The following is a 55,266-nucleotide window of genomic DNA, read 5'->3' on the forward strand; positions in this document are numbered from 1 at the left end:
TCTGCTCCACCGCCTCGCGACCGGAGACATGCACGATGAGGATGGGCACGTCCACCAGCTCGGCCAGCGAGATCGCGCGGTGCGTGGCCTCGCGCTCCACCAGCATCGGCCGCGCGTGCGCATGAAAGCGCGGGGCGGTGCGGCCGGCCGCCTCCAGCCGCTTGGTGAGCCACTCGATGGCGTCGGCATTCTCGGCATGGACCATCGCCATGGCGCCCTGCTGGCGCGCCACGGCCAGCACATCCAGAATCTGGCCGTCGTCGAGCTTGAGGTCGTCGTAGGTCATGTAGATCTTGAACGAGGTGTAGCCCTCGGCGATCAGCGCCGGCAGCTCCTCGCTCAAGACCTGCGGGGTGGGATCGCTCACGATCAGGTGGAAGGCGTAGTCCACATGGGCCCTGCCGTCCGAACGGCGGTGGTAATCATTCACCGCGGCACGCAAGGACTGCCCCTTCTCCTGCGCGGCAAAGGGAATCACGGTGGTCGTGCCGCCGCAGGCCGCGGCCCGGGTGCCGGTGTCGAAATCGTCCGCCATGCGCAGCGGCGCCGGCATGGGCTGGTCCAGGTGGCAGTGGGCGTCCACACCGCCCGGGGTCACCACGCGGCCGGCCGCATCGATCTCGCAGGCGCCCGCTGCCAGGCCCCGGCCCAGACTCACGATGCGGCCATCGCGCACACCGATGTCGGATTCGAACACGTCGCTCGCCGTGGCCACACGGGCCTGGCGCACCACCAGGTCGAAATGCTCAGGCATGAGGCACTCCCGCACCCGCTTGGGGCATGGCCACAAACTTTTTGTCGACAATAGAGTTAACAATACTCACAACGATAGTCATCAAGATAATCCTCGATCAATCTAGCAATTTGCGCGCCAACTTTGCACACGGGCATCGATCAAAATGTCGATAAACAAATCATCATTTGTTTTTAATTTGTCGACATTGGTGTTTACACTAGTGTCGACTATATTTAAAAAAGCCATCATGAATACACTGGCAGGCTGGATACCGCCACCGCCTTCATTCAGGAGTTCCCATGTCCCCCACCCTGCGCCTGGGCGTGCTCACCCCCTCGTCCAACACGGCCCTGGAGCCACTCACCTGCGCCATTGCATCGAGCATGAAAAATGTCAGCGCCCACTTTTCAAGATTCCGGGTGACCGAGATCTCGCTGCAGCCCAAGGCACTCGGGCAGTTCGATGACGCCAATATCCTGGCCGCCGCCGAACTGCTGGCCGATGCCCGGGTGGACGTGATCGGCTGGAGCGGGACGGCCGCCGGCTGGCGCGGTTTTGACACCGACCAGCAGCTGGTCGAGCGCATCCACGCGCGCACCGGACGACGCGCCAGCACCGCCGTGCTGGCGCTCAACGAGCTGCTGGCCTTGCGCGGCATCGAGCGGCTGGCGCTGGTGACCCCTTACACCGGCGACGTGCAGCAACGCATCGTGGCGAATTACCGCGCCATCGGCGTGGAGGTGGTGGCCGAACGTCACCTGGGCATCAGCGTCAACCATGACTTCGCACTGGTCACGCCCGAGACGCTGCAGGGACTGATGCGCGAGGTCGCGGCGGCCCGGCCTCAGGCCATCGTCACCTACTGCACCAACCTGCGCGCGGCGCAATTGGCGCCCGCGGTGGAGGCGGAGCTGGGCATTCCCCTGCTGGACACGGTAAGCACCACCGTATGGGGCATGCTGCGGGCCGCGGGCGCCAATCCGGCGCAGGTGAGCGGCTGGGGGCAGCTGTATGGCTGGCGCTGATGAGCACCCCCGGGGGTGCGCCGGGCATCAGAAGCAGCACGCCGATAGAATGCCTGGCGACAGTCGTGTCGACACTTCGTCGCCCCTGTCCCACCTGAACCCCACCATGCCACGCACTGCGAAATCCGCGCTGCCCGCCGCTCGCCTGGAGCGCGAAAAAGCCAATGACGAGATCTACGAGAAGATCTACATCGCCATCCTGGAACATCGCCTGCACCCCGGCACCAAGCTGGGCGAAGACCGGCTGGCCAGCATCTTCGACGTCAGCCGCGCCCGCGTGCGCGAAGTGCTGGCGCGCCTGGCCCATGAACAGATCGTGGACCTGTTCCCGCAGCGCGGTGCCTTCGTGGCCAAGCCCACGCCCGAACAGGCCATGGACGTGTTCGAGGCGCGCCGCCTGATCGAACCGGCGGTGATGCGCCGCCTGATCACCACGCTCACCCCCGACAAGATAGCGCGCCTGCGCCAGCACCAGGAACTGGAGCAGGACGCGCGCCGCCGCGACGACCGCCGTGCCGTGGTTCGCCTGTCGGGTGAATTCCACCAACTGCTGGCCGAGCTGGCCGGAAACTCGGCGCTGGCGCGCAGCCTGCGCGAACTCTCGACCCTGACCTGCCTGATCATCTTCCTTTATGACGCACCCACGGCCATCAGCTGCCGCGCCGACGAGCATTCGGACATCATCGAGGCGATATCCAAGCGCAATTCCCATCTCGCCGAGAAACTGATGCTGGAGCATCTGGACCACATCGAGAAAAGCCTGTCGCTGGACACCTCGCCCGTGGAGATCGATCTGGAGGCGGTGTTCCGCGACTGAGCACCGACACCGGGGAGCCCCATCGGCGGTGTTTTGCGGGCGTGCCGCGGGCCTGGCCGGTCTGGAGCGATGCAGAACCTAGAATAGCGCCCACACCACGTCATCGCCCGAGCCCCATGGACCATCCCGGCAATCTTTACGTCATCGCCGCCCCCAGCGGGGCCGGCAAGTCCAGCCTGGTCAAGGGCCTGCTGGCGCAGGACGCCCGGCTGCAGCTCTCGGTCTCGCACACCACCCGCGCGCCGCGCGGGCAGGAGCAGAACGGGCGCGAGTACTACTTCGTCTCGCCCGCCGCCTTTGATGCCATGGTCCGGGCCGACGCCTTCGTCGAATGGGCCCATGTGCACAGCCAGCGCTACGGCACCTCGCGCCAGGCCATCGAGGACAAGATCCGCGCGGGCGCCGACATCGTGCTGGAAATCGACTACCAGGGCGCCATGCAGATCAAGAAGCTGTTCCCGGACGCCGTCACCATCTTCATCCTGCCCCCGAGTTGGGAGGAACTGCGCGCCCGGCTGGTCAAGCGCGGCGAGGACGCCGCCGAAGTCATCGCCCTGCGCCTGGAAAATGCCGCCGCCGAGATGGCCCAGGCTCCGAAATTCGATTTCGTTATAATCAACGACTTGTTCGAGCGCGCGCTGGCCGACCTTCAATTGGTCGTCAATGCCCAGCGGCTGCGGTACCCGGCCCAGCGCCGGGCCCGGCCCGACACCTTCCAGGCGCTGCGCCTGCCCTGATGCCGGATTCTCCCGGTCCACTGGAGTTAATACATGGCCCGTATCACCGTCGAAGACTGCCTGCAGCAGATCCCCAACCGCTTTCAGCTCGTGCTGGCCGCGACCTACCGCGCCCGCATGCTCAGCCAGGGCCACGCGCCCAAGATCGAGAGCAAGAACAAGCCGGGCGTGACCGCCCTGCGCGAGATCGCTGAAGGCAAGATCGGTTTGGAGATGCTCAAGAAGGTTCCGGTCTGAGACGACCCCCGCCTGCCCCCATAAAAGCACCGTCCGCGGTGCTTTTTTCTCGCCCGGACACAGGGCTGGCCGCGGCACTATATATTCAGGGGGTGAGTACCCTGCTCCCTACCCCTTCTGCCGCACCGCCTGCCCCCGGTCTGCCTGAACTGGCCGACCCGGCGGCAGCCAATGCCGCCGCGGCGAGCTTCGCGAGCCTCACCGCCCGTCTGGACTACCTCTCGCCCGCGGACCTCGAGCAAGTACGCCAGGCCTACCGCTTCGCCGACGAAGCCCACCTGGGCCAGTTGCGCAACAGCGGCGAACCCTATATCACCCACCCCATCGCCGTGGCCGCCCAGTGCGCCGAGTGGAAACTCGACGCCCAGGCCCTGATGGCCGCCCTGCTGCACGATGCACTGGAAGACTGTGGCGTGAGCAAGGTCGAACTGATCGAGCGTTTCGGCTCCCCCGTGGCCGAACTGGTGGACGGCCTGACCAAGCTCGACAAGCTGCAGTTCAACACGCGCGAGGAAAGCCAGGCCGAATCCTTCCGCAAGATGCTGCTGGCCATGGCGCGCGACGTGCGCGTCATCCTGATCAAGCTGGCCGACCGCAGCCACAATATGCGCACCCTGGCCGACGTGCCGCGCGCCAAGTGGGCGCGGATCGCCTCGGAAACCCAGGAGATCTACGCCCCCATCGCCTACCGCCTGGGCCTGAACCAGGCCTACCGCGAACTGCAGGATCTGTCCTTCCGCCACCTGCACCCCTGGCGCCATGTCATCCTCGAAAAGGCGCTGGAGCGCGCCCGCAACCGCCGCCGCGACCTGATCCAGAAAGTGCGCAAGGAGGTCGAGGCCGCCTTTGACACGACAGGTATGTCCGTACGCATCGGCGGGCGCGAGAAGACGCTTTATTCCATCTACCGCAAGATGGACGAGAAGCACCTGAGCTTCGCGCAGATCAGCGACATGTACGGTTTCCGCCTGCTCGTACCCAGCCAGGCCGACTGCTACACGGCCCTGGGCACGCTGCACCAGATCTACAAACCGGTTCCAGGCAAATTCAAGGACCATATCGCCATCCCCAAGCTCAACGGCTACCAGTCCTTGCACACCACGCTGATCGGCCCTTCGGGCGTGAACATCGAGTTCCAGATCCGCACCGAGGCCATGCACGTGGTGGCCGAATCGGGCGTGGCCGCGCACTGGCTCTACAAGGCCAACGAACCCGAGAGCCCCACCACCGCACGCCTGGGCGCCCAGTGGCTGCAATCCCTGCTGGACATCCAGCACGAGACGCGCGACGCCGCCGAGTTCTGGGACCATGTCAAGGTGGACCTGTTCCCCGACGCGGTCTACGTCTTCACGCCCAAGAGCAAGATCATGGCGCTGCCGCGCGGCGCCACCGTGGTCGACTTCGCTTACGCCATCCACAGCGACATCGGCGACCGCACCATGGCCGCACGCATCAACGGTCAGCAGGTGCCGCTGCGCACCGAGCTCAAGAACGGCGACGTGGTCGAGGTCGTCACCGCGCCCGTCTCGGCGCCCAACCCGGCCTGGCTGAGTTTTGTGCGCACCGGCCGGGCGCGCTCCAAAATCCGCCATCACCTCAAGACCCTGGAACAGACCGAATCCGAAGGGCTGGGCGAAAAACTGCTGCTGCAGGCGCTGCGTGCCGAGGGGATCGAACGCTTCCCCACCGACGACGACGGCGCACGCGCCGGCATCTGGGACAAGCTGCTGCGCTTCACCGGCAGCCGCAACCGGGCCGAACTGCTGGTCGACATCGGACTGGGCAAGCGCATTGCCGGCATCGTCGCCAAGCGCATGGCCACCCTGCTGGCCGAAAGCGGCGAAAAGCCCGATGCCGTGCTGATGAGCCGCGAACGGTTCAATGCCGAAGCGTCCGGGCACAACACCGTCATCGTGGACGGCAGCGAAAACGCCTCGGTCCAGTACGCCAGCTGCTGCCGCCCCATCCCGGGCGACACCATCGTCGGTTACCTGGGCCGCGGCGAAGGGCTGGTGGTGCACGCCGAAGACTGCGCCGTGGCCCGCAAGCTGCGCAACAAGGACAGCGAGCGTTTCATCGGCGTGGAGTGGTCGGACGAACCGGCCCGCGCTTTCGAGACCGGCATCGTGGTCACGGTCAACAACGGCAAGGGTGTGCTGGCGCGTGTGGCCTCGGCCCTGGCCGCCTCGGAAGCCGACATCATCCACATCGACATGGGCCAGGAAGCGGCCCAGGAAACCACCGACCTGCGCTTTGTCATCGCCGTGCGCGACCGCCAGCACCTCGCCACGGCCCTGCGCAACCTGCAGCGCACGTCCTCGGTGCTGCAGGCGCGACGCAGCACCACTGCGCCCGATTGATCAGCGCGCCGCAACCGGCGCCGGATACTGCACCGCCAGCACCTCGATCTCCTCCACCCCGGCCGGGGTCACCAGCCTGAGAACATCCCCCACACGCGCCTTGAGCAGGGTGCGCGCCACCGGCGCCACCCAGCTGACCTGGCCTTGCAGGCTGTCGGCTTCGTCGATGCCCAGGATGGTGATGGTGCGGACCAGGCCGGCCTGGTCCGCATAGGTGGTCGTCGCGCCGAAGAAAACCTGGTCGCTGCCATGGTGCACGCCGGGGTCCGTGACCTCGGCGATCTCCAGGCGCTTGGTCAGGAAGCGGATGCGCCGGTCGATCTCGCGCAGACGCTTTTTGCCGTAAAGGTAGTCGCCATTCTCCGAACGGTCGCCATTGCCGGCCGCCCAGTGCACGATCTCCACCACCTTGGGCCGCTCCTCGTCGATCAGCGCCATCAACTCGGCACGCAGGCGGGCATAACCGTCAGGTGTGATGTAGTTCTTGCCGCCAGCCGGCAGGGCGGGCAGTTGCGCCTCGTCGTCCTCGTCGTTGTCGGATTCGCGGGTAAAGGCTTTGCTCATGGCATCGTCCTGTGGGCCAGAAATGGTACGGGCAAAAGAAAAAGCCCGCACACGGCGGGCTTCATCAGGGAGAAGGGGGAGAAGGCTTTACGCCCGCGCCATCCGCAACTTCATCGAGAACTCCTGCAGCGCAGCAATGCCGCTCTCTTCAGCGCGGTGGCACCAGGCCTGTAGATTGGCCAGCAGTTGCTCGCGCGAGAGCGAGGTGTTCAGCCAGAGCTGGCGCAGTTCTTCACGCATGGTGACCATCTTGTCCAGCACCGGGGAGGCGGCACGGGCCTTGGCCAGTTCGGGAACCACGGTAGCTGGCACCTTGTCTTCGTCGCGGTGCAGCCAGCGGGCGGCTGCCTTGACCACGGCGGTGTCAGCCGTGCGGGCCTTGAGCACCGCCACTTCATGCTGGAAGGCACGCTGCATGCCGGCGGCGTAGCCCGCCATGATCTCGTAGCGGTTGGCGATCAGGGCCTCGAGGGTCTTGTCGTCGGCCACCGGCTTGATGTCGCCCAGGGCCAGCTTGGGCGCGGTCTTCTTGACCTTGGCCAGGCCCATGGCGCTCAGGATGCTGATGTAGAGCCAGCCGATGTCGAATTCATAGGGCTTGACCGACAGCTTGGCCGAGGTCGGGTAGGTGTGGTGGTTGTTGTGCAACTCCTCACCGCCGATGATGATGCCCCAGGGCGAGATGTTGGTGCTGGCGTCGGGCGCCTCGAAGTTGCGATAACCCCAGTAGTGGCCGATGCCGTTGATGATGCCGGCCGCGGTGATCGGGATCCAGGCCATCTGCAGGGCCCACACGGCGGCACCGGCGGCGCCGAAGAGCATCAGGTCGATGATGAGCATCACGCCCACACCCTGCCAGGAATAGCGGGTGTAGAGATTGCGCTCGATCCAGTCGTCCGGGGTGCCGTGGCCGAAACGGGCCATGGTTTCCTGGTTCTTGGCTTCGGCGCGATACAGCTCGGAGCCTTCGAAGAAGACCTTCTTGATGCCGTAAACCTGCGGGCTGTGCGGGTCTTCGGCCTGCTCGCACTTGGCGTGGTGCTTGCGGTGAATGGCGGCCCATTCCTTGGTCACCATGCCGGTCGTCAGCCACAGCCAGAGACGGAAGAAGTGCGAGGGAATGGCGTGCAGGTCCAGCGCGCGGTGCGCCTGGTGGCGGTGCAGGAAGATAGTGACGCTGGCGATCGTGACGTGGGTCAGAGCCAGGGCGACCAGAACGATCTGCCACCAGCTCAGGCCCAGCAGGCCGTGTGCAAGCCAGTCAACGGCCGCATTCAGCACAGCCCAGTCAGGTAAGAACATAGAAGTCTCTCAACGTAGTGAATAGGAATAAGCCCAGCCTTAAATAAGGAACGGGGGCAGTGGCATGGATTCTAAAGGTTCCCCCCTGTTTTGGCCAGAGCCGGCCAGCTTTAGGCAGAAAACCTTAATTCAAGTCAGATGTCTACTTTTTTTGCCAAATTGCGGCGAAGAAGCCGTCTGTTTGATGCAGATGGGGCCAAAGACGCAGGTATTTCCGACCATTGTCGCCCCCGTGACAAAGGCGCTCACCCCCCGGGACCTTGAGTTGGGTCAACAGCTCGCCGGCGTCCAGGGGCTGAAAATCGGCGTGGACAGCGGAAAAGGCCTCGGCAATGGCTTCGTTTTCCTGGGGCAGAACGCTGCAGGTGGCATAGACCAGGCGCCCACCGGGCTTGAGCAGGCGGGCCGCGCTGGCCAGGATCGCGGTCTGCTTGACCGTCATTTCTTCCACAGCCTGCGGGCTTTGGCGCCATTTCAGGTCCGGGTTGCGGCGCAGGGTGCCCAGGCCGGAACAGGGGGCGTCGACCAGCACGCGGTCGATCTTGCCGACCAGGCGCTTGATGCGCTCGTCACGCTCATGGGCAATCGCGGCCGGATGCACATTGGACAGGCCGCTGCGCGCCAGGCGGGGCTTGAGCGCCTCCAGACGATGCCCCGAGGTATCGAAGGCATAAAGCCGGCCGGTGCTGCGCATGGCCGCACCGATGGCCAAGGTCTTGCCGCCGGCGCCGGCGCAGAAGTCCACCACCATCTCGCCACGGTGCGCATCGAGCAGCAGGGCCAGCAGTTGCGAGCCCTCGTCCTGCACCTCGATGGCGCCGCGCGTGAACACGTCCAGCTTGTTCAGGGCCGGCTTGTCCCCGATGCGCAGGCCCCAGGGTGAATAGGGTGTGGGCAGGGACTTGATGCCCGCCGCCTGCAATTCCTTCTGGATCGCTTCGCGCTTGGCGAGCTGGGTGTTGACACGCAGGTCCAGGCCTGCGCCCAGGTTCAGGCTCTCGACCAGGGGCCAGAAGCCCTGGCCCAGTTGATCCTTGAGCGGCTGCACCAGCCATTCCGGCAGGTTGTGGCGGTGCAGATCCATCAATTCTTCAGGCTTGACCCGGTCGCACTGGTCCAGCCACTGTTTTTCCTGATCACTCAGCACGCTCTTGACGAAGTCGCGCGGACCATAAAACCCCAGGATGGCCAGGCGCCGTTCCCTGGGCCCGCTGCCTGAGAGCGCCAGCTTCTCGAACAGCAGCTTCTTGCGCAGCACGGTGTAGACGGTCTCGGCCAGGGTGGCGCGCTCACGCGGGCCCAGGCCACGGTGGTCGCGGAAAAAACGCGAGACGATGGCATCAGCCGGGTGATCGAACTTGAGGGTGAGCCGGACCAGCTCGGTGCAGACGTCCAGCAGGGCTTGGGGATGCATATCTTGTTGTTTGGAACTTGGTCTAGGATTGTCCCATGCGCCGCCGGGCCGTTCCCCAGGCGCATACCGTAGCGCGCCGCGCGAAGGCCACCGAATGCAAGACGAAAACCTCCCCCCGCTGATCGAAACCCGCCCCGGCCTCTACCGCCACTACAAGAACCTGATGTACGAGGTGCTGGGTACCGTGCGCCACAGCGAGACGCTGGAGCCCATGACCCTGTACCGCGCGCTCTACGGCGAGCGCGGCCTGTGGGTGCGGCCGGCGGCCATGTTTGGCGAGGAAGTGGTGATCGCTGGCGTACGCCAGCCGCGCTTCACCTGGGCAGGAGAAAGCCCCCCGGGGAAAACCTGATGCTACATTTTTTGTAGCAAATCAACAATGACCTGCGGGTAGATCAGGTGCTCCTGCGTCAGTACGCGGGCGGCCAGGGTGTGCTCGTCGTCCTCCGGCAGCACCGGCACCACGGCCTGGGCCAGGATGGGCCCGTGGTCCAGTTCGGCCGTGACCTGGTGCACGGTGGCGCCGGCGAACTTGCAACCGGCCTCGATGGCGCGGCGGTGGGTGTGCAGGCCCGTGAAGGCCGGCAGCAGCGAGGGGTGGATGTTGAGCAGGCACCCGGCGTAATGCCCGACGAAACCCGGCGTCAGGATGCGCATGAAACCGGCCAGCACCACCAGCGCGGGCTGGTGCGCGTCGATGGCGGTCATCAGGGCGGCGTCGAAAGCCTCGCGAGAGTCGTAGGCCTTGTGGTCCAGCACGACCGTGGGGATGCCTTTTTCGCGCGCAAAGACCAGGCCCCTGGCGTCGGCCTTGTTGCTCAGCACGGCCGCCACGCGGGCGCCGAATTTGTCTAACCAGCGCTCGCGCTCGGCCGTCTGGACGATGGCCGCCATATTGGAGCCGCCGCCCGAAATGAGGATGACGATGTTTTTCATTTTTTGCCTGTAGCTCAGACCGGATTTTGCACGGGTAGACGAGTAGCCAACGATGCCAGGCGCGAAACACCGCGGAACCGGCTCCGCCGGGCCGCTGGTGTTGTCCCCTTGAGGGGAAGGTGGGGCCACGCTGTGGCACCACCTCAGGGGTGGATCAATTCCTTCGGGTTGTCACGGTTTGGACAGTCATTTGCGAACGCCCGTGCTTAAATTCGGGAAATTGCGGCTCGAGCCATCACCGGAGACAGACATGGATTTGGCATTCACCCCCGAAGAACAGAACTTCCGCGAGGAAATCCGCGCCTGGGTGTGCGCGAACCTCCCGGCCGACATCTCGCACAAGGTGCACAACGCCCTGCAGCTGACCCGCGACGACCACCAGCGCTGGGCCAGGATCCTGGGCCAAAAGGGCTGGCTGGGCTGGGGCTGGCCCCAGCAGTTCGGCGGCCCGGGCTGGAACGCGATCCAGAAACACCTGTTCGAGGAAGAGTGCGCGCTGGCCGGTGCGCCGCGTGTCATTCCCTTCGGCCCCGTGATGGTGGCCCCGGTCATCATGGCCTTCGGCAGCCCCGAGCAGCAAAAGCGTTTCCTGCCGGGCATCGCCAGCGGCGAAGTCTGGTGGAGCCAGGGCTACAGCGAACCGGGCTCCGGCTCGGACCTGGCCTCCGTGAAGACCCGCGCCGAGCGCAAGGGTGACAAGTACATCGTCAACGGCCAGAAGACCTGGACCACGCTGGGCCAGTACGGCGAGTGGATCTTCTGCCTGGTGCGCACCAGCAACGAAGGCAAACCGCAGACCGGCATCTCCTTCCTGCTGATCGACATGAAGTCCAGGGGCGTCACCGTGCGTCCCATCAAGCTGCTCGACGGCGAATGCGAGGTCAACGAGGTCTTCTTCGACAACGTCGAGGTGCCGGCCGAAAACCTGATCGGCGAGGAGAACAAGGGCTGGACCTACGCCAAGCACCTGCTGAGCCACGAGCGCACCAATATCGCCGACGTGAACCGCGCCAAGCGGGAGCTCGAGCGCCTCAAACGCATCGCCAGGGCCGAAGGTGTCTACGAGGACGTGCGTTTCCGCGACGAGATCGCCAGGCTGGAGGTAGATGTGGTGGCGCTGGAGATGCTGGTGCTGCGTGTGCTCTCAGCCGAGAAGTCGGGCAAGAACTCGCTGGACATCGCCGGCCTGCTCAAGATCCGCGGCAGCGAGATCCAGCAGCGCTATGCCGAACTCATGATGCTGGCCGCCGGCCCCTACGCCCTGCCCCTGATCCGTGAAGCCATGGAAGCCGGCTGGCAAGGCGACTTCCCGGGCGGCGTGCTGGCCAACGCCCCGCTGGCCTCAACCTACTTCAACATGCGCAAGACCACCATCTACGGTGGCAGCAACGAAGTGCAACGCAATATCGTGGCCCAGACGATTCTCGGCTGACGCCGTAGAACCGCCTGCGCGATGCGCGACAGACAAGACCGCTCCCCCGTGCCCCTTCAAGAGGGGGTTCCCATCAGATGAATGCAGGTGACAAAAATGGATTTTGACTTCAGTGATGACCAAACACAGTTACGCGATGCCGTGCGCAAATGGGTGGAGAAGGGCTACGGCTTCGAGCGCCGCCGCGGCATCGAGGCCGCGGGCGGTTTCTCGCGCGAGGCTTTCAACGAACTGGCCGAACTGGGCCTCTGTGGCCTCTACATCCCCGAAGACGAAGGCGGCCTGGGCATGGGCCCCATCGAGGGCATGGTGGTCATGGAGGAGCTGGGCCGCGGCATCGTGCTGGAGCCGCTGGCGCAAAGCCTGATCGCCGGCGCCGTGCTGTCCGGTTATGCGGGCGCCGAACTCAGGGGCAGCTGGCTGCCGCGCATTTCCAGTGGCGAGGCCCTCGTGGTGCTGGCCCAGCAGGAGCGCAAGGCGCGTTATCGCCTGAATGTCTGCGAAGCCACGGCGGTGCAAGCCGGCAGCGGCTGGGCCCTGACAGGCAGCAAGAACATGGTGCCGGCCGGTGACCAGGCCGATGCCTGGCTGGTGCCGGCCATGGCCGGCGGCAAATTGGCCATGTTTCTGGTGGAACGCACAGCCAAGGGCGTGAGCACACGCGGCTACGGCACACAGGATGGCGGCCGTGCCGCCGACGTGACGCTGGACAAGGCTGCCGCGCAACTCGTCACGGCCGACGGCCTCACGGCCCTGGAATACGCCGTGGACATCGGCATCGCGTCCCTCTGCGCCGAAGCCGTGGGCGTGATGGACCAGACCCTGGACGTGACGCTGGACTACATGAACACGCGCAAGCAGTTCGGCGTGGCCATCGCCAGTTTCCAGGCCCTGCGCCACCGCGCTGCCGACATGAAGATGCAACTGGAACTGGCCCGTTCCATGAGCTACTACGCCAGCCTCAAGCTCAACGCCCCGGCCGACGAGCGCCGTCGCGCCATGGCGCGCACCAAGGTCCAGCTGGGCCAGTCCATGCGCTACGTGAGCCAGCAGGCCGTGCAGCTGCATGGCGGCATCGGCGTGACCGACGAATACATCGTGAGCCACTACTTCAAGAAACTCACGCAGCTGGAAATGACCTACGGCGACAGCCTGTACCAGCTCGGCGAGGTGTCGGCCCGCATGCAGGACACCGCGGGCGTCTTTGCCTGACAACCGAGCCGGGCGCTGCCCATGCAAAAGGCCCGCACTGCGGGCCTTTTTCTTTCGTGAAACCTTGCGCCCGTTAACTCAGCAGGCGTGAAGACCGAGGCACGTGCGCCATGAGGAACTCCATCTGGTCGGCCAGGATGCGGCGGTTGCGCAGAATGAAGTCTTCCCAGAGGCTGGGCACATAAGGCGCGTAGAGCAGGGGCATGCCAGCCTGCTCGGGGGTACGGCTGCTCTTGCGGTGGTTGCAGGCGCGGCAGGCGGTCACCACGTTCATCCAGTGGTCCTCGCCTTGCTGCGCGAAGGGAATGATGTGCTCACGCGTGAGCTCGGTTTCGTGGTGATCGACACCGCAGTAGGCGCAGACATTGCGGTCGCGCGTGAAGAGCTTGCTGTTGGTGAGACTGGGGCGCAGGTCGAAGGGGTTGATGCTGGGCACGCCCTTGGTGCCGATGATGCTGTTGACGGTGATGACGGACTGCTCACCGGTGATGGCGTTGTGGCCGCCATGGAACACGGCGATCTCGCCGCCCGCTTCCCAGCGCACCTCGTCGGCGGCGTAGTGCAACACCGCCTCCTCGAGGGAAATCCAGGATTGGGGCAGCCCCTGGGCCGACAGCTTCAAGACCTTCAAAACACGCCTCCTGACCGGTTGAATCAACCATCCGAATGAAACGCTTGCGTCCGCGGCAGCCTCTTGTGAAGGACTGCCTCGCCATTCGGACACAATATACCCTGATTTGATGACCATGGGGCGGCTTTGCTTTTACTGACAGCTCCGCCCGCTATCAAAAAGATACTGAACCAGACACCCCCAGATGAAGGTTTTTCGCGGCTTCCACCACCCCGGCATCGCCCCGGCCTGTGCCCTGACCATCGGCAATTTCGATGGCGTGCACCGCGGCCACCAGGCCATGCTGGCCCTGCTGCGCGGCGAGGCGGCGCAGCGCGGCGTGCCCAGCTGCGCCATGACCTTCGAGCCGCACCCGCGCGACTACTTCGCCGGAGCCGCGGGCAATGCGGCGCTGGCGCCCGCGCGCATCGCCACCCTGCGCGACAAGCTGGCCGATCTGCAGCGCTGCGGCATCGACCAGGTCGTGGTGCTGCCCTTTGACGCGCGCCTGGCCGGCCTCACCCCCCAGGCTTTCATCGACGATGTGCTGGTGCGCGGCCTGGGCACACGCTACGTGCTGGTAGGCGACGACTTCCGCTTCGGCGCCAAACGTGCCGGCGACTACGCCCTGCTGGACGCCGCCGGCACCCAAAAGGGCTTCGACGTGGCGCGCATGAACAGCTACGAAGTGCATGGCCTGCGCGTCTCCAGCTCGGCCGTGCGCGCCGCCCTGCATGAGGGGCGCATGGAAGACGCGGCCCGCCTGCTGGGCCACCCGTACCACATCTCCGGTCATGTGCTGCACGGGCGCAAGCTCGGGCGTGAGCTGGGTTTCAAGACCCTGAACCTGCGCTTCACGCACTGGAAGCCGGCCGCCGCCGGCATCTTTGCGGTGCTGGTGCACGGCCTGGTAGACCAGCCCCTGCGCGGGGTGGCCAATCTCGGGGTGCGCCCCTCGCTGGACCCGAACGATGTCAACGGCGGGCGCGTGCTGCTGGAAACCCATTGCCTGGACTGGCCCGCCGCCCTGGGCGCCGAGGGGGGCTACGGTAAAATCATCCGCGTGGAACTGCTGCACAAACTGCACGACGAACTCAAATACGCCAGCCTGGAGACCCTCACGCAGGGCATCCACCAGGACTGCGATGCTGCCCGCGCCTGGTTTGCATCCACGCACTCCGAGACCCACCGGCAGACCACGCGCGACCGAATTTAGACCGGACCCCTTGCGGTCGCCGCCCTTCGACAGGCTCAGGGCGAACGGCTTGTTTACTCGTTCCGACCACTCCCGTTCGGGCTGAGCCTGTCGAAGCCCTTTCGAGTTGACCATGTCCGAAGCCAAAACTGATTACCGCGCCACGCTGAACCTGCCCGACACGCCCTTCCCCATGCGCGGGGACCTGCCCAAGCGCGAGCCGGGTTGGGTCCAGGCCTGGGAAGAGCAGGGCCTGTACAAGAAACTGCGCGATGTGCGCCACGGCAAGCCGAAGTTCATCCTGCACGACGGCCCGCCCTACGCCAACGGCTCGATCCACATCGGCCATGCCGTCAACAAGATCCTCAAGGACATGATCGTCAAGGCGCGCCAGCTCGAGGGCCTGGACGCGCAGTACATCCCGGGCTGGGACTGCCACGGCCTGCCGATCGAGAACGCCATCGAGAAACTGCACGGCCGCAACCTGCCGCGCGACGAGATGCAGGCGAAAAGCCGGGCCTTCGCCACCGAGCAGATCGCCGGCCAGATGGCCGATTTCAAGCGCCTGGGCGTGCTGGGCCAGTGGGACAAGCCTTACCGGACCATGGACTACGTCAACGAGGCCGCCGAGATCCGCGCCTTCAAGCGCGTGATGGAGCGTGGTTTCGTCTACCGCGGCCTCAAGCCCGTCTACTGGTGCTTCGACTGCGGCTCCTCCCTGGCCGAGTTCGAGATCGAGTACGCGGACAAGAAGAGCAGCACGCTGGACGTGGGTTTTGAATGTGCCGAGCCCGAAAAGCTGCTGGCTGCGTTCGGCCTGCCCTCACCCAATGGGAGAGGGAGCAATGCAGAACTCCCTCGCCCCTCTGGGGAGAGGGCCGGGGTGAGGGGCAGCGAGCAGCCCATTTACGCTGTGATCTGGACCACCACCGCCTGGACCCTCCCCGCCAACCAGGCGCTCAACCTGAACCCCGAGCTCGAGTACGCCCTGGTGCAGACCGAGCGTGGCCTGTTGGTGCTGGCCGCCGTGCTGGTCGACAAATGCATGGAACGCTACAAGCTCACGGGCAAGGTGCTGGCCACCACCCTGGGCAAGAAGCTGGACCTGATCAACTTCAAGCATCCCCTGTACGACGTGGATGCCGGCTACCGCCGCTTCAGCCCCGTGTACCTGGCCGACTACGCCACCGCGGATGACGGCACAGGTATCGTGCACTCCGCGCCGGCTTACGGCGTGGACGACTTCAACAGTTGCGTGTCCCACGGCCTGAAGTACGACGACATCCTCAACCCCGTGCAGGGCAATGGCGCCTACGCCGCGGACTTCCCCCTGTTCGGCGGCCAGCACATCTGGAAGGCCGTGCCCCTGGTGCTGGAGGCGCTGAAGAACGCCGGGCGCCTGTTCGCCACCCAGGACATCACGCACAGCTACCCGCACTGCTGGCGCCACAAGACACCCGTGATCTACCGCGCCGCGGCCCAGTGGTTCGTGCGCATGGACGAGGGCACGGGCATCTTCACCCAGGACAAGGCGCCGCAGACCCTGCGCCAGATGGCCCTGACCGCCATCGACGACACCAGCTTCTACCCCGAGAACGGCCGCACCCGCCTGCGCGACATGATCGCCAACCGGCCCGACTGGTGCATCTCGCGCCAGCGCAGCTGGGGCGTGCCCCTGCCCTTCCTGCTCGACGTGGACAGCGGCGAGCCGCATCCGCGCACGCCCGAGATCATCGACCTGGCCGCCGAAGTCGTCGAGCAGGGCGGCATCGAGGCCTGGAGCAAGCTCTCCACCGCCGACATCCTGCAGCGCATCGGTGACAAGAGCGGCGCCGCACAGTGGAGCAAAAGCAGCGACATCCTCGAGGTGTGGTTCGACTCCGGCACCACGCACACCACGGTGCTCAAGACCTCGCACCCGCATAGCGGCCACGAGGACGGTGGCCCCGAGGCCGACCTGTATCTGGAAGGCCACGACCAGCACCGCGGCTGGTTCCACTCTTCGCTGCTGACCGCCTGTGCCATGTACGGCCGCGCGCCCTACCGCGGCCTGCTGACCCATGGCTTCACCGTGGACGGCCAGGGCCGCAAGATGAGCAAGAGCGTGGGCAACGTCGTGGCCCCGCAGCAGGTCAGCGAGAAGATGGGCGCCGAGATCATCCGCCTGTGGTGCGCCGCCACCGACTACTCGGGCGACCTGGGCATCGACGACAAGATCCTGGCGCGGGTGGTGGACACCTACCGCCGCATCCGCAACACCTTGAAGTTCCTGCTGGCCAATATCAGCGACTTTGACCCGGCCAAAGACGCGGTGCCGCTGGATCAGATGCTGGAGATCGACCGCTACGCCCTGAGCCGCGCGGCCGAACTGCAGGCCGAGATCCTGGCGCACTACGAGGTCTATGAGTTCCACCCGGTGGTGGCCAAGCTGCAGGTCTACTGCAGCGAGGACCTGGGCGCCTTCTACCTGGACGTGCTGAAAGACCGCCTGTACACCACGGCGCCCAAATCACTGGCCCGTCGCAGCGCCCAGACCGCGCTGCACCAGATCACGCAAGCCATGCTGCGCTGGATGGCGCCCTTCCTGAGCTTCACGGCCGAGGAGGCGTGGAAGGTGATCGGCTCGTCCGAGTCGATCTTCATGGAGACCTATGTCGATCTGGGACAGCCCGATGCGGCGCTGCTGGCCAGGTGGGGGCGCCTGCGCGAGATCCGCGACGCCGTGAACAAGGACATCGAGGCGCTGCGCGCCGATGGCAAGGTGGGCGCCTCGCTGCAAGCCACCGTGACACTGGCAGCCAATGCGCAAGACCACGCCTTGCTGGCCAGTCTGGGCGAGGACCTGAAGTTCGTCTTCATCACCTCGGCCGTCACGCTGCAACCCGGAGGCGCGCTCACGGTGCAGGTGGCGCCGAGCGCGGCGACCAAATGCGAACGCTGCTGGCACTACCGCGAGGACGTGGGCACCGATGCATCCCATCCCACGCTGTGCGGCCGCTGCACCAGCAATCTCTACGGCCAGGGTGAGCATCGACTGCATGCCTGAAGCCGTTCGCCCTGAGCCTGTCGAAGGGCTCTCTCTCTCTTGAACCCGGGTGCTGGGGCTTCGACAAGCTCAGCCCGAACGGATTGGATTTGATGGCCAAGATACGCCCCCACACCAACGTCGGCCTGCTGAAATGGCTGGGCCTGGCCTTTCTGATCCTGCTGGCGGACCAGCTCAGCAAGGTGCTGATCCTGGCCTACTACCACTATGGCGAGGCCACCGAGCTGACCGGCTGGCTCAACATCGTGCGGGTGCACAACCGCGGCGCGGCCTTCTCCTTCCTGGCCGGGGCTGACGGCTGGCAGCGCTGGCTCTTCGTGGGCATCGGCGTGGCTGCCACGGTCTTCATCATCACCATGTTGCGCGCCCATGCCGGCCAGCGCCTGTTCTGCTTTGCGCTGACCTGCATCATGGGCGGCGCCATCGGCAATGTGCTGGACCGCCTGCTGCACGGCTACGTGGTGGACATGGTGGACTTCCACATCGGCAGCTGGCATTTCCCGGCCTTCAACCTGGCCGACAGCGCCATCACCCTGGGCGTGATCCTGTTGCTGCTCGACGAACTCCTGCGCGTGAAACGCTCTCGCAGCTGAGCGGCGACGCGCTGGCGCGGAGCTGGCTTCAGCCTCCGCGCCTGGCGTGCCTCACAGCGTCAGGATGGTGCAGCCCGTGGTCTTGCGGGCTTCGAGGTCGCGGTGCGCCTGCTGCACCTGTTCCAGCGGGTAGCGCTGGGAGATGTTGATCTTCACCTTGCCGCTGGACACCATGGCGAACAGGTCGTCGGCCATGGACTGCGTGGTCTCGCGTGTGGTGATGTGGCTGAACAGGGTCTGGCGCGTGACGTAGATCGAACCCTTGGCCGCCAGGCTGCCCGGCGCAAAGGGCGGCACCACGCCGGAGGCATTGCCGAAGCTGGCCATCAGGCCGAAAGGCCGCAGGCAATCGAGCGACTTGTCCCAGGTGTCCTTGCCGACGGAGTCGTACACCACCTTCACGCCCTTGCCGCCGGTGATCTCCTTCACGCGCGGCAGGAAGTCTTCCTTGTTGTAGTTGATCACGTGGGCGGCGCCATGGGCCTTCGCAAGCTCGCACTTGGCGTCCGAACCCGCCGTGCCGATCAGCTGCAGGCCCTGGGCCCTGGCCCACTGGCAGGCGATCAGGCCCACGCCGCCGGCGGCGGCGTGGAAGAGCACGTGGTCGCCGGGCTGCAGGGCCTCGACCGGGCGCACCCGGTTGAAGAGGTACTGCACGGTCAGGCCCTTGAGCATCATGGCCGCGCCGGTCTCGAAGGCGATGTCGTCGGGCAGCTTGCACACCGTCTTGGCCGGCATCACGCGCACCTCGCAATAGGCGCCGGGCGGCTGGCTGGCGTAGGCGGCACGGTCGCCGACCTTCAGGTGCGTGACCCCCTCACCCACCGCCTCGACGATGCCCGAGGCCTCCATGCCCAGCTGCAAGGGCATGGGCAGCTGGTAGACACCGCTGCGCTGGTAGACGTCGATGAAGTTCAGGCCGCAGGCCTTGTGCCGGATGCGGATCTCGCCCGGGCCGGGCTCGCCCACCATCATCTCGACGATCTTCATCTCTTCAGGGCCACCATGCTGGGCTATGCGCACGGCGCGGGAACGGATCTGGGTCATGTCTTGTCTCCTGTTGATGCGCAAAATTCTACGTGAGCATACGAGTACCCGCCGCCGCCAGGGCATTTCTGCCCGTCTGACGGCAGACCGGCCACCGGCTTGCTACAGTGCCACACCATGCACACACGCCTCAGCCCCTCCACCGCCCTGCTCCTGACGCTGCCGCCCCTGATGTGGGCCGGCAATGCCGTGGTGGGCCGCATAGTGGGCGAACTCGTGCCCCCCATGATGCTCAATCTGCTGCGCTGGGTTCTGGCCGGCCTGATCCTGCTGCCGCTGGCGACCTGGGTGCTCAGACGCGACAGCGGCCTGTGGCCGCACTGGCGGCGTTTTGCCATGCTGGGCCTGCTCAGCGTGGGCGCCTACAACGCGCTGCAGTACCTGGCGCTCAAGACCTCCTCACCCATCAACGTCACGCTGGTGGCGGCGAGCATGCCGATCTGGATGCAGCTCATCGGGCGGCTCTTCTTCAACGCCCCGGTCTCGCGCCGCCAGCTGCTGGGCGCCCTGCTGTCCATCAGCGGCGTGCTGCTGGTGCTCGGCCGCGGCCATCTGGACACCCTGCTGCAGGTCCAGTTGCTGCCGGGCGACATCTACGTACTGATCGCCTCCATCTGCTGGGCCTTCTACAGCTGGATGCTGGCGCGCCCTGGCGGCGAGCCGGCCACCATCCGCGGTGACTGGGCCGCTTTCCTGCTCGCGCAGATCGTCTTCGGCCTGGCCTGGTCGGCGCTGTTCGCTGCCGGTGAATGGATGGTGGTGGACCAGCCCATCGTCTGGGGCTGGCCGTTGATCGCGGCCCTGGTCTTTGTGGCCGTGGGCCCGGCCGTGCTGGCCTACCGCGCCTGGGGCATGGGCGTGCAGCGCGCGGGCCCCACGGTGGCCAGCTTCTTCGGCAATCTCACACCGCTGTTCGCGGCGCTCATGTCCACAACCCTGCTGGGCGAACTGCCTCAGCTCTACCACGGCGCTGCTTTTGTGCTGATCGTCAGCGGCATCGTGGTGTCCTCGGCGCGACGATAAGGCCACGCCAGGATTGCATCAATACGTACCTGGGTAGGCACCACCATCGGCGAGCACGTTCTGGCCCGTGATGTAAGCGGCTTGCTGGCTGCACAGAAAGGCGCAGATGGCACCGAACTCCTCGGGTGTACCGAAGCGTTGCGCCGGGATGGTCTTCTTGCGGGTTTCCATGATGGCCTCGATGGGCTGGCCGGTTTTCTGCGCCGCACCCGCCATCGTCCCCTTGAGACGGTCCGTGTCGAAGGCGCCGGGCAAGAGGTTGTTGATCGTCACGCCCTTGGCGGCGAGCTTGGGGTTGCGCGCCACGCCGGCGACAAATCCGGTCAGGCCGCTGCGCGCGCCATTCGACAGTCCCAGGATGTCGATCGGCGCTTTCACCGCGCTGGACGTGATGTTGACGATGCGGCCGTAGCCGCGCGCGGCCATGCCATCCACCGTGGCCTTGATGAGCTCGATGGGCGTGAGCATGTTGGCGTCCACCGCCTTGATCCAGTCCTCGCGGCTCCAGTCGCGGAAGTCGCCGGGCGGCGGGCCGCCGGCGTTGGTGACCACGATGTCGAACGCCTTGCGCTGGGCAAAGATGGCTTCACGTCCTGCCGCGGTGGTGATGTCCACCGGCACCGCAACGACCTGCACACCCTTGGCCTCGGCCTTGAGCTTGGCCGCCGCGGCATTCAGCGCCTCGGCGCCCCGCGCCACGATCACCACGTTGACGCCCTCGCGTGCCAGCGCCTGCGCGCAGCCGAAACCGAGGCCCTTGCTGGCGCCGCCCACCAATGCCCATTTGCCTGTGATGCCGAGATCCATGATGTTCTTCCTGTGTCGAGATGAGATTGACGAAATGATACGGAGGCCGTCTGACCTTTGCCCGGGCGGGACTTTCAGTCCGCTGCCGCACGGGCGGCACGGCCAAAAACAAAGATGCCGGCCAGCACCAGCAGCGTGCCGGCCACGACCCAGCCCGTGAAGGGCTCGCCCAGCAGCCACACCCCCATGAGGATGGTGGACATGGGGCCCACCATGCCGGCCTGCGCCGCCATGCCCGCTCCCACACGCTCGATGGCCATCATCACCAGCAGCACGGGCACGGCGGTGCAAGCGGTGGCATTGAGCAGAGACAACCAGATCACCTCGGGTGCCACCTGGGCGGCCGACAGGGGGCGCAGCAGAACGAACTGCAGGAGGCAGAACAGACAGGCCACGCTGGTGGCCAGCCCCACCAGGCGCAGCGAGCCCAGGCGCCGCACGAGTTCGCCGCTGTAGCTGAGGTAAATCGCGTAGCTGACGGCGCTCATGAAGACCAGCAGCGTCCCCCAGGCCACGTCGGCCCCGGCCAGTGAGACCTCGCGCCCGAAAACGAGCATCACACCCAGATAGCTGATCAGCATGCCGCCGATCTGCGCGCGGCTGACACGCCGGCCGTAGAACAGCAGGCCGACCAGCAGCACGATGGTGGGCGTGAGGTAAAGAACCAGGCGTTCGAGTGAGGCCGTGATGTGGGCCAGGCCCGCGAAGTCGAGGAAGCTGGCCAGGTAATAGCCACTGAAGCCCAGGCCCAGCACGCCCAGCCAGTCGCGCCGGGTGAGCGCGGCCTTGCCCCGGCTGGCCCACCAGGCCATGACGGCAAACAGCGGCAGCGCGAACAGCATGCGGTACATGATGAGCGTGACCGCATCGACCCCGTGGCGGTAGGCCAGCTTGACGATGATGGCCTTGCCGCTGAAGGCGATGGCGCCGACGACCGCAAGTAAGAGGCCGGTGGGGAGGCCTTTCGAGGCGTGACTCATGCGTCCAGGCCGTCCAGATAGCCGAGATCGTCGCGCAGGACCATCACGTACAGCTGCCGCACGGCCTCTTCAGGCGTGAGCCTGATGGACTTGCCGCGCACCAGGCAGGTCATGTAGGGCGCGGGTTTCTTACCCGCCTCCTTGACGGTGATGGCGGCTTCGAGCGCACTGATCTGCGCCGGCTTGAACTGTCCCAGCTTGTAGGCGCTGTCTTTCAGTATTTCTGTGAGCGTCATTGTCATTTCTCGTCTCCCGGATTACTTGTCGATGTTGGGTTCTGCGGCTTCACGTTGACCCATTTGGCCCCGCGCCCCTTGCCCGTGGACGCAATCAGCCCCTCGGCCTTCAGTGCGCGCAGCACCAGCCGCACCATGTCGCGGCTGATGCCGGGGCATGCCTGTTCGATTTCCGAGATGGAAAACGGCAGCGTGCGCTTGAGCGCTTCGGCGCGCACGCGGTCGCCCTTGGCGCCACGCCCGCGCTCGATGGTGCCCACACGCTGCTCGAATTCCTTGTAGGCGCGCAGCAGGGCGCCCCAGAAGTAATCCAGCCAGGGGGTGATGTCGTGCACAGCCTCGTGCCAGCCCTGTGAGCTGGCTTCCAGCGTTTCGTAATAACTTTCCTTCGATTCCTCGAAGATGCGCTCCAGGCTGATGTAGCGGCCCACGGTGTAGTCGTAGTGGTAGAGCAATTGCAGGGTCAGCAAGCGAGCCATGCGGCCATTGCCGTCCGGGAACGGATGGATACACAGAAAGTCCAGGACGACCAGGGGCACCAGCACCAGCGGATCGGCCAAGTGTTGGTCGCGCGCCTGGCCATAGCGCGTCATCAAGTCCGCCATGGCTGTGGAGGTCAGGTGTGCTGCCACCGGACGAAAGCGCACGCGCGTGCTGCCGTCCGGGTGCCGCTCCACGATGTCGTTGTTGCTGGCCTTCCAATGCCCGCCAGGCTGCGGCATGTAGCGGTACAGCATGCCGTGCAACTGGAGCACCGTGCCTTCCGAGAAGGGCATGTGCTCTGCGCTTTCGTGGATCAACGCCAAGGCATCCCGGTAGCCCGCGACCTCCTGCTCTGAGCGGCTTTGGGGCGTGGCATTTTTCAGCACCAGGGACTTGAGCCGATGGGGTGCGACGACCACCCCTTCGAGCCGGTTGGAAGACTCGGTCGATTCAACCGCGGCAACCTGCCGCAGGTCGCTCAGGACCTCGGGCGACTGGGCAATGTAGAGGCGCTGCTTGCCCCGGTATTCGCCCAGGGCGCGCAGGCTGGCCAGCTGCCGGGTATCGAAGCGCAGCCGGGCCAGGTACTCTGGAGTCAGCGAATGCATGGTGGGGCTGAATCGGCTTGAAATGGGGTAATTGCCTGGATTATAGAGGTATTTAAATACCAAATTACCCCATTTAAAAGAAAATTACCCCATTCCCGTCCTCGGATGCAGCTCCAGAACAATAAGCCCTCAGTAGCCTGCCGCCTGGCCGTCGCGGCGCGCGTCACTGGCGGCCACATAACCCTGCACCTTGGGGTCACCGGCGCGCCAGATGAACTGGCCGGCGCCGAAGTCCTGGTAGGAGTCGTTGATGACCTCCATGCGGTGGCCGCGCGCCGACAGGCCCTGCACCGTGGCCGGGTTCATGCTGGCCTCGACGTTGATCTCCAGCCCCGCGTTGTAGCGCCAGCGCGGCGCGTCGCAGGCGGTCTGCGGGTTCTGCCCGTAGTCCAGCATGCGCACCAGGGTCTGCAGATGGCCCTGGGGCTGCATATTGCCGCCCATGACGCCGAAGCTCATCACCGGCTGGCCGTCCTTGGTGAGGAAGGCCGGGATGATGGTGTGGATGGGCCGTTTGCCCGGCGCCACCAGATTGGCGGTGTTCAGGCCGTGGGCGTCCACGTTGAAGCCGTGGCCCCGGTTCTGCAGGCTGATGCCGAAGCTCGGCTCCACGCAGCCCGAGCCGAAGCCCATGAAGTTGCTCTGGATGAAGCTGATCATCATGCCGTTCTCGTCGGCCGCCGTCAGGTAGATGGTGCCGCCCTTGACCGGGTTGCCGGCCTTGAAGTCCTGCGCCTTCTTCATGTCGATCAGTTTGGCGCGGCTGGCCAGATAGACGTCATCGAGCATCTGCGCGGGCGTCACCTCCATGGCAGACGGCTCGGCCACGTAACGGTAGACATCGGCAAAAGCCAGTTTCATGGCCTCGATCTGCAGGTGCTGTGAATCGACGCTGTCCACGGGCAGCGAGCCCAGGTCGAACTTGTCCAGGATGCCCAGGGCCATCTGCGCGGCAATGCCCTGGCCGTTGGGCGGAATCTCGTGCAAGGTGTAGCCGCGGTAGTTCTTGGCCAGGGGCTGCACCCACTCGGGCTGGTAGGCGGCCAGGTCGCTGGCCTTGAGCAGGCCGCCGTTTTCAGCGGCGAATTTCTCCAGGGCCCGGGCGATCTCGCCCCGGTAATAGGCCTGGCCCTTGGTCTGGGCAATCAAACGCAGGGCACGCGCCGCGGCCTTGAACTGGAACAGCTCCCCCACCTGGGGCGCACGGCCCCAAGGCAGGAAAGACTGGGCAAAACCCGGCACGCCCTGCAGCTCGGGCGTGGCGGCGGCCCACTTCTGCTGCACCACCACGGGAATGAGGTAACCCCGCTCGGCGATCTCGATGGCCGGCTCCAGGAGGTCGGCGAAGGGCAGCTTGCCGAAACGATCGCTCAGCGCCACCCAGCCGGCCACGGCGCCCGGCACGGTGACGGAATCGATGCCGCGCTTCGGGGGTGTCTTGGCGCCCTCGCCGTACTTGCGCTTGAAGTACTCGGGGGTCCAGCCCTGCGGCGCGCGACCGGAGGCGTTGAGGCCATGCAGCTCCTTGCCATCCCACAGGATGGCGAAGGCATCGCTGCCCAGGCCGTTGCTGACCGGTTCGGTCAGGGTGATGGTGGCCGCGGCGGCAATGGCCGCATCCACCGCGTTGCCGCCCTTTTGCAGCATGCGCAGGCCGGCCTGGGCCGCCAGCGGGTGCGAGGTGGAGACGACGTTGCGGGCAAAGACCGGCAGGCGCGTGCTGGTGTAGGGGGTGCTGTAGTTGAAGTTCATAAATCAGGGTTTCGTCACTTTGAATCACCATGTTGTCGGCAGCCAAACCACTCAACCGGGGACGCCGTGGAACCGGCTTCGCCGGGCCGCTGGCGTCGTCCCCCTGAGGGGGAAGGCGCCCGCGCTTCGCGGGGGCGACTCAGGGGGCTAATCCGTCGTTATCTTGCGTTCCGTGATGACTTTTTTCCACTTGGCCGATTCGGCTTTCACCACGGCCGCGAACTGCTGCGGCGTGCCGCCGGTGGTTTCGGCGCCCAGGCGCGCAAAACGTTCTTTCAGCTCGGGCTCGGCGAGCGCCGCATTCACGGCCTGGTTGACGCGCGTCACGATCTCCGGGGGCAGGCCGCGCGGGCCGTAAACGCCAAACCAGGTGACCGACTCGAAGCCCGGCAGCAGTTCAGCCACGGCCGGCAGCTCGGGCACCAGGGCGCTGCGCTTGGGACTGGTCACGGCCAGGGCGCGCAGCTTGCCGTCGCGCACATGGGGCATGCCCGAGACCACAGAATCAAACAGCACGTCCACCTTGCCGCTGATCAGGTCGGCGATCGACAGGCCGGTGCCGCGGTAGGGGATGTGCACGAGGAAGGTGCCGGACCGGGCCTTGAAGATCTCGGTGGACAGGTTGGAGATGGTGCCGTTGCCGCTGGAGGCGTAGTTCAGCCGCCCCGGGTTCTTGTGCGCGTAGTCTATGAATTCACGCAGGTTCTTGGCGGGCGAAGTCATGGGCACCAGAATGACCTGGGGCGAGCTGGCCACGTAGGCGATGGGGGTGAAGTCGGCCTCGGCGTTGTAGGGGGTCTTGGGGTTGATGGCCGGGCCGATGCTGTGCGTGCTCGAGGTGGTCAGCAGCAGGGTGTAGCCGTCGGGCGCGGCCTGGGCCCCGGCCAGGGCGCCGATGGTGCCGCCGGCGCCGGGCTTGTTGTCGATCACGATGGACTGGCCCAGATTCCTGCCCAGCTCCTGCGAGAGAGCGCGCGCGAGGATGTCGGTGGCGCCACCGGGGGGGAAAGGCACGACCAGGCGGATCGGCTTGCCCGGCCAGGTCTGCGCGGCCAGCGGCAGGGCAAGGGACAGACCGAAGACCAGCAGGCCGGTCAGCAGCTTGGATGTCATGAAGAAGCTCCTCTGAGAGTCAGAAAGTGAGAACGGCACCCGCAGGTGCCGTTCCAGTTTAGTGCAGCGGCGGGATCACTCCTCTACGAAGGCTTCCTCGCGCTTGGACTTGATCGAAGGGAGCGTCACGATGATGAGCAGCAGCAGCGCCATGCCCAACAGGGTGGCCGAGAGCGGACGTGTGACGAGCACGCTCCAGTCGCCGCGCGACAGCAGCAGGGCCCGGCGCAGATTCTCTTCCATCATCGGCCCCAGGATGAAGCCCAGCAGCAGTGGCGCGGGCTCGACCCCCAGCTTGATGAAGCCGTAGCCGATCACACCGAACATGGCGACCATCCAGATGTCCCAGGTGTTGTTGTTCGTGGAGTACACGCCGATGGCGCAGAACAGCACGATGGCCGGGAACAGCCAGCGGTAGGGGATGGTCAGCAGCTTGATCCAGATACCGATCAGCGGCAGGTTCAGGATGATCAGCATCAGGTTGCCCAACCACATGGAGGCGATCAGGCCCCAGAACAGTTCCGGGTTGCTGGTCATCACCTGCGGGCCGGGCTGGATGTTGTGAATGGTCATCGCACCGACCATCAGCGCCATCACGGCATTGGGCGGAATGCCCAGCGTCAGCAGCGGGATGAAGGAAGTCTGCGCGCCGGCGTTGTTGGCGGCTTCGGGCGCGGCCACGCCGCGGATATTGCCCTGGCCGAACGGGACCTCGCCTTTTTTGAGCTTGGTCTTCTTCTCGATGGTGTAGGCGGCAAACGAGGCCAGCAAGGCGCCGCCGCCGGGCAGGATGCCCAGCGTGGAGCCGATCGCGGTGCCGCGCAGGACGGCCGGCAACATGCGCTTGAAATCTTCCTTGGACGGATAGATGTGGGTGACCTTGCCGGTGAACACCTCGCGATCGTCCTCCGGTTGCGAGAGGTTGGCGATGATCTCGCCGTAGCCGAACACGCCCATGGCGATCACGATGAAGCCGATACCGTCGGTCAGTTCCGGGATGTCGAAGGAGTAGCGCGCCACACCCGAGTTCACGTCGGTGCCGACCAGGCCCAGCAGCAGGCCCAGCACGATCATGGCGATGGCCTTGAGCAGCGAGCCCGAGGCCAGCACCACGGCGCCGATCAGGCCCAGCACCATCAGCGAGAAGTATTCGGCCGGGCCGAACTTGAAGGCCACTTCGGTCAGCGGCGCAGCGAAGGCGGCCAGGATCAGCGTGCCCACGCAACCGGCAAAGAAGGATCCCATGCCGGCCGCGGCCAGCGCGGGTCCGGCCCGGCCCTTGCGGGCCATCTGGTAGCCGTCGATCACGGTCACCACCGAGGACGATTCTCCCGGCAGGTTGACCAGAATGGCCGTGGTGGAGCCGCCGTACTGGGCGCCGTAGTAGATACCGGCCAGCATGATCAGCGCGGCCACCGGGGGCAGCGCATAGGTCGCCGGCAGCAGCATGGCGATGGTGGCGATCGGGCCGACGCCCGGCAGCACGCCGATCAGCGTGCCCAGCAGGCAGCCGATGAAGGCGTAGGCCAGGTTCTGAAAGGTGAAGGCAACACCAAAACCCAGTGCGAGGTTGTCAAACAATTCCATTTTCTGCGCTCCTCAACCCGCGATGAAGGACGGCCACACCGGGAACTGCAGGGACAGCAGTTTCACGAAGGCGCCGTAGCTGATGACGGCGAGGATGGTGGACAGGATCAGCACCTCGCGCAAATTGAACTTCTCGCCAGCCAGGCTGGACACGATGGTCAGGCCGTAGATGGCGGCGATCAGTCCCATGGCCGGAACGCCCAAAGAGGGCAGGCCGCCCAGCAGGATGCCGAACAGCACGTTGGCCCCGATGATGTAACCCAGCTGCTTCCATGCAACCGAACCCAGCTTGTCTCCGGTCGCGGACTTGGACACCACGCCCTTGAACATGATCAGCCCGCCCAGGACAGCCAGAATGATGCCCAAGAGCAGCGGGAAATAACCCGGGCCCATGCGGGCGCCGGTACCGACGTTGTAGGTGGTAGCCCCCAACGCAAAGCTGATGCCCACGATGGCGAACATCAGGCCGGAGTAAAAATCTTTTTCACTCTTGATGAATCTCACGAACTTGTCTCCTACGGGCCATACCCGAAACAACCGGGATTCTGCCCCGGAACAAGTGTCATGCCGAATGTGGATTACACCTATGCACCCCCGGGCGCACAGCGAAAGCCGACAGGGAATACCCTAGGTTGCGGATGAGCCTGCGCCGCAGCGGTGCGCAGGTCAGCTTCAGGTCAGGGGCGGCGTGGCGCCGAGCACCTCATCGATCACCGTCAGCCCCTCGGCCACGCGCAAGGCGCCGGCCAGGCGCAACGGGCGCATGCCGTCGGCCACGGCCTGGCGCTTGAGCGCCTCGATATTCGGCTCGCGGCTGACCTTGTCCTTGAAGGCCTCGCTGATCAGCAGCAGTTCGTACAGACCCATGCGCCCCTGGAAACCCGTCATGCGGCAATCCACGCAGCCCACGGGCTTGAAGGGCTTGTAGCCGCCGCTGATGTTCCAGGGTTTCACCATCTCGGCCAGGTGCTCGCGCGTGGCCGCCTCGTCGCGCACCTTGCACTGCGCGCACAGGGTGCGCACCAGACGCTGCGCCAGCACGCCCAGCACGGTGGCGTTGAGCAGGTAGGGCGGAATGCCCAGCTCCATCAGGCGCGTGATGGCCGAGGGTGCGTCGTTGGTGTGCAGGGTGGAGAAGACCAGGTGACCGGTCAGCGCCGCCTGCACCGCCATCTCGGCGGTTTCCAGGTCGCGGATTTCACCCACCATGATGATGTCCGGGTCCTGCCGCATCAGGGCGCGCAGGCCCTCGGGGAAACCGAAATCCAGCTGCGGCTGCACCTGGGTCTGGTTGAAGGCCGGCTCGATCATTTCGATCGGGTCCTCCACCGTGCTGACGTTGACCTCTTCGGTCGCCACGCGCTTCAGCGTGGAGTACAGCGTGGTGGTCTTGCCCGAGCCCGTGGGCCCGGTCACCAGGATGATGCCGTGCGGACGCTTGACCAGCGCCTCCCAGCGCTGCGCGTCGTGGGGGGAGAAACCCAGCTCGGCCAGGTCCTTGACCGTGGTGTCGGGGTCGAAGATGCGCATGACCATCTTCTCGCCGAAGGCCGTGGGCAGGGTGGAGATCCGCATTTCCACCTCGTCACCGCCGGGGTTGCGGGTCTTGATGCGGCCGTCCTGCGGGCGGCGCTTTTCCACCACGTCCATGCGCCCCAGCAGCTTGATGCGCGCCGTCATGGCGGTGAGCACGCCCATGGGCATCTGGTAAACCGGGTGCAGCACGCCGTCGATGCGGAAACGGATCACGCCCTGCTCGCGCCGCGGCTCCAGGTGGATGTCGCTGGCACGCTGGTCAAAGGCGTATTGCCACAGCCAGTCCACCACCTGCACCACGCTCTGGTCGTTGGCGTCGAGCTGCTTGTTGGTCTTGCCCAGCTCCACCAGCTGCTCGAAGCTGGAACCCGTGTTGCCGCTGCCCGACTTCATGGCCGAGCGCACCGACTTGGCCAGGGCAAAGAACTCGGCCGTGTAACGCTGGATCTCCCCCGGGCTGGACAACACGCGACGCACGCTGCGACGGGTCTGGCGCTCGACCTCGCCCACCCAGTCGGTGATGTAGGGCTCGGATGTGGCCACCACCACCTCGGTGGGCAGCACCTGCACCGGCAGCACACGGTGGCGCTCGGCATAGGCCGCGCTCATGCTGTCGGCCACCTTGCCCACGTCCACCTTGAGCGGGTCGATGCGCAGGTAGTCCAGGCCCGCGCGACCGGCCAGCCACTGCGTGAGGCTTTCCACGTCCAGCGGCTTGTGATCGACGGCCCGGCGGATGGAGACACTGGCCAGGCGCAGCAGCGGGTGCTGGGCGCTCTCGGCCTGCGAGCAGCGTGCGATGGTGCGATGGGCCTCGTCCTCGGCGATCACGCCGTCGGCCAGCAGCCACTCGACCAGGCGACGCCAGTCCACCGGCCCCACGTGCTCGGACTTGGACAGGCTCTTGAGTTTGGGCTGGGCGCTCATGGATTCATTGTTCGAAGACGGGTTTGAAGCCGCGCAGCCACTTGGTGGCGGGCAGGCCCCATTGAGTCTGGATGATTTCGGCCCGCTCGGCAAGCACGGCGCGCTTCGGACGCGAGGGCGTGCGCTGGGCCAGCACCACGGTGTTGCCTTCACGCGTCGCCTTGAAGGCCCAGACCGACTCCTTGCCAAAAGCCGCGGCGATCTTGTCCACGCTCTTCGTGTAACTGGAGGAGCGGCCGAAGAGGTTGACCGTCATGCAACCCTCCTCCGTCAGCAGACGGCGGCAGTGGGCATAGAACTCGGGACTGTCGAGCACCGGCGCGGCCGCCTCGTGGTCGTACAGGTCCACCTGCAGCGCGTCCACGGCGCCGAACCACTCCGGTTTCTGGATTTCCCTGGCCGCGTCGGCCAGGATGACCCGCATCCTCGCCGTATCCGCCGGCAGCTTGAACCAGCCGCGGCAGGCGACCAGCACCTGCGGATTGAGTTCGATGGCCCTGGTCTTCATGCGCAGGACCTTGGCGCAGAACTTGGTCAGCGAGCCCGCGCCCAGACCCAGCTGCAGGGCCTGGCGCTTCGTCACCGTGTCCGGCGCCACGAACAGCGTCCAGGCCATCATGCGCTGGATGTACTCATGCACCAGGCGGATCGGGTCCCGGGTGTCCATGGAGCCCTGGATCCAGATCGAATCCAGGTGGAGATGACGGATGGGGCCCTCGTCGGAGAAATGGACTTCGGGCAGGGAAAGTTTGCGCGTACTCAAGATCGATCGATTATCACCGTCACAGCAGGCCGGCCTGCACCATGGCCGCTCGCCAGGCTTCCTGTTTGCGGGCCAAGCTCCAGCTGGCATTGGCCGGGCTGGTGGACGGCAGCTTCATCAAAGGGAAGTGTTCCACCCCCAGCGCCACCCGCACCGCCTTCGCGTGCCGGAAACTTTCGCCCCCGTTGTGCGCGATCAGCTGCAGCTGCGGGCACTGCGCCCTGAGCGCGGAGAAATCGTTGACCTCGGCGTTTCGGATGGCACTGTCCAGGCTGCCGCTGCGTTCGCAGCTGGCGTAGACGTCCCACACGCCCAGGCCATGGGCCAGCAACCAGGCGCAGCGTTGTGCATAAGACGCCGGTCCGGGCAAAGGATGCTGCGGCCACAGGGACTGCAGGATCTTCCAGAAATGGTTCTGCGGGTGCGCGTAGTACTGCTGCGACTGCAGGGAGGCCACCCCCGGGAAACTGCCGAGAATCAGCAGACGGGTGTCGGGGCCGACGATGGGCGGCAGGCCGTGCAGGCGCTCGGTCATCGGTGCGCTCATACGCCTGGTTGATCCATCAACGCAGTCAGACGCGGCAAGGCGGCACAGGCGTTGCGATGACTGGCCGCAGCCAGTTCTTCACCGGTCAGCTGTCGCAGCGCCGCCAGTTCTTGCGCAATCCGCGGCAACTCGCCCGGCTCGTTGCGCCCCTGCGCTTCACCCGCCGAACGCTGCTCCGCCGTCGTGTACAGCCAGTGCGGCGGCATGTCGGGTGCGTCGGTCTCCAGCACGATGGCATCAAGGGGTAGTTCGGTGGCCAGGCGACGCAGGTTCTGCGCGCGCTCGTAGGTCAGCGCCCCACCGAAGCCCAGCTTAAACCCCTGGGCTATGAAGGCCTGCGCCTGCTGCAGGCTGCCGTTGAAGGCATGGGCGATGCCGCGCCAGCGGTGCCCGTCCACACCCGCCCCGGGCGTCACCTCTTTCGCCACCGCACGCAAGCCCTTGAGCAGCATGTCGGCCGAGCGGCGCACGTGCAGGATCACGGGCAGGCCGTGTTTGCGCGCCAGCCTGAGCTGCTCCACGTAGAAATGTTCCTGCCGCTCGCGCAAAGGTGATGCGCAGAGCTCGGGCACGAAGTAGTCCAGACCGATCTCGCCCACGGCCACCAGATGCGGGTCGTCACGGTGCGCGGCCAGGGCGGCGTCCAGCCGGGCCAGGTCGCCGTCCAGCGCGTCCTTCACATACAGCGGGTGGATGCCCAGGGCGTAGCTGTCACCGGATGCACGGGCCAGGCGGCGCACGTCGTCGAAATGCGCCACCTGCACGGCCGGCAGCACGCAGTGGACCACGCCCCGTTCTCGTGCGCGGGCACGCACGGCCACCACGTCGGCGGCGAATTCCGGAGCGTCCAGGTGGCAATGGGTATCTATCCAGCCTTGCATGGCACCATGATGCCGGAAAGCTGAGCGACCCCGGGCCGGTGCGCATGCAAAAAAAGCCCAGCCGTGCTACCGTTGCACCGATGCCGCTGCGTCGGTGGCACAGCCCCGGGGGTACGCATGCGCCAGCCTGCCCTGTACAGCCGTTCGCCGCGTGGCCCCGCCGCGCCGGACCCGGTCTTGCCTGCTGCGGACAGCCCCCCGCCCGCTTCCCCCCGCTCCCACCGGCGCATCCGTCTGCCGCATTGGCAGGAACGGCACTGGCGCTGGCTGGCCCTGGCCGCCCTGCTGCTGCTGCTGCTGGCCCAGGCCCTGTGGCCCGCCACCGCGCAGCGCAAGCTGACCCAGAAGGACATCGATGCGGCCGTGCTCAGGACGCTGGAGACGGCCAACCTGCCCTCACCGGCCGCGCGCGCGGCGGCCGCCGTCGCCCCTTCGCTGGTGCGTGTCGCCGGCTTCGTGACGGACAAGGACGGGGAAGAGAAGGACCACGGCCTGGGCAGTGGCGTGGTCATTGTGGACAGCGGTGTCATCCTCACCAATCTGCACGTGGTGGCCGGCGCCAGCCGCATCGAACTCACCTTCCACGACGGCTCGCGTTCCGCCGCGCTCATGACGGGCGCGCAGATCCACAACGACCTGGCCGTGCTGCAGGCCCAGAAGCTGCCCGACGATCTCAAGGCCGCCACCCTGCGCTCCACCGCCGATCTGCAGCCGGGTGACGGCGTGGTGGCCGTGGGTTTCCCCTTCGGCATCGGGCCTTCGGTTTCCAGCGGCGTGGTCTCCGGGCTCGGGCGCAGCTTCCGCTCGCCCGAAGGCAAGCAGCAGATCGGCAACCTGATCCAGTTCGACGCGGCGGCCAACCCCGGCAATTCGGGCGGCCCCCTGGTCACCATGGACGGCGAGGTGGTGGGCATCGTCACCGCCATCCTCAATCCCTCCGAGCAGCGCACCTTCATCGGCATCGGCTTCGCCGTGCCCATCGAAAACGCGGCCGCGGCCGTCGGCATGCACCCGTTTTGAGGATGACGAAATGACCTTGCCTGCGGCTTCGATGACGGCGCTGCGCGCTATGACGACTACCGTCATGCGGCGCAGCCGCGTCATCGATCTTGCGCGGCAAGGAGATCATTTCGTCATCCGCCTCCACCAGAAAGGGGAACCATGAGCAACTCATCCACCGCCGACACGGCCCGCCTGATGGAACAGATCCTCTACGAGGTCAAGCGCGTGGTGGTCGGGCAGGACCGTTTCCTGGAGCGTGTCATGGTGGCGCTGCTGGCCCAGGGCCACCTGCTGGTCGAGGGCGTGCCCGGCCTGGCCAAGACGCTCACCATCAAGACCCTGGCCCAGGTGGTGCAGGGGCAGTTCCGCCGCATCCAGTTCACGCCCGACCTGGTGCCCGCCGACCTGGTGGGCACACGCATCTACAACCAGAAAAGCGGCGAGTTCAGCACCGCGCTGGGCCCGGTCTTCGCCAATCTGCTGCTGGCCGACGAGATCAACCGCGCGCCGGCCAAGGTGCAGAGCGCGCTGCTGGAGGTGATGCAGGAACACCAGGTGACCATCGCCGGCACCAGCTACCCGGTGCCCGCGCCCTTTGTGGTCATGGCCACGCAGAACCCCATCGAGACCGAGGGCACCTACCCCCTGCCCGAGGCGCAGGTGGACCGTTTCATGTTCAAGGTGAAGGTGGACTACCCCAGCGAGGAAGAGGAGTTCGTCATCGTGCAACGGGTCACCGGTGCCGCCGTGGCCGTGAGCGCCGTCAGCACCACGGAACAACTCGCCACGCTGCAGCGCCATTGCCGCGAGGTCTATGTGGACCCGGCCCTGGTGCAGTACGCCGTGAAGCTCGTGGCCGCCACGCGCGAACCCGTGCGCGCCGGCCTCAAGGACCTGACGCCTTACCTGAGCTACGGCGCCAGCCCGCGCGCCACCATCAGCCTGATCGAGGGCGCCCGCGCCCTGGCCCTGCTGCGCGGGCGCAGCTACGCCCTGCCCGAGGACGTGGGCGATCTCGTGCACGACGTTCTGCGGCACCGCCTGGTGCTGTCTTACGAAGCCCTGTCCGAAGGGCTGGACGCCGACGCGCTGATCACCAGGTTCATGGCGCACGTGCCCCTGCCGGCCAAGGTGCTGGAACACGAACCGAAAGCCGCATGAGATGAAGCCGGCCGCCCCCGTCACCCGCGAAAGCGCCGAGCAGGCCTTGTGCCGGCTCGACTGGACGGTGCTGCGTCGCCTGGACGGCTTCTTGCAGGGCGACTACCGCAGCCTGCTGCGCGGCGCCGGCCTGGACCTGGCCGATCTGCGCGAGTACCAGCCCGGCGACGATGTGCGCCACATCGACTGGAACGTCACCGCCCGACTGCAGGCGCCGCACGTGCGCGTCTACACCGAAGACCGCGAGATGAGCGCCTGGTTCCTGCTGGACCTCAGCCCCTCGGTGGATTTCGGCTCGGGCGAGCGCGCCAAGCGCGAGGTGCTGGCCGACTTCGTGGCCGTGCTCGCGCGTCTGCTCACGCGCCACGGCAACCGCGTGGGCGCCGTGTTCTACAACGGCGGCATCCAGGCCGTGCTGCCGCCGGGCAGCGGGCGGCGCCATGTGCTGCAGTTGCTGCAACGCCTGCAAGCCCCGGCCGCGCAGGAAGACAGCTACCCCGGCGTCACGCGCCTGCAGGACCTGCTGCAACACAGCGCCGCGCTGATACGCCGGCGCAGCACGGTCTTCGTGCTCTCGGACTTCATCAGCGAAGCCGGCTGGGAACAGCCGCTGGCCCGCCTGGCCCTGCGCCACGAGGTGCTGGCCGTGCGCCTCTACGACCCGCTGGAACAGGCGCTGCCCGATCTGGGCCTGCTGCCCATGGTTGATGCCGAAACCGGCGAGCAGCTGCTGGTGGACACGCACGACCCGGGCTTTCGCGCCCGCTTCGCGCAGCTGGCCACACAGCGCGAGGAGGCCCTAAGACTGACGCTCTCACGCGCCGGGGTGGACACGCTGGAGCTGGCCACCGGCGAGGCGCTGGTGCCCGCCCTCCTGCGCTTCGCCGAGCTGCGCCGCCAGCGCAGCCGCTCACGCTCAGCCCCGCCGCCGGCCCATCTGCGGCTGGTGCGCAGCACGCCTGCGGAGGTCTCCCCATGAATTTCCTCTGGCCCCATATGCTGGCGCTGCTGTTGCTGCTTCCGCTGCTGGTGTTGTTCTACCTGTGGCTGCTGCGGCGCAGGCGCAAGCTCGTGGTGCGTTACGCCAGTCTGGGCCTGGTCAGGCAGGCCATGGGCAGCCAGAGCCACTGGCGGCGCCATCTGCCTCCGGCCCTCTTCCTGCTGGCCATCTCGGCCCTGCTGCTGGCGGCGGCCCGGCCGCTGGCTGTCGTCATGCTGCCCACGCAGCAGGAAACCATCATGCTGGCCATGGACGTCTCGGGCAGCATGCGCGCGGCCGACGTGCTGCCCAACCGGCTGGAGGCCTCGCAGAACGCGGCCAAGGCCTTCCTGGCCGAGCTGCCGCGCCATGTGAAGGTGGGCATCGTGGCCTTTGCCGGCTCGGCCCAGGTCGCGCAGATCCCCACGCACAACCGCGAAGACCTGGTCTCGGCCATCGAGCGCTTCCAGCTGCAGCGCGGCACGGCCATCGGCAACGGCATCGTGCTCTCGCTGGCCACGCTGTTTCCCGATGCCGGCATCGACATCGGCAACATGACCTACGGCCGCGCGCGCGGCGTCTCGCTGGACCAGTCGACCGGTGTCAAGGAATTCCAGCCCGTGGCCCCGGGCTCCTACGGCTCGGCCGCCATCATCCTGCTGACCGACGGCCAGCGCACCACGGGCATCGACTCGATGGAAGCCGCCAAGCTGGCCGCCGACCGCGGCGTGCGCATCTACACGGTGGGCGTGGGCACGGTGAACGGCGAGACCATAGGCTTCGAAGGCTGGTCCATGCACGTGCGCCTGGACGAGGAGACCCTCAAGGCGATCGCCCTGCGTACCCAGGGCGAGTACTTCCACGCCGCCACGGCCGAAGACCTGAAGAAGGTCTACGAGACGCTGAGTTCACGCCTCAGCGTGGAGAAGAAGGAAACCGAAGTCTCGGCCCTGCTGGCCCTGCTGGCCGCGGTGTTCATGCTGGCGGGCGCGGGGCTGTCGATGTTTTGGTATCACAGGGTCGCGTGACGGCAGAGATGACCGGCGGACCATAGGGGGAGTCCGCCGAAAGGACGTCCGTGTTGACTGGCCTGCTAATACAGGTCCGTCGCTCATTGCGAGGAAGCCTCAGGCCAGACGACCGTTCTGGAGAAATATCGGTGACCAGATCTCTTCTGGAACTCAACGCCAAAACCCTCGGCCTGTCGCGTGAGTTGGTACCACATGTACTTGAGCGTCGTCAGCGTAGGCCAGTGCTCTGCCTCGATAGTGACCTTGAACTGAGGGTTCTCGGCCTGAATGGTGCGAGCTTCGTCAATAGCCAGATTCAAGCTGCGCGTACCATCCATGAACATGCCACCAGTGCCTGAGGTCTTTACCATGATGCGGTAGATGATCATGAAGCTACCGTATTACGTAACAGCAAGAGTAAGGGACTGCGGGGTTAGCCGCAAATGATGGAGGCAACTGCGTCATATGCTCTTGCCACAGCGAGTAGGCCAAGAACGAACGCCCATTTCTGAATGATGTCCTTGACCTCATGGCGTCTTCCAACCTTATCAAGCTGCTCTCCGAAGCGGGAGGCGCTCTCTCCGGTCTGATTAATCACCGCATCAATCAACATTACATCTCCCGTTTGGGATATTTTGACCGAAGAGACTCCTGAGGATTTAGCTTGTTCAAACTGGCTTTTATTGTTTTCGAACTCATTCTTTTTGTTTCGTAAATAGATTACGACTGGCAAATGCTCCACCTTCGAGAGGCCTATCAAACCAGAAAGGACAAAGCCAACCCATCCAATAACCTCGGCGAATACGCTTGCATGGCTGTGACCAACAAAAGAGGCTGTCTGTATGGCTGCACCAAGGAGCGTGAATGTCAGTCCCAAGAAGTAGAACTCGAATTTTTCAAGAATTGAGTGTGGTGTTACTGGCGACGCTGATCCCATAAGTAGAAGCTCCTTTGCAGCTAACCGATAACATTTATCTGCCGCGAGGCCAAGCTCATAGAAACCAAGAGCGCCTCCTGTGGCAGATAAACCCCGTTTTACTAAAGCCGCCTGCGAGGTGGTGGTGATAGGGAATTCAATTCCCAGCCTGCCGGTTGGCTCAGATTATGGGTGGGCTCAAGCCTGCGAGTCAATTTAGACGGCTACTGCGCCGCGTTTGGTATAGACCGCAGCCTGTCTTATGACAAGCGGTTCAAGCCACCAAGCGCCCCCGCTCCAGCCGTAGCGTGCGCTGGCAGCGCGCCGCCAGCGTCTGGTCGTGCGTGACGACGATGAAGGCCGTGCCCTGCTCGCGTGCGAGCTTGAGCATGAGTTCGAACACGCCCTCGGCCGTGCCGCGGTCCAGGTTGCCCGTGGGTTCGTCGGCCAGCACGCAGGCCGGCTGCGTAACCAGGGCGCGGGCGATGGCCACGCGCTGGCGTTCGCCGCCGGAAAGTTCGGCCGGACGATGCAGCAGGCGTTCCTTCAGCCCCACGGCCTCCAGCATGCGGGCGGCCGTCTGCGCCGCCTGGGCGCGGTCCATTCGGCGTATCCACAACGGCATGGCCACGTTGTCCAGCGCGCTGAACTCGGGCAGCAGGTGGTGGAACTGGTAGACAAAACCCAGGTGCCGGTTGCGCAGCCGGCCCTGCACGGTCTGCGTGAGCGTGGAGAAGTCCTGGCCCATGAGCTGCACACGGCCGCTCGTGGGCGCATCGAGCCCGCCCAGCAGGTGCAGCAGCGTGCTCTTGCCCGAACCGGAGGCGCCGACCACGGCCAGGATCTCGCCGGCGTGCACCTGCAGATCCACACCGCGCAGCACGTGCACGTCCAGGCGCCCTTCGGTGTAGCGCTTGTCCAGGCCTTGCGCCGCCAGAACCACTTCCGTTCGGGCTGAGCCGGTCGTTGCCGTGACGAGCCCTTCGACAAGCTCAGGGCGAACGGTGTTTTTAACTTCACTCATAACGCAGCGCCTCGGCGGGGTTCACGCGGCTGGCGCGCCAGCTCGGGTACAGGGTGGCCACAAAGGCCAGCACCAGGGAGATCACGCCGATGGGGACGATGTCGCTGGCCAGGGGTTCGCTGGGCATGCGGCTGATCAGATAAATGTCCTTGGGCAGGAAGCTGGCCTGCAGGAGGCTCTCCAGCGCGGGCACGATGACGTCGATGTTGAAGGCCACGCCCAGGCCCAGCAGCAGGCCGACCAGGGTGCCGATCACGCCCACCGCGGCGCCCTGCACCACGAAGACGCCCATGATGCTGGCCGGACTCGCGCCCAGGGTGCGCAGGATGGCGATGTCGGCGCGTTTGTCGGTCACGGTCATCACCAGCGTGCTCACCAGGTTGAAGGCCGCCACCGCGACGATGAGCGTGAGGATGATGAACATCATGCGTTTTTCGAGCTGCACGGCGGCGAACCAGTTGCGGTTCTGGCGTGTCCAGTCGCGGATCAGCAGGTCGCCGCTGAGCGTGCCAGCCAGCTGCGCACCGACCTCACGCGCCTGGTGCAGGTCCCGGAGCTTGAGGCGGATGCCGGTGGGTCCTTCCAGGCGGAAGATGCGCGCGGCGTCTTCCACGTGCAGCATGACCAGGCCCGCGTCGTATTCGTAGTGACCCGAATCGAAGGTGCCCACCACCGTCATCTGCTTGAGGCGCGGCACCACGCCGGCCGGCGTGACCTGGCCGCTGGGCGCCACCAGAGTCACCTTGTCGCCTTCGCGCACGCCGAGCTGCCGCGCCAGGTCACGCCCCAGCACGATGCCGAACTCGCCTGGAACGAGCCGCGCCAGCGCGCCGTTCTTCAGGCCGGCGGCCAGATCGGTCACCTCGCCTTCGAGGGCCGGGTCGATGCCGCGCACGATGACGCCCTTCATGTCCTCGCCACGCGCCAGCAGGGCCTGGGTGCCGATGAAAGGCGCGGCGCCGATGACCTGCGGATTGGCCCGGGCCTCGGCCATGGTTTTCGCCGCATCGGGCAGGGCCTGGCCGTAGGGCGAAAAAATCTCGATGTGCGAGACCACGCCCAGCATGCGATCCCGCACCTCCTTCTGGAAGCCGTTCATCACGCTGAGCACGATGATGAGCGCGGCCACGCCCAGCGCGATGCCCAGCATGGACACGCCCGAGATGAAGGAGATGAAACCGTTGCGCCGGGTGGCGCGGCCGGCGCGCGTGTAGCGCCAACCCAAGAGCAGCTCGTAGGGGATTTGCATGAGGTAATTTCTCGCTGTCCGGCATTATGAGTGAGGCGCGCGACAATACCGTCCATGCACCTCCTGATCCCCCACGCCCTGAGCGACGACGAGGCCGCACGCGCACCGCTGCGCGCGCTGCAGCTCCCGCAGTTGCAGGGCCTGCTGCAGCGCCTGGCGCCGCAGACCCTGCTGCAGTTGCCCGAAGACAGCCCGCTTGGCGCTCATGAACAGTTGCTCGCCGCAGCGCGCGGCCTGGACCCTCAGGCGCCCGCCTGGGCCGCGCTGCGCGCGCACGAGTTGCAGCTGCCCGGCGCCGGCAGCGGGGCCTGGGGTTTCGTGACCCCGGTGCACTGGGAAGTGGGCCAGGCCCGCGTGAGCCTGCGCGACCCGCAGGAGCTGGACCTGCGCGAGGACGAAGCGCGCGCGCTGCTGGCCGCCATGTCGCCCTTCTTTGCCGAGGATGGCCTCACCCTGCACTACGACCAGCCACTGCGCTGGCTGGTCAGGGGCGAGCCGCTGCAAGGTCTGACCGGCGCCGCACCGGAACGCGTGATCGGCCGCAACGTGGCGGCCTGGCTGCCGGCCTCGCCCCTGCTGCGCCGCCTGCAGAACGAAATGCAGATGCTGCTCTACACCCACGCCGTGACCGATGCGCGCTCCGAACGCCGGGCCCTGGCCGTCAACTCCTTCTGGCTCAGCGGGTGCGGCGCGCTGGCTGCGGCGCCCACCCCCACGCAAGACCTGACCGTGCTCGATGCGCTGGTGCGGCCCGCCCAGCGCGGTGACTGGCGTGCCTGGGCACAGGCCTGGCAAACACTGGATGCGCAACTGGCCCCCTTGCAGGCAGCACTGGGCGCGGGCCAGGACGTCACCCTCACGCTCTGCGGCGAGCTACAGGCACGCCGTTACACGCCCGCACCCCGCAGCGCCTGGACACGCCTGTTGCAGCGTTTCAGGCCGCAGCAAGCCTCCGACCTACTCGTCGCTCCATGAAAATCGTCACCCGCGACATTCCGCCGCGCGCCGCCTGGGCGCTGGAACAGGCGGGCGTGCATCCGCTGCTCGCTCGCCTCTACGCCGCGCGCGGTGTGTCCAGCAAGGAAGAACTGGACGATGCCCTGGCCCGTCTGCTGCCGCCCGCCACACTCAAAGGCGCGGCCGAGGCGGCCGTGCTGCTGGCCGATGCGATCAGCCAGAACAAGAAACTCTGCATCGTGGCCGACTATGACTGCGACGGCGCCACGGCCTGCGCCGTGGGCCTCCGCGGCCTGCGCATGCTGGGCGCGCAGAACGTCACTTACCTCGTGCCCGACCGCGTGGTGGACGGCTACGGCCTGACGCCGCCGATCGCGCGCCGCGTCAAGGACAGCGGCGCGGAGGTGCTGATCACCGTGGACAACGGCATTGCCAGCGTCGAAGGCGTGCGCACCGCGAACGAACTGGGCCTGCAGGTGCTGGTGACGGACCACCATCTGCCGGCCACCGCGCCGTCGCCGGGCCGCCCCAAGACGGCGAGCGTCCCCTCGGGGGGCAGCGGGGACGCGCATGCGCCGAGCGTGGGGGCCGTCATCCTTCCCGATGCCGAGGTCATCGTGAACCCCAACCAGCCGGGCTGCGGCTTCGAGAGCAAGTCCATCGCCGGGGTGGGCGTGATGTTCTATGTGCTGCTGGCCCTGCGCGCCGAGCTGCGTCAGCGCGGGGCTTTCTCCGTTCGGGCTGAGCCTGTCGAAGGGCCGGCAGGGGCTTCGACAGGCTCAGCCCGAACGGAAAATCTATCGGCTCGAACGATTCCGGAACCCCGCTTGGACACCCTGCTGCCCCTGGTGGCCCTGGGCACGGTGGCCGATGTGGTCAGGCTCGATCCCAACAACCGCCGCCTGGTCGCGCAGGGCCTCAAGCGCGTGCGCGCCGGCGCCCTGCCGCCGGGTCTGGCCGCACTTTTCGAGGTGGCCGGGCGCAAGGCCGCCACCGCCACCACTTTCGATTTCGGTTTTGCCCTGGGCCCGCGCATCAACGCGGCCGGCCGCCTGGCCGACATGACCCTGGGCATCGAATGCCTGCTGACCGACGATGCGGCGCGCGGGACTGAGTTGGCCAAGACCCTGGACGGCATCAACCGCGAACGCCGCGAGATCGAGGGCGAGATGCGCGAGCAGGCCATGGCCATCGTCGAGTCCATGTTCGACGAATCCGAGGAACCGCCGCCGGCCCTGTGCGTGTTCGACCCCGATTTTCACGAGGGCGTGGTGGGCATCGTGGCCTCGCGCCTGAAGGACAAGCTGCACCGGCCGAGCTTCGTCTTCGCCGCCAGCCAGGCCCCGGGCAAGGAACACGAGCTCAAGGGCTCGGGCCGCTCCATCCCCGGTTTTCATCTGCGCGACGCGCTGGACCTGGTGGCCAAGCGTTACCCCGGTGTGCTGCTGCGCTTTGGCGGCCACGCCATGGCAGCGGGCTGCACCATCGCCGAGGAACACTTCGACACCTTCGAGCAGGGCCTGGCCGAAGTGGCGCAGGAATGGCTGGACGCCGCCACGCTGACGCGCCGCCTGGAAACCGACGGCGCCCTGCCCGTGGAATACCGCCGCGCCGACATGGTGGACACGCTGCAGCGCGAGGTCTGGGGCCAGGGTTTTGCGCCGCCCACCTTCAGCGAGGAGGTGGAAGTGATTTCGCAGCGCCTGGTGGGCGAGAAACACCTGGCGCTCAAGCTCAAGCACCAGGGCCAGCCCGTGGACGGCATCTGGTTCGGCCACACCGACCCTTTGCCTGCGCGCGTGCTGCTGGCTTTCCGGCTCGACGCCGACGAGTGGCAGGGCCTGCGCCGCGTGCGGTTCCTGGTCGAGGGCGCGCAGGTCTGAGCGCCAGCAGGACGCGGCCTCAGGCCACCTCGATGCGGTTGCGCCCTTCGTCCTTGGCCTTGTACAGCGCCTTGTCGGCGCGCGCCAGCAGCGCGTCCATACGGTCTTCGTCGGATCGGTTGGTCGCCACGCCGATGCTGACCGTGATGGGCGGCAGGCCATCGCGCGGTTCGGCCACATGGGCCAGGATGCGCTCGGCCACGGTGATGGCCTCTTCCTGGCTGGTCTCCGGGAGCAGCAGCACGAACTCTTCTCCCCCGAAGCGCGCCAACTGATCGGGCCGGCGCAGCAGGGACGCGACGCGGCCCACCAGATCGACCAGAACGCGGTCGCCCATCTGGTGGCCATGGGTGTCGTTGATGGCCTTGAAGTGGTCGATGTCCAGCAGCAGCAGGGCCATGCTGCGCCCATGGCGGCGGCAGCGCGCCAGTTCCTGCTCGCAGGCGTCCAGGAACACACGCCGCGTCAGCACATTGGTCAGCGCATCGTGCGAGGCCAGGTGCTCGAACTCCGCACGCAGACGGTCGCCGGCCATGAGGATCAGCCCCATGCCCAGGGCCAGCAGCATCAAGGCGTTGGAGCCCACGTAAAGGGTCTGCACGCGCGTGGGCGTGAACAGGCCCTCCTCGGCCAGCGGCCTCCAGGCCGAGAAGAAACGCAACAGCAGCACGGCGGCATGCACCACCAGCACGATGGCCGTGAAGCGGGCGGAGAAAGTGGCCGGCCCTTGCCGCCAGATACGCCAGGCCATGGACAGAAAAATGCCGGCCCACACCAGGCAGACCAGGACCAGGCGGGCGTTGTAGCTCGGCTCGACCAGGGCGTACCAGTACAGCGGCGGCGTCATCAGCACCAGCAGCGCGATCCAGAGCGACCAGGCGGGGCGCCCGCCGAAGAACCGCACGATACCCGCGTGGTAGCAGATCACCCCGGTCAGGATGACCAGGTTGGCCACAACGATGGCCAGGAAATCAGGAAAGATGCCGCCCCCCGCGAACAGCAGCGTGGACAGGAAAACCCAGGCCGGTGCAGCGGCCCACAGGCCCAGGCCGCGGATGCTGCGGGGGTAACTCAGCCGCAGGAAAAATGTCATGAAGGCCAGCAGCAGGCCCATCAGGCCGCTCATGAGCACAAGGGAGCGCAGGTCGATCGACATCATGCGCGCGGGCATCAGCCCCGAAAACGAACTGCGTCCCGAACACAGGCTGCAGGACCTGACAGCGGGGGCTCGATGGAATACCGCATGCAGGCATTGTGCCAGTCCCCGACCGTCCTGCAAGCGCCGGGCGCAAGGCCTAAAATGCCCGAGTGAGCTCCATCCTCAACGCCGACCTGCATTGCCATTCCGTCGTCTCCGACGGCACCCTCACACCCGAGGCGCTGGCGGCACGTGCGCATGCCAATGGCGTGGAGCTCTGGGCCCTGACCGACCACGACGAGATCGGCGGCCAGCAGCGCGCCCTGGCGGCTGCCCGTTCGCACGGCCTGCCCTACCTGACGGGCACCGAAATTTCCATCACCTTCGCCGGCCAGACCGTGCACATCGTGGGCCTGGGTTTCGACGCCGAGGACGAACGCATGCAGGCCGGCCTGCGCCAGACGCGCGGCGGCCGCGGCGCACGCGCGCAAGAAATGTCGGCCAGCCTGGCGGCGGTGGGCATCCACGGCGCCTACGAGGGCGCCCTCAAGTACGCCGGCAACCCCGAGCTGATCTCGCGTACCCACTTCGCGCGTTTCCTGGTGGAGAGCGGCGTCTGCCGCGAGACCAACGAGGTCTTCCGCAAATACCTGACCGAAGGCAAGCCCGGTTTCGTGCCGCACCGCTGGGCCACGCTGCGCGACGCCGTGCACTGGATCGGGAACGCCGGCGGCGTCGCCGTGATCGCCCATCCGGCCCGCTACAACTTCACGCCCACCGAGGAATACGCGCTGTTCTCCGAGTTCAGGGCCCATGGCGGCCGCGGCGTTGAAGTCGTGACCGGCAGCCACACCGCCGCCGAGTATGTGAAATACGCCGACATGGCGCGCGAATTCGACTTGGCCGCCTCGCGCGGCAGCGACTTCCACAGCCCCGACGAATCCCACACCGACCTGGGCGCCCTGCCCTACCTGCCCGGCGAACTGACCCCCGTGTGGGAACTGCTGGCCGACCGTATCCAACAATGAAACACCCCCATTTCCTGGGCGGCATGCTGTTCGCGCTTGCCGCCCTGGCCTGCTTTGCCACCCTCGACACATCGGCCAAGGTCGTGTCCCTCACCCTGCCCGTGCTGCTGGGCCTGTGGTTCCGCTACATCTTCCAGGCCGTGATCACCACGGCCGTGATGTTTCCCCAGCGGGGCCGGGTCATTTTTCACACGCAGCGCCTCGGCGCCCATCTGCTGCGCGGTGTGCTGCTGCTGGTCACCAGCCTCTTGACCTTCCTGAGCGTGTCCTACATGCCCATCGGCGAATTCACGGCCATCGCCATGATCACGCCGCTGGTGGTCACGCTGCTGGCGGCCACCCTGCTGGGCGAACATGTCTCGACCCTGCGCTGGATCCTGGTGGCCGGCGGTTTTTCCGGCACCCTGGTCATCGTGCGGCCCGGTGGCGGCCTGTTCGACTGGTACATCCTGCTGCCGCTGGCCCAGGTGGCCACCCACTCGGCCTTCCAGATCCTCACCAGCCGCATGGTGCAGACCGAGGACGCCGTGACCATGCACGCCTACACCGGCTGGGTGGGCGCCATCCTGGCCTCCCTGGCCCTGCCCTTCGTCTGGGTCACGCCGCAGACCCTGGGCGAGTGGACGGCCCTGGTGCTCATGGGCCTCATGGGCACCATCGGCCACTTCCTGCTGATCATGGCCTACCGCCGCGCGCCGGCGGCCACGCTGATGCCGCTGCTGTATGTGCAGATCGCCTTCGCCATGCTGGCCGGCTGGCTGGTGTTCCACCACATCCCCGATGGCTGGTCCCTGCTGGGCATGGCGCTGATCGCCGCCTGCGGCGCGGCCAGCACCTGGCTGGCCGTGCGCGAAAGCCGCGCCAAACTCGAACCCATGGAAGTCTGAGCACCCCGGCGCCATGGCCCAGTACTTCGACGTCCACCCCGACAACCCGCAGATCCGCCTGCTCAAACAGGCCGCGGCCCTGCTCGAAAAAGGCGGCGTGGTGGCCGTGCCCACCGACTCCAGCTACGCCCTGGTCTGCCATCTCGATGACAAGGCTGCCGCCGACCGCCTGCGCAGCATCCGCCAGGTGGACGACAAGCACCACCTTACCCTGCTCTGCCGCGACCTGGCCGAACTGGCCAGTTATGCGCGCGTGGACAACCGGCAGTACCGCCTGCTCAAGGCCGCCACGCCCGGCCCCTGGACCTTCATCCTCGAAGCCACCAAGGAAGTGCCGCGCCGCGTGAGCCACCCCGCGCGCAAGACCATCGGCCTGCGCGTGCCCGAGCACAAGGTGCTGCACGCGCTGCTGGCCCTGCACAGCGGCGGCCCCCTGCTGGCCACCACCCTGATCCCGGCCGGCGAGACCGATCCGCTGAACGACGCGCAGGAGATCCGCGAGCGCTACGAGCACCAGCTGGCCGCCGTGATCGACGCCGGCGCCTGCCCCCACGAACCCACCACGGTGATCGACCTCAGCGGCGAGGCGCCCGAGGTGCTGCGCCGCGGCCGCGGCGACCCGGCCGCGCTGGGCCTCTGAACACCCATGACAGAATGACCTTGCCGCTGCGCGACCCTGATGACGCAGGCTACGCCCGCATGATTCGAGTCGTTCCGTCATCGAAGCTGCGCAGCAGCGAAATCATGCGCGCGCAGCGCGCGTCATCCATCTGAGACAATCGACCCCGTGGATATCAACAACCTGATTCAAACCGTCCTCATCTACGCCCTGCCGGTGCTGTTCGCCATCACCGTGCACGAGGCCGCCCACGGTTACGCCGCCCGCCACTTCGGCGACAACACGGCCGCCATGATGGGGCGCATCACGCTCAACCCCATCAGGCACATCGACCCGGTGGGCACCCTGCTGATGCCGCTGCTGCTGTACTTCGCCACCAGCGGCGCCTTTCTTTTCGGGTATGCCAAGCCGGTGCCGGTGCGCTTCGACCTCTTGAGGAACCCGAAACGCGACATGGTCTGGGTGGCCCTGGCCGGCCCGGGCGCCAACCTGCTGCAGGCCCTGCTGTGGGGTGCGCTGATGTACCTGCTGGTGGCCGCCGGCGTGCGGGAGCGTTTCTTCCTGGAGATGGGCCGCGCCGGTGTGCTGGTCAACGTGGTGATGTTCGCCTTCAACCTCTTCCCGCTGCCGCCGCTGGACGGCGGGCGCATCCTGGTCGGCCTGCTGCCCTGGAAGCAGGCGGCCCTGGTCTCCCGCATCGAACCCTGGGGCTTTTTCATCGTGATGGCCCTGGTGCTCACCGGCATCGTCAGCACCCTCTGGATGCAGCCCGTCATGGGCCTGACCTACGGCCTGCTGGATCTCCTGCTCACGCCCCTGTCCCTCCTCCTGCACTGACCCCCCGCCATGAGCACCGTCCGCGTCCTGACCGGCATCACCACTTCGGGCACGCCCCATCTGGGCAACTACGTGGGCGCCATCCGCCCGGCCATCGCGGCCAGCCGCGCCGCCGGGGTGCAGAGCTATTACTTCCTGGCCGACTACCACGCGCTCATCAAGGTGGACGAACCCGCGCGCATCCAGCGCAGCACGCTGGAGATCGCCGCGAGCTGGATCGCCTGCGGCCTGGACCCCGAGCGCGTCACGTTCTACCGCCAGTCCGACGTGCCCGAGATCCCCGAGCTGACCTGGTTCCTCACCTGCGTCTGCGGCAAGGGCCTGCTCAACCGCGCCCATGCCTACAAGGCCTCGGTGGACAAGAACAACGCCGCCGGCGTGGACCCGGATGCCGACGTGACCGCCGGCCTCTTCATGTACCCGGTGCTGATGGCGGCCGACATCCTGATGTTCAACGCCCACCGCGTGCCCGTGGGACGTGACCAGATCCAGCACATCGAGATGGCGCGCGACATCGCCGCCAGCTTCAACCATCTCTACGGCGAGCACTTCGTCTTGCCCGAGGCGCAGATCGAGGAGAGCGTGGCCACCCTGCCCGGCCTCGACGGCCGCAAGATGAGCAAGAGCTACGACAACACCATTCCGCTCTTCGCCCCGCGCGAGCAGATCAGGAAGCTCATCGCCGGCATCAAGACCGATTCACGCGCACCCGGCGAACCCAAGGACACCGAGGGCTCAGCCCTGTTCCAGATCTACCAGGCCTTCGCCACCCCCGAGGAAACCGCGAAACTGCGGCAGGCCTATGCGAATGGCATCGCCTGGGCCGAGGCCAAGACCAACCTGTTCGAGCGCATCGACCAGGAAATCGCGCCCAAACGCGAAGCCTACGAAACGCTCATCAGCCACCCCGAGCGCCTGGAAGAGATGCTCAAAGCCGGCGCGGCCAGGGCCCGCGCCATCGCCACCCCCTTCACCACCCGGTTGCGCCACGCCGTGGGCCTGCGCGACCTGCGGGCCCAGGCCGGGGCCAAGGCCGGCAAAAAGGACAAGACCGCCCTGCCCAGCTTCAAGCAGTACCGCGAGAGCGACGGCAAGTTCTATTTCAAATTCCTGGATGCGCAGGGCAGGCTGTTGCTGCAGAGCAAGGCCTACGACAGCCCCAAGGAGGCCGGTCAGGTGGTCAAACGGCTGCAGGAACAGACCGGTCCCCTGCCCCCCCTGCTCCAAGAGATACCTTTGCAACAATTGAGTAACGTGGATGAGGTCTACTCTGCGCTACAACTGCTGCTGGCCGCCAAAGACTGATCCCTGAGCCTCCAACCGTCCCCGCATCTGCCACGGGTACGGTTCTTGCTGGCAGCGGCTACCCACCAAGCTGAGGAGTGCCGTTCCATGTCCGTTTCCATGCCCGTTACCCGCACCGCTGTCACACGCAAGCAGGTCGCCCTGTCGGACCACCGGCAGACCTTTGACGAACTCTGCACCTGGATCGAGGCCCACCTGCACGAGCCCATAGGCTGGCAGGAGCTCATGGCCCAGAGCGGCCTGGACCACCAGACCCTCAACGCGCTCTTTTTCAAGTTCCTGAGCACCACGCCCATGGCCTGGATCCGCAAGCGCCGCGAGCTCAGCCTGGCTCCCAGCCCCACCCCACCGGCCCCTGCCCACCGTCTGCTGCGCCCAGCCGCGGCCTGACGCCCCCGGCGCCCCAAAAGAGCCTGCGGCGCGCTGCTACAATACGCACTTCCACAAAGCCGGAGAGGTGGCAGAGTGGTCGAATGTACCTGACTCGAAATCAGGCGTAGGGGCAACCCTACCGTGGGTTCGAATCCCACCCTCTCCGCCAAAACCTGCGATGTGAGGGATTTCTCCTCTGAAGTCCCTCACACCCGCACCAGCACTAGCGCTCCTCCCACCTGCCTTCCCCGAAACCTTCCCACATTCCTTCCCACACAGGGCTTGGACCGATGGGAGAATTCAAGGATGGCAGAAATGGCAAAGAAGGTCCCGTATCTCGTACGGAAAGGCCACTCGTACTACTTCCGGATCAGGGTCCCCACGGCGCTCATCGAGGCATTTGGCCGCGCCGAGATTACCCAGTCACTGGGCCGGCTAAGTCAGCCCCAAGCAGCCATCAAGGCCCGGGAGCTGGCGGCACACTACACAGGTCTGTTCCAAAGCCAACTGCACGAGCTGGGGCTTGAGGCCACCGCCCCAGTGGCCCCCGCGCTGCCCAAGCGGACCCCTACGATGGAAGAGGTGACCCACATTGCTCGGGAGGGTGCCCGTGAGCTGCTGCTCAACGACGAGCAAGCGCGGTCTCAAGGGAGCCGCTCAGATAGCTACGCTGTTTGGTCATCCATGCTCTTGGACCTGGACGGCGAAGTTACCGAGGCAATCTCTGGTGACAACCTTGGACAGCTCTTCAAGCGATTCGAGGCGGACCTAGGTGCTCATGGCTTGAAGGCTCCCAAGGACCGCGACGAGTTGCGCCTCATGGTCTACAGATGGGCCACGTTCTACGGGAAGGCCCTTGAGCAGGTACAGCAGCGGGTGAAAGGGTCGCCAGCAGATACGCCCGCACCAGAGCAACCACCAGCCAGCCTCAAGGCCCACAAGGAGGCCACTACAGACCCCAGCAAGAAGACTGCGGAGCAGCTCAAGCTGCGCGATGTCCTGCAGCTCTGGAAAGAGTACGAGCCGAATAGGCCACCCAAGACGGTAGGTAAGGCAGAGCTTGCCGTGAAACGATTCGAGGCCGTTACTGGGGACCCCAGCGTAGGAAGCCTGAATCGGGCCGGTGGTGCCGAGTACAGGAAGAAGCTGCTTGCCTCGGACATGTCTTCCCGGGCTGCCGGTGACCAGCTGTTGTGGGTGAACATCCTCCTCAACTTCGAGGTCAACAACTACCAGCGCGTCGCAGCCAACCCATGGAAGAACCTCTCCATCACGACGAACGAAGCCACCATCCGAGAGGAGTGGAAGGACCCGCAAGTGGTGAAACTCTTCGGGCTGCCCCTGTTCCAGAGCTACGAGCTGCCCAAAAGCAAGAACGCGGGGCTTGATGCTGCCTACTGGTGCCCGCTGATCGGTGCGTACACGGGGGCCAGAGCCACGGAGATAGCCCAGCTCTTGCCTGATGACATCCAAGAGATGGAGGGGCTGTGGTGCTTCCGGTTCGCGGTCACTGAGCCGAGCTGGCAGCGACTCAAGGGTGGCCCTACAGGCCCCTCCAAGCGCGTCATCCCCGTTCACCCTGAACTCGTGAGACTGGGGCTGTTGGACTACGCACGAGACATGAAGGCGCGTGGAGCTGCACGGCTGTTCCCGTCACTCACAGTCACGGACAACAACAACGCAGGCGGGCCAGTGTCGAGCTGGTTTGGCAAGTTCAAGACTGCTGCTGGTTTCGGGCCTGAAAACACGTTCCACGGATGGCGTAACACGGTGGAAACCAAGCTGCAACGGGAGCGAGAGGGGCAGCTCTACATTGACCGCTACTTGGGGCACAAGCCAGAGGGTATGGGAGCCGGGACGTACGCACGGGTCCAGCCCTCGGACTTCGTAGGGACGGCCTCGAAGATTGCCTATGAAGGCTTGAAGCTGCCTCGTGTGTACAAGGCCCCTGTGTGGGGTGGTTGACCCGGCCCATCGGGGGCTGGCCCGCCAAGATCAGAGTATCTATTGATCAGCTCATTGCGGCCACAGTGCCTGAAGCAAGCCATGCCCCAAGAACTCCGCAAGTTGGCCTGTCGGCTTAGCATGCCCAATTGCATAAGAGACCCGAGTTGTCCAAGGTAGATTTTTTGCATCGAGAATCGCAGCAATTGGCTCGATTAGCCCCTTTAAATCAACCGTCTTTCGGTCCCAGGCTTCAGCAGCAGCAAGCTGCGCCTGCTTTGTGGGGTATAGATGAGCAGCACCAGTAATCTTGGTCTTCGCGGCCTGCCAGTCAAAACCCAGCAACGCCAAGACCTCATCAGTTAAGTACAAGTTTTCCGTCTCACGACATCCCAACTGGAGAAACGCTATGTACGCTTGAGGGTTCTCCGGGTTGGCGACGGGCAGCGCTTGGTCACCATCGAGCAACGCGAATCCGTTCGGGGTTGCAGGCTTGTCAGCTAAACACGAAAAAATTCTCTCAAGGTTCTGCTGGTACTTCTTGACTTGGGCCGCACCATGGCAAGGTATGACCGCGACGGAAATAATGTGGTGTCGCGGGACTTGACTCCAAATTCTGTAGTCGTCATCTCCTTCAACAAGCAATAACGGCGCACCGAAAAGAGGCCCCATCAATACGTGGCCGCCAAGGCAAGCTGCTAGCTCTTGAGTAACAGCTGAAGGAGCTTGAACCTTATACTCATTCTTTCCCTTTGTAAGAAACAGCGTCCCCGTCTTTTCGCCGCCAAATTGAGCGAGCGCCGTCAGAAGCGAGGTGCTGTGAGTTGCGACCACGACTTGCAACTTGTACCGTTCAACAACCTTTACAAGAAAATCAGCGAAACGAGCCTGCAAATCTGGATGGATATGAGCATCTGGTTCATCAATCAGCAGAATTCGCGTGGGGCCGGCCTCAATCTCCCAGATAGAAGCAATGGTCAGTGCATCCAGTCCAATGCTTACAAGCTGCGCTTCACCACTACTTAAGTGATCAACTTGAGTAATTTGTTGGTCAGTCGAACTTCTGGTCAGCTTGAACGGCGGATTTGACTCAACCGTTAGTTGAAGCGCGAAATCAGGCAGGAGCACATTGAGCATGGACTCAATGTCATCCGGAGAGCCCAACGGTACGCTTTCCCCGCGTGAGCTACCTCGCTTCATAAAGTAGGTTTGAATTCGGCTTACGATCCTTCGCCTGTATTCTGTAGAGAAGTTCCTCGAAGCTGAGCCGACGCGCGCTTGGCCATTGACCTCCTCCTGCAAGTATTGAGGCTGAAAGTCAATCTCACCTGTTCGCTCTGGGACGATGTAGTGGACATGCTGAGGCGTCGCATTTCGCCACCCTCTCAGCAAAAGGCTCTTTCCTGAGCCGTTCTTACCAACTATCACCGAGATGTCTCGAAGACCAGTGATATTCCATGTCCCACCACCCAGATGGCCATCCCTGGGAATTGAGATTGAGTCTGAGTAGATAGTCATATCTGCACGAATATAGCAACTACGCCTGCTTGGCCAAAACAGGCGCTAGACAGCCCCAATCAGTCGGCCTTACGCTCCCCAGTGCCGTTCCTTTCCTTTGCCCTAGCCTTCATGTAGTCCACGCCATGACCAGCGATGGTCAGGTAGGTGCCGATGGCGCTGGGGCGCTGTATGGAGGCCATCTGCTGCTGCGCCCGGCTTCCTGCAGCGAGGTCACCCATGGCAATCTCGGCCTGAGTACGCTGCGCGTTGGAGCGCACCGTGGCCAGGTCCTGACCGTTCTGGATGCCAATGGCTGCACCGCCACGTTGGCTTGAGACGCCGCCACCAGACTCGCCAGCAACGGCATCAAAGGCAGCCATATCCTTCAAGGCCTGCAGCGAGTGAGCGTTGGCCTCGCCTGCGGCAGCTTCGGCAGCCTGCTGCTGCTCTCGCTCTGCATCCATGCGGGCCGCATCGCGGGTCTGCTTGATGGCCTCGCCTAGCTTGTTGGCGGCATCTTGCTGGTTGTTGTGCGTCTGCATTGCCGTGTAGGCAGAGATGGCCAAGGTTGCTAGCGGTAGGTAGCACATGGGTTACCCCGCATCTTTCTCGATGGTGACCCCGTAGGACCTCGCAGGGACCGCGATGAGTCCCACGGTGTGGTTACGGCAGCAGACACGTACAGTCCCCGCCTCGGGAACGTAGCTGAAGTAGGTAACGCCTGCGGGGCGCTGCAGTGGTTCGGTGAGCGTCACGACATCGCCAAGCTCTGCCCTAGGCAAAGCCACATCCCGGCCAAGAAAGGTCAGCGGCGGGACCACAGGGAAGCTGAGTTCAGCCACGGTTGAAATTCGATTCATAGAAATTGGTTCTCAGAAATAGAAAAAAGCCCCGAAGGGCCTCTTGTGGTGATGAGCGTGTGTAGACGCTCAGTGGTGACGCTTGAACTCCAGCGCCAAGGTCTTGAAGGGCGTGACATCCCGCCCCACGGCCAGCGACTGGATTGCTCCCTGCAGCGCTCGGCCCTTGTTCTCACGCAACCAGGCATAGAAGGCAGGCTTCTGCGTTTCATCAACGCCCATGGCTGCCACTTCGCGCGCCACGATCCGCTCGTGCATGGCGTAGCCCTCATTGACGTACTCAGAGGCCAGCTCGGGCGAGATGGCAGCCTGTTCGGCCAGGTTCATTGCCGCCTTGTCGAGGCTGTCAGCCCCGGAGAGGACAGCCACGGTCACAGAAGAGGCCGCAGCGTCATACGCGCTCTGCGCCAGCGGCTCGATGTCCTCGGCCCACAGTGCATCCTCTTCCAGCGAGAACACTCCCGCGCCGGGGTCCACGGGGGCCTCCTTGGGTGCTGTTGCAGGGGCAGCCGCTGCGGGGCTTGATGCGCCCTCGCTGGGAGTTGCTGCAGTACGGTCTCGCCACAGGCCCGGACCAGCTGGCTCAATCAGGCCATCCGCGATGGCTTGCCGGATGTGGGTGCGGCTTGCGGAATTGCCGGGGATCAGCTCTACGGTATCTGCGCCATTCAAACGCTGGAGGGTGGCCGCGACCGAGGATGTATCGCGGTCCTGACCTACCGTGTACTTGGTAACGCTGCTTTGGGTGACCTCGCCGTAACCCATGTTGAATCTGGTGGGACCTTGATGGACCCTCGCTGCCTCGTGCTGGACCTCGGTGGGGGCGGCTGCGGGCTGGCCGATGGTCATGCGGGTGATGTTGCCCTGCTGGCTGATGGTCATCTGGGCGGTGTTGTCGTTGGTCATGGTGGTTGCTTTCGTGATGGTTAGATGGATTGGGATTCGGCCCGCAGGGCTGCTGCAAGGCGCTTTCCGCGAGCCTTACGGCAGTCAATGCAGCGGCCTGATGTCACGCTGCGGTGATGGTCAGTGAAGCCACCGCCGCAGAGAGGCACTGCGTAGCTCTTCAGACCGGCGGCGATGGCTGCATCTCGCAGGACCGCTTTGGGGCCTCGTGGGGCCTGTGCGGCCATTTGGTTGAGGGTGTAGGTTGACATTCGGTTAAGGGGCTGGGGTTGTGGTGAACGGCAGGGCCGTGCTCGGGCTGCTGTGCTTCGCTGCCGCGTCATTGAGATAGACCGCCGTAGGGCTTACCAGCGGCGCTCGTAGCTGCGCCAAGGTCTCAGCCGCTCGGGTCTCCTTGGTGGCTACCGCCTCAGCGACATTCACCAGGAAAGACGCCAGCACAGACCGCAGCCAGGCCCCGAGGGAATCCAGTGCGGAGAACTTGGGGCGCAACGGATATCCCGTGGTGCCCTTCGCGACAGCCTCGCGGGTGAACCGACGGGGCCTCGGGGCCAGATGCATGACCGCCCGTGAGAGGCCGAAGTCCTCCGAGCGCTTGTCAGGCAGTGCCCGTGGGTTGTCTTGGAGAAAGCACCAGAAGGCGCAGACCTCCACGAGCAAATCCCGGGGGCTGACCCCATGGCGAACCAGTCGGGCAATTTCCGGCGCTCCCTTGAAGGAGTCCTCAGCTGCAGCAGCGCCATGCATCCAGCGGGTCAGGTAGTCGAGGGCAGCCGCATAGCCGGGATGGCTCTGGTTGACCTCGAAGACCGCAGCGACCTCCTTGCGGTAGCGGGTGTACTGAGCTGCCTTGATGGGGTGCGCGTGCGGGTGGCCGTACTTGCGATAGACGGACTGATGAACGGGACAGAAGGCGTCGAGGCCCTGACGATGCTCGGTGCATCCTTGCGCCTTGCAGTACCGGAGGGAGTTGCGGGCCTTGGCCTCGGTTGCGGACTTGGGGCGCGGTGGCCCGGGGAAATAGGGGTGGGTGTGGTTCATTGGTTGGGAGGGAATGAGAACCAGACGACCAAAAGCCACTCGTGGTGGCTGGCTGCTGGGTGTCCCCGAGGCGGGGCGCGAGGTGGCCCTTGTGGGGCCGTGGGAAGCTGGGAAGGACAGGCAGGGACGGAGGTTCTGCGGT

The 55,266-nt window shown here is 65.6% G+C and carries 54 protein-coding genes and 1 tRNA gene (1 of these 55 cut by a window edge); 27 read left to right on the plus strand and 28 right to left on the minus strand.

The genetic code is table 11. The features are described 5' to 3' along the window. Positions 1-754 carry the 5' portion of a dihydropyrimidinase gene (hydA, locus tag ACYVH8_RS04340; protein ID WP_460487657.1) on the minus strand. Its footprint begins 668 nt before the window's first position, so the window shows 754 of its 1,422 coding nt (coding positions 1-754); the start codon lies at positions 752-754; its stop codon lies off the left edge, out of view. Between the two features lie 281 nt (positions 755-1,035). On the opposite strand from hydA, the gene ACYVH8_RS04345 reads away from it, so the two are divergent. The 5 genes from ACYVH8_RS04345 (at position 1,036) to ACYVH8_RS04365 (ending at position 5,912) form a co-directional block, all read left to right on the plus strand. Continuing rightward, entirely contained in the window at positions 1,036-1,761 is a 726-nt protein-coding gene (locus ACYVH8_RS04345) for a maleate cis-trans isomerase family protein (RefSeq protein ID WP_460487658.1), read from the plus strand. Positions 1,762-1,867: 106 nt separating this feature from the next. Further along, positions 1,868-2,578: a GntR family transcriptional regulator gene (locus ACYVH8_RS04350; RefSeq protein ID WP_460487659.1), complete on the plus strand. Its 711-nt coding sequence runs from the start codon at positions 1,868-1,870 to the stop codon at positions 2,576-2,578. Between the two features lie 116 nt (positions 2,579-2,694). Next, positions 2,695-3,315 (plus strand): guanylate kinase, encoded by a 621-nt coding sequence (gene gmk, locus ACYVH8_RS04355; protein ID WP_460487660.1) that lies wholly within the window; start codon positions 2,695-2,697, stop codon positions 3,313-3,315. A gap of 33 nt (positions 3,316-3,348) precedes the next feature. Further along, positions 3,349-3,552, plus strand: a complete 204-nt coding sequence (gene rpoZ, locus ACYVH8_RS04360) for a DNA-directed RNA polymerase subunit omega (RefSeq protein ID WP_174251171.1) — start codon at positions 3,349-3,351, stop codon at positions 3,550-3,552. A gap of 101 nt (positions 3,553-3,653) precedes the next feature. Next, positions 3,654-5,912: a RelA/SpoT family protein gene (locus ACYVH8_RS04365; protein WP_460487740.1), complete on the plus strand. Its 2,259-nt coding sequence runs from the start codon at positions 3,654-3,656 to the stop codon at positions 5,910-5,912. Here ACYVH8_RS04365 and greB read toward each other — a convergent pair whose 3' ends face one another. The 3 genes from greB to ACYVH8_RS04380 form a co-directional block, all read right to left on the minus strand. Next, positions 5,913-6,476: a transcription elongation factor GreB gene (gene greB / locus ACYVH8_RS04370; protein WP_460487661.1), complete on the minus strand. Its 564-nt coding sequence runs from the start codon at positions 6,474-6,476 to the stop codon at positions 5,913-5,915. It abuts the gene before it with no gap. A gap of 87 nt (positions 6,477-6,563) precedes the next feature. After that, positions 6,564-7,778 (minus strand): DesA family fatty acid desaturase, encoded by a 1,215-nt coding sequence (locus tag ACYVH8_RS04375; protein WP_460487662.1) that lies wholly within the window; start codon positions 7,776-7,778, stop codon positions 6,564-6,566. 142 nt (positions 7,779-7,920) lie between these two features. After that, positions 7,921-9,192: an RsmB/NOP family class I SAM-dependent RNA methyltransferase gene (locus ACYVH8_RS04380; RefSeq protein WP_460487663.1), complete on the minus strand. Its 1,272-nt coding sequence runs from the start codon at positions 9,190-9,192 to the stop codon at positions 7,921-7,923. A gap of 94 nt (positions 9,193-9,286) precedes the next feature. Here ACYVH8_RS04380 and ACYVH8_RS04385 point away from each other — a divergent pair, with 94 nt between their 5' ends. Continuing rightward, positions 9,287-9,544, plus strand: a complete 258-nt coding sequence (locus ACYVH8_RS04385; protein WP_460487664.1) for a DUF1653 domain-containing protein — start codon at positions 9,287-9,289, stop codon at positions 9,542-9,544. 2 nt (positions 9,545-9,546) lie between these two features. Here ACYVH8_RS04385 and purN read toward each other — a convergent pair whose 3' ends face one another. Further along, positions 9,547-10,128: a phosphoribosylglycinamide formyltransferase gene (purN, locus tag ACYVH8_RS04390; RefSeq protein ID WP_460487665.1), complete on the minus strand. Its 582-nt coding sequence runs from the start codon at positions 10,126-10,128 to the stop codon at positions 9,547-9,549. A gap of 250 nt (positions 10,129-10,378) precedes the next feature. Between purN and ACYVH8_RS04395 the strand changes: the two genes are divergently transcribed. Together ACYVH8_RS04395 and ACYVH8_RS04400 are read left to right on the plus strand one after the other, a co-directional pair. Continuing rightward, positions 10,379-11,560, plus strand: coding sequence for an acyl-CoA dehydrogenase family protein (locus ACYVH8_RS04395; RefSeq protein ID WP_460487666.1), 1,182 nt, complete (start codon positions 10,379-10,381; stop codon positions 11,558-11,560). 96 nt (positions 11,561-11,656) lie between these two features. Next, a complete protein-coding gene (locus ACYVH8_RS04400; protein WP_460487667.1) occupies positions 11,657-12,772 on the plus strand; it encodes an acyl-CoA dehydrogenase family protein in 1,116 nt (371 codons plus the stop codon). A gap of 73 nt (positions 12,773-12,845) precedes the next feature. On the opposite strand, the gene ACYVH8_RS04405 is transcribed toward ACYVH8_RS04400, so the two are convergent. Further along, positions 12,846-13,403 carry an HNH endonuclease gene (locus tag ACYVH8_RS04405; protein WP_460487668.1) on the minus strand — a complete coding sequence of 186 codons (558 nt, stop codon included), beginning with the start codon at positions 13,401-13,403 and terminating at the stop codon, positions 12,846-12,848. Positions 13,404-13,587: 184 nt separating this feature from the next. Here ACYVH8_RS04405 and ACYVH8_RS04410 point away from each other — a divergent pair, with 184 nt between their 5' ends. From ACYVH8_RS04410 to lspA, 3 genes are all read left to right on the plus strand, one after another. Further along, positions 13,588-14,598: a bifunctional riboflavin kinase/FAD synthetase gene (locus ACYVH8_RS04410; protein WP_460487669.1), complete on the plus strand. Its 1,011-nt coding sequence runs from the start codon at positions 13,588-13,590 to the stop codon at positions 14,596-14,598. Between the two features lie 112 nt (positions 14,599-14,710). Next, a complete protein-coding gene (gene ileS / locus ACYVH8_RS04415) occupies positions 14,711-17,623 on the plus strand; it encodes an isoleucine--tRNA ligase (protein ID WP_460487670.1) in 2,913 nt (970 codons plus the stop codon). 92 nt (positions 17,624-17,715) lie between these two features. Beyond that, positions 17,716-18,216, plus strand: coding sequence for a signal peptidase II (lspA, locus tag ACYVH8_RS04420; protein WP_460487671.1), 501 nt, complete (start codon positions 17,716-17,718; stop codon positions 18,214-18,216). A gap of 51 nt (positions 18,217-18,267) precedes the next feature. Here the strand turns inward: lspA and ACYVH8_RS04425 are convergent, their stop codons facing one another. After that, complete coding sequence (locus ACYVH8_RS04425) at positions 18,268-19,263, minus strand: quinone oxidoreductase family protein (RefSeq protein WP_460487672.1); 996 nt, start codon at positions 19,261-19,263, stop codon at positions 18,268-18,270. Positions 19,264-19,380: 117 nt separating this feature from the next. Between ACYVH8_RS04425 and ACYVH8_RS04430 the strand changes: the two genes are divergently transcribed. Further along, positions 19,381-20,286: a DMT family transporter gene (locus ACYVH8_RS04430; RefSeq protein WP_460487673.1), complete on the plus strand. Its 906-nt coding sequence runs from the start codon at positions 19,381-19,383 to the stop codon at positions 20,284-20,286. Positions 20,287-20,304: 18 nt separating this feature from the next. Here ACYVH8_RS04430 and ACYVH8_RS04435 read toward each other — a convergent pair whose 3' ends face one another. From ACYVH8_RS04435 to ACYVH8_RS04490, 12 genes are all read right to left on the minus strand, one after another. Further along, entirely contained in the window at positions 20,305-21,093 is a 789-nt protein-coding gene (locus ACYVH8_RS04435; RefSeq protein ID WP_460487674.1) for an SDR family oxidoreductase, read from the minus strand. A gap of 74 nt (positions 21,094-21,167) precedes the next feature. Further along, positions 21,168-22,073, minus strand: a complete 906-nt coding sequence (locus tag ACYVH8_RS04440) for a DMT family transporter (RefSeq protein ID WP_460487675.1) — start codon at positions 22,071-22,073, stop codon at positions 21,168-21,170. After that, the gene (locus ACYVH8_RS04445) at positions 22,070-22,315 is read right to left on the minus strand and encodes a hypothetical protein (RefSeq protein ID WP_460487676.1); all 246 of its coding nucleotides are present in this window, start codon (positions 22,313-22,315) and stop codon (positions 22,070-22,072) included. Before ACYVH8_RS04445 ends, ACYVH8_RS04440 begins: the two co-directional genes overlap by 4 nt. Next, positions 22,312-23,400 carry a Fic family protein gene (locus ACYVH8_RS04450; RefSeq protein WP_460487677.1) on the minus strand — a complete coding sequence of 363 codons (1,089 nt, stop codon included), beginning with the start codon at positions 23,398-23,400 and terminating at the stop codon, positions 22,312-22,314. The genes ACYVH8_RS04445 and ACYVH8_RS04450 overlap by 4 nt, the downstream gene beginning before the upstream one ends. 129 nt (positions 23,401-23,529) lie before the next feature. Then, positions 23,530-25,152 carry a gamma-glutamyltransferase family protein gene (locus ACYVH8_RS04455; RefSeq protein WP_460487678.1) on the minus strand — a complete coding sequence of 541 codons (1,623 nt, stop codon included), beginning with the start codon at positions 25,150-25,152 and terminating at the stop codon, positions 23,530-23,532. Positions 25,153-25,299: 147 nt separating this feature from the next. Then, positions 25,300-26,265: a Bug family tripartite tricarboxylate transporter substrate binding protein gene (locus tag ACYVH8_RS04460; RefSeq protein ID WP_460487679.1), complete on the minus strand. Its 966-nt coding sequence runs from the start codon at positions 26,263-26,265 to the stop codon at positions 25,300-25,302. 75 nt (positions 26,266-26,340) lie between these two features. Further along, positions 26,341-27,852, minus strand: a complete 1,512-nt coding sequence (locus ACYVH8_RS04465; protein ID WP_460487680.1) for a tripartite tricarboxylate transporter permease — start codon at positions 27,850-27,852, stop codon at positions 26,341-26,343. A 12-nt stretch (positions 27,853-27,864) separates the two neighbouring features. After that, a complete protein-coding gene (locus tag ACYVH8_RS04470; protein WP_460487741.1) occupies positions 27,865-28,314 on the minus strand; it encodes a tripartite tricarboxylate transporter TctB family protein in 450 nt (149 codons plus the stop codon). 210 nt (positions 28,315-28,524) lie between these two features. Then, the gene (locus ACYVH8_RS04475) at positions 28,525-30,315 is read right to left on the minus strand and encodes a GspE/PulE family protein (RefSeq protein ID WP_460487681.1); all 1,791 of its coding nucleotides are present in this window, start codon (positions 30,313-30,315) and stop codon (positions 28,525-28,527) included. Between the two features lie 4 nt (positions 30,316-30,319). Further along, a complete protein-coding gene (locus tag ACYVH8_RS04480; protein WP_460487682.1) occupies positions 30,320-31,078 on the minus strand; it encodes a class I SAM-dependent methyltransferase in 759 nt (252 codons plus the stop codon). A 19-nt stretch (positions 31,079-31,097) separates the two neighbouring features. After that, complete coding sequence (locus ACYVH8_RS04485; protein WP_460487683.1) at positions 31,098-31,625, minus strand: DNA-deoxyinosine glycosylase; 528 nt, start codon at positions 31,623-31,625, stop codon at positions 31,098-31,100. Then, positions 31,622-32,506 carry a TatD family hydrolase gene (locus ACYVH8_RS04490; protein ID WP_460487684.1) on the minus strand — a complete coding sequence of 295 codons (885 nt, stop codon included), beginning with the start codon at positions 32,504-32,506 and terminating at the stop codon, positions 31,622-31,624. The genes ACYVH8_RS04485 and ACYVH8_RS04490 overlap by 4 nt, the downstream gene beginning before the upstream one ends. A gap of 117 nt (positions 32,507-32,623) precedes the next feature. Between ACYVH8_RS04490 and ACYVH8_RS04495 the strand changes: the two genes are divergently transcribed. The 5 genes from ACYVH8_RS04495 to ACYVH8_RS04515 are packed head-to-tail and all read left to right on the plus strand — an operon-like array spanning position 32,624 to position 36,676. Continuing rightward, positions 32,624-33,526 (plus strand): S1C family serine protease, encoded by a 903-nt coding sequence (locus tag ACYVH8_RS04495; RefSeq protein ID WP_460487685.1) that lies wholly within the window; start codon positions 32,624-32,626, stop codon positions 33,524-33,526. Positions 33,527-33,536: 10 nt separating this feature from the next. Beyond that, complete coding sequence (locus tag ACYVH8_RS04500) at positions 33,537-33,671, plus strand: hypothetical protein (protein WP_460487686.1); 135 nt, start codon at positions 33,537-33,539, stop codon at positions 33,669-33,671. Next, the gene (locus ACYVH8_RS04505; RefSeq protein ID WP_460487687.1) at positions 33,668-34,669 is read left to right on the plus strand and encodes an AAA family ATPase; all 1,002 of its coding nucleotides are present in this window, start codon (positions 33,668-33,670) and stop codon (positions 34,667-34,669) included. Before ACYVH8_RS04500 ends, ACYVH8_RS04505 begins: the two co-directional genes overlap by 4 nt. 1 nt (position 34,670) lies before the next feature. Then, entirely contained in the window at positions 34,671-35,648 is a 978-nt protein-coding gene (locus tag ACYVH8_RS04510; RefSeq protein WP_460487688.1) for a DUF58 domain-containing protein, read from the plus strand. Then, positions 35,645-36,676 carry a VWA domain-containing protein gene (locus ACYVH8_RS04515; RefSeq protein ID WP_460487689.1) on the plus strand — a complete coding sequence of 344 codons (1,032 nt, stop codon included), beginning with the start codon at positions 35,645-35,647 and terminating at the stop codon, positions 36,674-36,676. The genes ACYVH8_RS04510 and ACYVH8_RS04515 overlap by 4 nt, the downstream gene beginning before the upstream one ends. Positions 36,677-36,759: 83 nt before the next feature. Here the strand turns inward: ACYVH8_RS04515 and ACYVH8_RS04520 are convergent, their stop codons facing one another. From ACYVH8_RS04520 to ACYVH8_RS04535, 4 genes are all read right to left on the minus strand, one after another. Next, a complete protein-coding gene (locus tag ACYVH8_RS04520) occupies positions 36,760-37,047 on the minus strand; it encodes a hypothetical protein (protein ID WP_460487690.1) in 288 nt (95 codons plus the stop codon). A gap of 44 nt (positions 37,048-37,091) precedes the next feature. Continuing rightward, the gene (locus ACYVH8_RS04525; protein ID WP_460487691.1) at positions 37,092-37,595 is read right to left on the minus strand and encodes a hypothetical protein; all 504 of its coding nucleotides are present in this window, start codon (positions 37,593-37,595) and stop codon (positions 37,092-37,094) included. Between the two features lie 253 nt (positions 37,596-37,848). After that, positions 37,849-38,598: a lipoprotein-releasing ABC transporter ATP-binding protein LolD gene (lolD, locus tag ACYVH8_RS04530; protein ID WP_460487692.1), complete on the minus strand. Its 750-nt coding sequence runs from the start codon at positions 38,596-38,598 to the stop codon at positions 37,849-37,851. Beyond that, positions 38,591-39,847, minus strand: a complete 1,257-nt coding sequence (locus tag ACYVH8_RS04535; protein ID WP_460487693.1) for a lipoprotein-releasing ABC transporter permease subunit — start codon at positions 39,845-39,847, stop codon at positions 38,591-38,593. Before ACYVH8_RS04535 ends, lolD begins: the two co-directional genes overlap by 8 nt. 54 nt (positions 39,848-39,901) lie before the next feature. On the opposite strand from ACYVH8_RS04535, the gene ACYVH8_RS04540 reads away from it, so the two are divergent. Beyond that, positions 39,902-40,822 carry a phosphoglycerate mutase gene (locus tag ACYVH8_RS04540; RefSeq protein ID WP_460487694.1) on the plus strand — a complete coding sequence of 307 codons (921 nt, stop codon included), beginning with the start codon at positions 39,902-39,904 and terminating at the stop codon, positions 40,820-40,822. After that, positions 40,819-42,687 carry a single-stranded-DNA-specific exonuclease RecJ gene (locus tag ACYVH8_RS04545; RefSeq protein WP_460487695.1) on the plus strand — a complete coding sequence of 623 codons (1,869 nt, stop codon included), beginning with the start codon at positions 40,819-40,821 and terminating at the stop codon, positions 42,685-42,687. Before ACYVH8_RS04540 ends, ACYVH8_RS04545 begins: the two co-directional genes overlap by 4 nt. A gap of 19 nt (positions 42,688-42,706) precedes the next feature. Here the strand turns inward: ACYVH8_RS04545 and ACYVH8_RS04550 are convergent, their stop codons facing one another. Continuing rightward, positions 42,707-43,846 carry a GGDEF domain-containing protein gene (locus tag ACYVH8_RS04550; RefSeq protein WP_460487696.1) on the minus strand — a complete coding sequence of 380 codons (1,140 nt, stop codon included), beginning with the start codon at positions 43,844-43,846 and terminating at the stop codon, positions 42,707-42,709. 149 nt (positions 43,847-43,995) lie between these two features. Here ACYVH8_RS04550 and ACYVH8_RS04555 point away from each other — a divergent pair, with 149 nt between their 5' ends. From ACYVH8_RS04555 to ACYVH8_RS04590, 8 genes are all read left to right on the plus strand, one after another. Continuing rightward, positions 43,996-44,853, plus strand: coding sequence for a 3',5'-nucleoside bisphosphate phosphatase (locus tag ACYVH8_RS04555; protein WP_460487697.1), 858 nt, complete (start codon positions 43,996-43,998; stop codon positions 44,851-44,853). Further along, positions 44,850-45,740 (plus strand): DMT family transporter, encoded by an 891-nt coding sequence (locus tag ACYVH8_RS04560; RefSeq protein WP_460487698.1) that lies wholly within the window; start codon positions 44,850-44,852, stop codon positions 45,738-45,740. Before ACYVH8_RS04555 ends, ACYVH8_RS04560 begins: the two co-directional genes overlap by 4 nt. 13 nt (positions 45,741-45,753) lie before the next feature. Next, positions 45,754-46,380 (plus strand): L-threonylcarbamoyladenylate synthase, encoded by a 627-nt coding sequence (locus tag ACYVH8_RS04565; RefSeq protein WP_460487699.1) that lies wholly within the window; start codon positions 45,754-45,756, stop codon positions 46,378-46,380. Positions 46,381-46,527: 147 nt separating this feature from the next. After that, positions 46,528-47,196 (plus strand): site-2 protease family protein, encoded by a 669-nt coding sequence (locus ACYVH8_RS04570; RefSeq protein ID WP_460487700.1) that lies wholly within the window; start codon positions 46,528-46,530, stop codon positions 47,194-47,196. 9 nt (positions 47,197-47,205) lie between these two features. Then, on the plus strand, positions 47,206-48,501 hold the full coding sequence (locus ACYVH8_RS04575) for a tryptophan--tRNA ligase (RefSeq protein ID WP_460487701.1): 1,296 nt from the start codon (positions 47,206-47,208) through the stop codon (positions 48,499-48,501). An 87-nt stretch (positions 48,502-48,588) separates the two neighbouring features. Beyond that, positions 48,589-48,891 (plus strand): hypothetical protein, encoded by a 303-nt coding sequence (locus ACYVH8_RS04580; RefSeq protein ID WP_460487702.1) that lies wholly within the window; start codon positions 48,589-48,591, stop codon positions 48,889-48,891. 61 nt (positions 48,892-48,952) lie between these two features. Further along, positions 48,953-49,042: transfer RNA gene (locus ACYVH8_RS04585), tRNA-Ser, on the plus strand. Between the two features lie 146 nt (positions 49,043-49,188). Next, a complete protein-coding gene (locus tag ACYVH8_RS04590) occupies positions 49,189-50,838 on the plus strand; it encodes a DUF6538 domain-containing protein (protein ID WP_460487703.1) in 1,650 nt (549 codons plus the stop codon). A gap of 51 nt (positions 50,839-50,889) precedes the next feature. Here the strand turns inward: ACYVH8_RS04590 and ACYVH8_RS04595 are convergent, their stop codons facing one another. The 4 genes from ACYVH8_RS04595 to ACYVH8_RS04610 form a co-directional block, all read right to left on the minus strand. After that, complete coding sequence (locus ACYVH8_RS04595; protein ID WP_460487704.1) at positions 50,890-52,335, minus strand: ATP-dependent nuclease; 1,446 nt, start codon at positions 52,333-52,335, stop codon at positions 50,890-50,892. A gap of 59 nt (positions 52,336-52,394) precedes the next feature. Continuing rightward, entirely contained in the window at positions 52,395-52,907 is a 513-nt protein-coding gene (locus ACYVH8_RS04600) for a virion core protein, T7 gp14 family (protein ID WP_460487705.1), read from the minus strand. Between the two features lie 339 nt (positions 52,908-53,246). After that, entirely contained in the window at positions 53,247-54,083 is an 837-nt protein-coding gene (locus tag ACYVH8_RS04605; protein ID WP_460487706.1) for a hypothetical protein, read from the minus strand. 255 nt (positions 54,084-54,338) lie between these two features. After that, positions 54,339-55,124: a hypothetical protein gene (locus ACYVH8_RS04610; protein ID WP_460487707.1), complete on the minus strand. Its 786-nt coding sequence runs from the start codon at positions 55,122-55,124 to the stop codon at positions 54,339-54,341. Between the last annotated feature and the right edge of the window lie 142 nt (positions 55,125-55,266).

It is taken from the genome of Curvibacter fontanus (assembly GCF_054780335.1).

Excerpts from the sequence above, each read along its gene's own strand:
- ACYVH8_RS04345 (WP_460487658.1), top strand. The coding sequence starts at position 1,036 with ATGTCCCCCACCCTGCGCCTGGGCGTGCTCACCCCCTCGTCCAACACG.
- ACYVH8_RS04350 (WP_460487659.1), top strand. The coding sequence starts at position 1,868 with ATGCCACGCACTGCGAAATCCGCGCTGCCCGCCGCTCGCCTGGAGCGC.
- gmk (WP_460487660.1), top strand. The coding sequence starts at position 2,695 with ATGGACCATCCCGGCAATCTTTACGTCATCGCCGCCCCCAGCGGGGCC.
- rpoZ (WP_174251171.1), top strand. The coding sequence starts at position 3,349 with ATGGCCCGTATCACCGTCGAAGACTGCCTGCAGCAGATCCCCAACCGC.
- greB (WP_460487661.1), bottom strand. The coding sequence starts at position 6,476 with ATGAGCAAAGCCTTTACCCGCGAATCCGACAACGACGAGGACGACGAG.
- ACYVH8_RS04375 (WP_460487662.1), bottom strand. The coding sequence starts at position 7,778 with ATGTTCTTACCTGACTGGGCTGTGCTGAATGCGGCCGTTGACTGGCTT.
- ACYVH8_RS04380 (WP_460487663.1), bottom strand. The coding sequence starts at position 9,192 with ATGCATCCCCAAGCCCTGCTGGACGTCTGCACCGAGCTGGTCCGGCTC.
- ACYVH8_RS04385 (WP_460487664.1), top strand. The coding sequence starts at position 9,287 with ATGCAAGACGAAAACCTCCCCCCGCTGATCGAAACCCGCCCCGGCCTC.
- purN (WP_460487665.1), bottom strand. The coding sequence starts at position 10,128 with ATGAAAAACATCGTCATCCTCATTTCGGGCGGCGGCTCCAATATGGCG.
- ACYVH8_RS04395 (WP_460487666.1), top strand. The coding sequence starts at position 10,379 with ATGGATTTGGCATTCACCCCCGAAGAACAGAACTTCCGCGAGGAAATC.
- ACYVH8_RS04400 (WP_460487667.1), top strand. The coding sequence starts at position 11,657 with ATGGATTTTGACTTCAGTGATGACCAAACACAGTTACGCGATGCCGTG.
- ACYVH8_RS04410 (WP_460487669.1), top strand. The coding sequence starts at position 13,588 with ATGAAGGTTTTTCGCGGCTTCCACCACCCCGGCATCGCCCCGGCCTGT.
- ileS (WP_460487670.1), top strand. The coding sequence starts at position 14,711 with ATGTCCGAAGCCAAAACTGATTACCGCGCCACGCTGAACCTGCCCGAC.
- lspA (WP_460487671.1), top strand. The coding sequence starts at position 17,716 with ATGGCCAAGATACGCCCCCACACCAACGTCGGCCTGCTGAAATGGCTG.
- ACYVH8_RS04425 (WP_460487672.1), bottom strand. The coding sequence starts at position 19,263 with ATGACCCAGATCCGTTCCCGCGCCGTGCGCATAGCCCAGCATGGTGGC.
- ACYVH8_RS04430 (WP_460487673.1), top strand. The coding sequence starts at position 19,381 with ATGCACACACGCCTCAGCCCCTCCACCGCCCTGCTCCTGACGCTGCCG.
- ACYVH8_RS04435 (WP_460487674.1), bottom strand. The coding sequence starts at position 21,093 with ATGGATCTCGGCATCACAGGCAAATGGGCATTGGTGGGCGGCGCCAGC.
- ACYVH8_RS04440 (WP_460487675.1), bottom strand. The coding sequence starts at position 22,073 with ATGAGTCACGCCTCGAAAGGCCTCCCCACCGGCCTCTTACTTGCGGTC.
- ACYVH8_RS04445 (WP_460487676.1), bottom strand. The coding sequence starts at position 22,315 with ATGACAATGACGCTCACAGAAATACTGAAAGACAGCGCCTACAAGCTG.
- ACYVH8_RS04450 (WP_460487677.1), bottom strand. The coding sequence starts at position 23,400 with ATGCATTCGCTGACTCCAGAGTACCTGGCCCGGCTGCGCTTCGATACC.
- ACYVH8_RS04455 (WP_460487678.1), bottom strand. The coding sequence starts at position 25,152 with ATGAACTTCAACTACAGCACCCCCTACACCAGCACGCGCCTGCCGGTC.
- ACYVH8_RS04460 (WP_460487679.1), bottom strand. The coding sequence starts at position 26,265 with ATGACATCCAAGCTGCTGACCGGCCTGCTGGTCTTCGGTCTGTCCCTT.
- ACYVH8_RS04465 (WP_460487680.1), bottom strand. The coding sequence starts at position 27,852 with ATGGAATTGTTTGACAACCTCGCACTGGGTTTTGGTGTTGCCTTCACC.
- ACYVH8_RS04470 (WP_460487741.1), bottom strand. The coding sequence starts at position 28,314 with ATGTTCGCCATCGTGGGCATCAGCTTTGCGTTGGGGGCTACCACCTAC.
- ACYVH8_RS04475 (WP_460487681.1), bottom strand. The coding sequence starts at position 30,315 with ATGAGCGCCCAGCCCAAACTCAAGAGCCTGTCCAAGTCCGAGCACGTG.
- ACYVH8_RS04485 (WP_460487683.1), bottom strand. The coding sequence starts at position 31,625 with ATGAGCGCACCGATGACCGAGCGCCTGCACGGCCTGCCGCCCATCGTC.
- ACYVH8_RS04490 (WP_460487684.1), bottom strand. The coding sequence starts at position 32,506 with ATGCAAGGCTGGATAGATACCCATTGCCACCTGGACGCTCCGGAATTC.
- ACYVH8_RS04495 (WP_460487685.1), top strand. The coding sequence starts at position 32,624 with ATGCGCCAGCCTGCCCTGTACAGCCGTTCGCCGCGTGGCCCCGCCGCG.
- ACYVH8_RS04500 (WP_460487686.1), top strand. The coding sequence starts at position 33,537 with ATGACCTTGCCTGCGGCTTCGATGACGGCGCTGCGCGCTATGACGACT.
- ACYVH8_RS04505 (WP_460487687.1), top strand. The coding sequence starts at position 33,668 with ATGAGCAACTCATCCACCGCCGACACGGCCCGCCTGATGGAACAGATC.
- ACYVH8_RS04510 (WP_460487688.1), top strand. The coding sequence starts at position 34,671 with ATGAAGCCGGCCGCCCCCGTCACCCGCGAAAGCGCCGAGCAGGCCTTG.
- ACYVH8_RS04515 (WP_460487689.1), top strand. The coding sequence starts at position 35,645 with ATGAATTTCCTCTGGCCCCATATGCTGGCGCTGCTGTTGCTGCTTCCG.
- ACYVH8_RS04520 (WP_460487690.1), bottom strand. The coding sequence starts at position 37,047 with ATGATCATCTACCGCATCATGGTAAAGACCTCAGGCACTGGTGGCATG.
- ACYVH8_RS04525 (WP_460487691.1), bottom strand. The coding sequence starts at position 37,595 with ATGGGATCAGCGTCGCCAGTAACACCACACTCAATTCTTGAAAAATTC.
- lolD (WP_460487692.1), bottom strand. The coding sequence starts at position 38,598 with ATGAGTGAAGTTAAAAACACCGTTCGCCCTGAGCTTGTCGAAGGGCTC.
- ACYVH8_RS04535 (WP_460487693.1), bottom strand. The coding sequence starts at position 39,847 with ATGCAAATCCCCTACGAGCTGCTCTTGGGTTGGCGCTACACGCGCGCC.
- ACYVH8_RS04540 (WP_460487694.1), top strand. The coding sequence starts at position 39,902 with ATGCACCTCCTGATCCCCCACGCCCTGAGCGACGACGAGGCCGCACGC.
- ACYVH8_RS04545 (WP_460487695.1), top strand. The coding sequence starts at position 40,819 with ATGAAAATCGTCACCCGCGACATTCCGCCGCGCGCCGCCTGGGCGCTG.
- ACYVH8_RS04550 (WP_460487696.1), bottom strand. The coding sequence starts at position 43,846 with ATGATGTCGATCGACCTGCGCTCCCTTGTGCTCATGAGCGGCCTGATG.
- ACYVH8_RS04560 (WP_460487698.1), top strand. The coding sequence starts at position 44,850 with ATGAAACACCCCCATTTCCTGGGCGGCATGCTGTTCGCGCTTGCCGCC.
- ACYVH8_RS04565 (WP_460487699.1), top strand. The coding sequence starts at position 45,754 with ATGGCCCAGTACTTCGACGTCCACCCCGACAACCCGCAGATCCGCCTG.
- ACYVH8_RS04575 (WP_460487701.1), top strand. The coding sequence starts at position 47,206 with ATGAGCACCGTCCGCGTCCTGACCGGCATCACCACTTCGGGCACGCCC.
- ACYVH8_RS04580 (WP_460487702.1), top strand. The coding sequence starts at position 48,589 with ATGTCCGTTTCCATGCCCGTTACCCGCACCGCTGTCACACGCAAGCAG.
- ACYVH8_RS04590 (WP_460487703.1), top strand. The coding sequence starts at position 49,189 with ATGGCAAAGAAGGTCCCGTATCTCGTACGGAAAGGCCACTCGTACTAC.
- ACYVH8_RS04595 (WP_460487704.1), bottom strand. The coding sequence starts at position 52,335 with ATGACTATCTACTCAGACTCAATCTCAATTCCCAGGGATGGCCATCTG.
- ACYVH8_RS04600 (WP_460487705.1), bottom strand. The coding sequence starts at position 52,907 with ATGTGCTACCTACCGCTAGCAACCTTGGCCATCTCTGCCTACACGGCA.
- ACYVH8_RS04605 (WP_460487706.1), bottom strand. The coding sequence starts at position 54,083 with ATGACCAACGACAACACCGCCCAGATGACCATCAGCCAGCAGGGCAAC.
- ACYVH8_RS04610 (WP_460487707.1), bottom strand. The coding sequence starts at position 55,124 with ATGAACCACACCCACCCCTATTTCCCCGGGCCACCGCGCCCCAAGTCC.